The organism is Lysobacter antibioticus (assembly GCF_000731095.1).
GTDB classification, from domain to species: domain Bacteria; phylum Pseudomonadota; class Gammaproteobacteria; order Xanthomonadales; family Xanthomonadaceae; genus Lysobacter; species Lysobacter antibioticus_B.
Map to the genome: position 1 here is coordinate 114,183 of NZ_JMTZ01000014.1, position 54,733 is coordinate 168,915.

General features: G+C 67.6%; 56 protein-coding genes and 2 tRNA genes (1 of these 58 running past the window's edge). 37 read left to right on the plus strand and 21 right to left on the minus strand.

Annotated elements, in window-relative coordinates; all coding sequences use genetic code 11:
* Positions 1-1,316, minus strand: the 5' portion of a protein-coding gene (locus EX88_RS0105870) for a PLP-dependent aminotransferase family protein (RefSeq protein WP_031371074.1). The gene continues 106 nt to the left of window position 1, outside the view; the window shows 1,316 of its 1,422 coding nt (coding positions 1-1,316); the start codon lies at positions 1,314-1,316; its stop codon lies beyond the left edge, outside the window.
* 155 nt (positions 1,317-1,471) lie between these two features.
* Here EX88_RS0105870 and EX88_RS0105875 point away from each other — a divergent pair, with 155 nt between their 5' ends.
* Positions 1,472-2,377 (plus strand): DMT family transporter, encoded by a 906-nt coding sequence (locus EX88_RS0105875; RefSeq protein ID WP_031371075.1) that lies wholly within the window; start codon positions 1,472-1,474, stop codon positions 2,375-2,377.
* A 134-nt stretch (positions 2,378-2,511) separates the two neighbouring features.
* Here EX88_RS0105875 and EX88_RS0105880 read toward each other — a convergent pair whose 3' ends face one another.
* The 8 genes from EX88_RS0105880 to EX88_RS0105925 all read right to left on the minus strand — a co-directional run bounded on the left by EX88_RS0105880 (position 2,512) and on the right by EX88_RS0105925 (position 8,685).
* Positions 2,512-2,793, minus strand: a complete 282-nt coding sequence (locus EX88_RS0105880; RefSeq protein ID WP_031371076.1) for a hypothetical protein — start codon at positions 2,791-2,793, stop codon at positions 2,512-2,514.
* A gap of 294 nt (positions 2,794-3,087) precedes the next feature.
* Positions 3,088-4,311, minus strand: a complete 1,224-nt coding sequence (locus EX88_RS0105885) for an RtcB family protein (RefSeq protein ID WP_031371077.1) — start codon at positions 4,309-4,311, stop codon at positions 3,088-3,090.
* Positions 4,312-5,181, minus strand: a complete 870-nt coding sequence (locus EX88_RS24370) for a hypothetical protein (protein ID WP_152566118.1) — start codon at positions 5,179-5,181, stop codon at positions 4,312-4,314.
* Positions 5,182-5,316: 135 nt separating this feature from the next.
* Positions 5,317-6,447, minus strand: a complete 1,131-nt coding sequence (locus EX88_RS0105895; protein WP_031371079.1) for a slipin family protein — start codon at positions 6,445-6,447, stop codon at positions 5,317-5,319.
* A 368-nt stretch (positions 6,448-6,815) separates the two neighbouring features.
* Positions 6,816-6,887 (minus strand) — tRNA-Arg (locus tag EX88_RS0105905).
* A 4-nt stretch (positions 6,888-6,891) separates the two neighbouring features.
* Positions 6,892-6,962: transfer RNA gene (locus EX88_RS0105910), tRNA-OTHER, on the minus strand.
* Positions 6,963-7,737: 775 nt separating this feature from the next.
* On the minus strand, positions 7,738-8,310 hold the full coding sequence (locus tag EX88_RS0105920; RefSeq protein WP_031371080.1) for a cysteine hydrolase family protein: 573 nt from the start codon (positions 8,308-8,310) through the stop codon (positions 7,738-7,740).
* A gap of 24 nt (positions 8,311-8,334) precedes the next feature.
* Positions 8,335-8,685, minus strand: coding sequence for an antibiotic biosynthesis monooxygenase family protein (locus tag EX88_RS0105925; RefSeq protein ID WP_031371081.1), 351 nt, complete (start codon positions 8,683-8,685; stop codon positions 8,335-8,337).
* 131 nt (positions 8,686-8,816) lie between these two features.
* Between EX88_RS0105925 and EX88_RS0105930 the strand changes: the two genes are divergently transcribed.
* The gene (locus EX88_RS0105930) at positions 8,817-9,251 is read left to right on the plus strand and encodes an Lrp/AsnC family transcriptional regulator (protein ID WP_031371082.1); all 435 of its coding nucleotides are present in this window, start codon (positions 8,817-8,819) and stop codon (positions 9,249-9,251) included.
* Positions 9,252-9,349: 98 nt separating this feature from the next.
* Here EX88_RS0105930 and EX88_RS0105935 read toward each other — a convergent pair whose 3' ends face one another.
* Together EX88_RS0105935 and EX88_RS0105940 are read right to left on the minus strand one after the other, a co-directional pair.
* Positions 9,350-10,369: a polysaccharide deacetylase family protein gene (locus EX88_RS0105935; protein ID WP_081930654.1), complete on the minus strand. Its 1,020-nt coding sequence runs from the start codon at positions 10,367-10,369 to the stop codon at positions 9,350-9,352.
* Positions 10,370-10,466: 97 nt separating this feature from the next.
* A complete protein-coding gene (locus EX88_RS0105940) occupies positions 10,467-10,793 on the minus strand; it encodes a DUF6249 domain-containing protein (protein ID WP_031371084.1) in 327 nt (108 codons plus the stop codon).
* Positions 10,794-11,030: 237 nt separating this feature from the next.
* Here EX88_RS0105940 and EX88_RS0105950 point away from each other — a divergent pair, with 237 nt between their 5' ends.
* The 11 genes from EX88_RS0105950 (at position 11,031) to EX88_RS0106005 (ending at position 20,309) form a co-directional block, all read left to right on the plus strand.
* Positions 11,031-11,612, plus strand: coding sequence for an RNA polymerase sigma factor (locus EX88_RS0105950; RefSeq protein WP_031371085.1), 582 nt, complete (start codon positions 11,031-11,033; stop codon positions 11,610-11,612).
* Complete coding sequence (locus EX88_RS24375) at positions 11,609-12,100, plus strand: hypothetical protein (RefSeq protein WP_051884593.1); 492 nt, start codon at positions 11,609-11,611, stop codon at positions 12,098-12,100. The genes EX88_RS0105950 and EX88_RS24375 overlap by 4 nt, the downstream gene beginning before the upstream one ends.
* A gap of 438 nt (positions 12,101-12,538) precedes the next feature.
* Positions 12,539-13,096 (plus strand): RNA polymerase sigma factor, encoded by a 558-nt coding sequence (locus tag EX88_RS0105960; protein ID WP_031371087.1) that lies wholly within the window; start codon positions 12,539-12,541, stop codon positions 13,094-13,096.
* A gap of 190 nt (positions 13,097-13,286) precedes the next feature.
* Positions 13,287-13,523, plus strand: coding sequence for a RebB family R body protein (locus tag EX88_RS0105965; RefSeq protein ID WP_031371088.1), 237 nt, complete (start codon positions 13,287-13,289; stop codon positions 13,521-13,523).
* A gap of 280 nt (positions 13,524-13,803) precedes the next feature.
* On the plus strand, positions 13,804-14,838 hold the full coding sequence (locus EX88_RS27055) for a hypothetical protein (RefSeq protein ID WP_235186204.1): 1,035 nt from the start codon (positions 13,804-13,806) through the stop codon (positions 14,836-14,838).
* A gap of 81 nt (positions 14,839-14,919) precedes the next feature.
* Complete coding sequence (locus EX88_RS0105980) at positions 14,920-17,175, plus strand: hypothetical protein (RefSeq protein ID WP_031371089.1); 2,256 nt, start codon at positions 14,920-14,922, stop codon at positions 17,173-17,175.
* 48 nt (positions 17,176-17,223) lie between these two features.
* A complete protein-coding gene (locus tag EX88_RS0105985) occupies positions 17,224-17,625 on the plus strand; it encodes a hypothetical protein (RefSeq protein WP_031371090.1) in 402 nt (133 codons plus the stop codon).
* On the plus strand, positions 17,625-18,362 hold the full coding sequence (locus tag EX88_RS24380; RefSeq protein WP_051884595.1) for a hypothetical protein: 738 nt from the start codon (positions 17,625-17,627) through the stop codon (positions 18,360-18,362). The genes EX88_RS0105985 and EX88_RS24380 overlap by 1 nt, the downstream gene beginning before the upstream one ends.
* 104 nt (positions 18,363-18,466) lie before the next feature.
* Positions 18,467-18,790: a RebB family R body protein gene (locus EX88_RS0105995; RefSeq protein WP_031371092.1), complete on the plus strand. Its 324-nt coding sequence runs from the start codon at positions 18,467-18,469 to the stop codon at positions 18,788-18,790.
* A gap of 140 nt (positions 18,791-18,930) precedes the next feature.
* On the plus strand, positions 18,931-19,266 hold the full coding sequence (locus EX88_RS0106000) for a RebB family R body protein (RefSeq protein ID WP_031371093.1): 336 nt from the start codon (positions 18,931-18,933) through the stop codon (positions 19,264-19,266).
* 269 nt (positions 19,267-19,535) lie between these two features.
* Positions 19,536-20,309, plus strand: coding sequence for a Crp/Fnr family transcriptional regulator (locus tag EX88_RS0106005; RefSeq protein WP_081930655.1), 774 nt, complete (start codon positions 19,536-19,538; stop codon positions 20,307-20,309).
* A gap of 33 nt (positions 20,310-20,342) precedes the next feature.
* Here the strand turns inward: EX88_RS0106005 and EX88_RS0106010 are convergent, their stop codons facing one another.
* Positions 20,343-21,191 (minus strand): arylesterase, encoded by an 849-nt coding sequence (locus EX88_RS0106010; RefSeq protein WP_081930656.1) that lies wholly within the window; start codon positions 21,189-21,191, stop codon positions 20,343-20,345.
* Positions 21,192-21,239: 48 nt separating this feature from the next.
* On the opposite strand from EX88_RS0106010, the gene EX88_RS0106015 reads away from it, so the two are divergent.
* Together EX88_RS0106015 and EX88_RS0106020 are read left to right on the plus strand one after the other, a co-directional pair.
* Positions 21,240-22,001 (plus strand): ABC transporter ATP-binding protein, encoded by a 762-nt coding sequence (locus EX88_RS0106015; RefSeq protein ID WP_235186205.1) that lies wholly within the window; start codon positions 21,240-21,242, stop codon positions 21,999-22,001.
* 5 nt (positions 22,002-22,006) lie between these two features.
* Positions 22,007-24,511, plus strand: a complete 2,505-nt coding sequence (locus tag EX88_RS0106020; RefSeq protein ID WP_031371097.1) for an ABC transporter permease — start codon at positions 22,007-22,009, stop codon at positions 24,509-24,511.
* Between the two features lie 98 nt (positions 24,512-24,609).
* On the opposite strand, the gene EX88_RS0106025 is transcribed toward EX88_RS0106020, so the two are convergent.
* Positions 24,610-24,867, minus strand: a complete 258-nt coding sequence (locus tag EX88_RS0106025) for a hypothetical protein (protein ID WP_031371098.1) — start codon at positions 24,865-24,867, stop codon at positions 24,610-24,612.
* A 117-nt stretch (positions 24,868-24,984) separates the two neighbouring features.
* Positions 24,985-25,761 (minus strand): hypothetical protein, encoded by a 777-nt coding sequence (locus tag EX88_RS0106030; RefSeq protein WP_036148153.1) that lies wholly within the window; start codon positions 25,759-25,761, stop codon positions 24,985-24,987.
* An 89-nt stretch (positions 25,762-25,850) separates the two neighbouring features.
* Here EX88_RS0106030 and EX88_RS0106035 point away from each other — a divergent pair, with 89 nt between their 5' ends.
* From EX88_RS0106035 to EX88_RS0106045, 3 genes are read left to right on the plus strand one after another with little or no spacing between them, the layout of a single operon-like run.
* On the plus strand, positions 25,851-26,930 hold the full coding sequence (locus EX88_RS0106035; RefSeq protein ID WP_031371100.1) for a class I SAM-dependent methyltransferase: 1,080 nt from the start codon (positions 25,851-25,853) through the stop codon (positions 26,928-26,930).
* Positions 26,927-27,628 carry a pseudouridine synthase gene (locus tag EX88_RS0106040; RefSeq protein WP_031371101.1) on the plus strand — a complete coding sequence of 234 codons (702 nt, stop codon included), beginning with the start codon at positions 26,927-26,929 and terminating at the stop codon, positions 27,626-27,628. Before EX88_RS0106035 ends, EX88_RS0106040 begins: the two co-directional genes overlap by 4 nt.
* Positions 27,621-28,325, plus strand: coding sequence for an HAD family hydrolase (locus EX88_RS0106045; RefSeq protein WP_036148155.1), 705 nt, complete (start codon positions 27,621-27,623; stop codon positions 28,323-28,325). The genes EX88_RS0106040 and EX88_RS0106045 overlap by 8 nt, the downstream gene beginning before the upstream one ends.
* Positions 28,326-28,619: 294 nt before the next feature.
* On the opposite strand, the gene EX88_RS0106050 is transcribed toward EX88_RS0106045, so the two are convergent.
* A complete protein-coding gene (locus tag EX88_RS0106050; protein ID WP_031371103.1) occupies positions 28,620-29,174 on the minus strand; it encodes a DUF1415 domain-containing protein in 555 nt (184 codons plus the stop codon).
* A 1-nt stretch (position 29,175) separates the two neighbouring features.
* Complete coding sequence (locus EX88_RS0106055) at positions 29,176-29,658, minus strand: YajQ family cyclic di-GMP-binding protein (RefSeq protein ID WP_031371104.1); 483 nt, start codon at positions 29,656-29,658, stop codon at positions 29,176-29,178.
* A gap of 134 nt (positions 29,659-29,792) precedes the next feature.
* Here EX88_RS0106055 and EX88_RS0106060 point away from each other — a divergent pair, with 134 nt between their 5' ends.
* The 4 genes from EX88_RS0106060 to EX88_RS0106075 all read left to right on the plus strand — a co-directional run bounded on the left by EX88_RS0106060 (position 29,793) and on the right by EX88_RS0106075 (position 33,752).
* Entirely contained in the window at positions 29,793-30,848 is a 1,056-nt protein-coding gene (locus EX88_RS0106060) for an NAD(P)-dependent alcohol dehydrogenase (RefSeq protein WP_031371105.1), read from the plus strand.
* A 347-nt stretch (positions 30,849-31,195) separates the two neighbouring features.
* Positions 31,196-31,717 carry a hypothetical protein gene (locus EX88_RS0106065; RefSeq protein WP_031371106.1) on the plus strand — a complete coding sequence of 174 codons (522 nt, stop codon included), beginning with the start codon at positions 31,196-31,198 and terminating at the stop codon, positions 31,715-31,717.
* A 206-nt stretch (positions 31,718-31,923) separates the two neighbouring features.
* Positions 31,924-32,808 (plus strand): DMT family transporter, encoded by an 885-nt coding sequence (locus EX88_RS0106070; RefSeq protein ID WP_036148157.1) that lies wholly within the window; start codon positions 31,924-31,926, stop codon positions 32,806-32,808.
* Positions 32,809-32,951: 143 nt separating this feature from the next.
* Positions 32,952-33,752 (plus strand): VOC family protein, encoded by an 801-nt coding sequence (locus EX88_RS0106075; RefSeq protein ID WP_031371108.1) that lies wholly within the window; start codon positions 32,952-32,954, stop codon positions 33,750-33,752.
* Between the two features lie 97 nt (positions 33,753-33,849).
* On the opposite strand, the gene EX88_RS0106080 is transcribed toward EX88_RS0106075, so the two are convergent.
* Positions 33,850-34,482 (minus strand): OmpW/AlkL family protein, encoded by a 633-nt coding sequence (locus EX88_RS0106080; RefSeq protein WP_031371109.1) that lies wholly within the window; start codon positions 34,480-34,482, stop codon positions 33,850-33,852.
* Positions 34,483-35,136: 654 nt separating this feature from the next.
* Between EX88_RS0106080 and EX88_RS0106085 the strand changes: the two genes are divergently transcribed.
* The 4 genes from EX88_RS0106085 to lpdA all read left to right on the plus strand — a co-directional run bounded on the left by EX88_RS0106085 (position 35,137) and on the right by lpdA (position 40,344).
* Positions 35,137-35,919: a DUF2884 family protein gene (locus EX88_RS0106085; protein WP_031371110.1), complete on the plus strand. Its 783-nt coding sequence runs from the start codon at positions 35,137-35,139 to the stop codon at positions 35,917-35,919.
* Positions 35,920-36,072: 153 nt separating this feature from the next.
* Positions 36,073-37,482: a dihydrolipoyllysine-residue acetyltransferase gene (locus EX88_RS0106090; RefSeq protein WP_031371111.1), complete on the plus strand. Its 1,410-nt coding sequence runs from the start codon at positions 36,073-36,075 to the stop codon at positions 37,480-37,482.
* A gap of 242 nt (positions 37,483-37,724) precedes the next feature.
* Positions 37,725-38,408, plus strand: a complete 684-nt coding sequence (locus tag EX88_RS0106095) for a hypothetical protein (protein WP_152566119.1) — start codon at positions 37,725-37,727, stop codon at positions 38,406-38,408.
* Positions 38,409-38,517: 109 nt separating this feature from the next.
* Positions 38,518-40,344, plus strand: a complete 1,827-nt coding sequence (gene lpdA / locus EX88_RS0106100) for a dihydrolipoyl dehydrogenase (RefSeq protein ID WP_031371113.1) — start codon at positions 38,518-38,520, stop codon at positions 40,342-40,344.
* A 236-nt stretch (positions 40,345-40,580) separates the two neighbouring features.
* Here lpdA and EX88_RS0106105 read toward each other — a convergent pair whose 3' ends face one another.
* The gene (locus tag EX88_RS0106105; RefSeq protein ID WP_031371114.1) at positions 40,581-41,387 is read right to left on the minus strand and encodes a hypothetical protein; all 807 of its coding nucleotides are present in this window, start codon (positions 41,385-41,387) and stop codon (positions 40,581-40,583) included.
* Positions 41,388-41,681: 294 nt separating this feature from the next.
* On the minus strand, positions 41,682-41,888 hold the full coding sequence (locus EX88_RS0106110; RefSeq protein ID WP_031371115.1) for a DUF2061 domain-containing protein: 207 nt from the start codon (positions 41,886-41,888) through the stop codon (positions 41,682-41,684).
* Positions 41,889-42,210: 322 nt separating this feature from the next.
* Here EX88_RS0106110 and EX88_RS0106115 point away from each other — a divergent pair, with 322 nt between their 5' ends.
* The 9 genes from EX88_RS0106115 (at position 42,211) to EX88_RS0106155 (ending at position 49,614) form a co-directional block, all read left to right on the plus strand.
* A complete protein-coding gene (locus EX88_RS0106115) occupies positions 42,211-42,579 on the plus strand; it encodes a hypothetical protein (protein ID WP_031371116.1) in 369 nt (122 codons plus the stop codon).
* A gap of 10 nt (positions 42,580-42,589) precedes the next feature.
* Positions 42,590-43,426, plus strand: coding sequence for a F0F1 ATP synthase subunit A (gene atpB / locus EX88_RS0106120; protein ID WP_031371117.1), 837 nt, complete (start codon positions 42,590-42,592; stop codon positions 43,424-43,426).
* Positions 43,427-43,502: 76 nt separating this feature from the next.
* On the plus strand, positions 43,503-43,784 hold the full coding sequence (gene atpE / locus EX88_RS0106125) for a F0F1 ATP synthase subunit C (protein WP_031371118.1): 282 nt from the start codon (positions 43,503-43,505) through the stop codon (positions 43,782-43,784).
* A gap of 89 nt (positions 43,785-43,873) precedes the next feature.
* Positions 43,874-44,344: a F0F1 ATP synthase subunit B gene (locus EX88_RS0106130; protein ID WP_031371119.1), complete on the plus strand. Its 471-nt coding sequence runs from the start codon at positions 43,874-43,876 to the stop codon at positions 44,342-44,344.
* A 17-nt stretch (positions 44,345-44,361) separates the two neighbouring features.
* Positions 44,362-44,889 carry a F0F1 ATP synthase subunit delta gene (locus EX88_RS0106135; RefSeq protein WP_031371120.1) on the plus strand — a complete coding sequence of 176 codons (528 nt, stop codon included), beginning with the start codon at positions 44,362-44,364 and terminating at the stop codon, positions 44,887-44,889.
* 138 nt (positions 44,890-45,027) lie between these two features.
* Positions 45,028-46,578: a F0F1 ATP synthase subunit alpha gene (gene atpA, locus EX88_RS0106140; protein WP_031371121.1), complete on the plus strand. Its 1,551-nt coding sequence runs from the start codon at positions 45,028-45,030 to the stop codon at positions 46,576-46,578.
* A 110-nt stretch (positions 46,579-46,688) separates the two neighbouring features.
* The gene (gene atpG / locus EX88_RS0106145; protein ID WP_031371122.1) at positions 46,689-47,552 is read left to right on the plus strand and encodes a F0F1 ATP synthase subunit gamma; all 864 of its coding nucleotides are present in this window, start codon (positions 46,689-46,691) and stop codon (positions 47,550-47,552) included.
* Positions 47,553-47,620: 68 nt separating this feature from the next.
* A complete protein-coding gene (atpD, locus tag EX88_RS0106150) occupies positions 47,621-49,051 on the plus strand; it encodes a F0F1 ATP synthase subunit beta (RefSeq protein WP_031371123.1) in 1,431 nt (476 codons plus the stop codon).
* Positions 49,052-49,188: 137 nt separating this feature from the next.
* Positions 49,189-49,614 (plus strand): F0F1 ATP synthase subunit epsilon, encoded by a 426-nt coding sequence (locus EX88_RS0106155; protein ID WP_031371124.1) that lies wholly within the window; start codon positions 49,189-49,191, stop codon positions 49,612-49,614.
* Positions 49,615-50,077: 463 nt separating this feature from the next.
* Here EX88_RS0106155 and EX88_RS0106160 read toward each other — a convergent pair whose 3' ends face one another.
* The gene (locus EX88_RS0106160) at positions 50,078-50,461 is read right to left on the minus strand and encodes a GtrA family protein (RefSeq protein WP_031371125.1); all 384 of its coding nucleotides are present in this window, start codon (positions 50,459-50,461) and stop codon (positions 50,078-50,080) included.
* A gap of 146 nt (positions 50,462-50,607) precedes the next feature.
* Between EX88_RS0106160 and EX88_RS0106165 the strand changes: the two genes are divergently transcribed.
* Complete coding sequence (locus tag EX88_RS0106165) at positions 50,608-51,531, plus strand: glycosyltransferase (RefSeq protein WP_031371126.1); 924 nt, start codon at positions 50,608-50,610, stop codon at positions 51,529-51,531.
* Here the strand turns inward: EX88_RS0106165 and EX88_RS0106170 are convergent.
* Positions 51,497-53,098 carry a glycosyltransferase 87 family protein gene (locus EX88_RS0106170; protein ID WP_031371127.1) on the minus strand — a complete coding sequence of 534 codons (1,602 nt, stop codon included), beginning with the start codon at positions 53,096-53,098 and terminating at the stop codon, positions 51,497-51,499. The two genes, EX88_RS0106165 and EX88_RS0106170, sit on opposite strands and share 35 nt — an antisense overlap.
* A gap of 87 nt (positions 53,099-53,185) precedes the next feature.
* On the opposite strand from EX88_RS0106170, the gene glmU reads away from it, so the two are divergent.
* Entirely contained in the window at positions 53,186-54,550 is a 1,365-nt protein-coding gene (glmU, locus tag EX88_RS0106175; protein ID WP_031371128.1) for a bifunctional UDP-N-acetylglucosamine diphosphorylase/glucosamine-1-phosphate N-acetyltransferase GlmU, read from the plus strand.
* Positions 54,551-54,733 lie beyond the last annotated feature (183 nt).

The following is a 54,733-nucleotide window of genomic DNA, read 5'->3' on the forward strand; positions in this document are numbered from 1 at the left end:
CCACGGTTCGAGAACAAATGCCCGGGCAGGGTGCCGATGCCGCGTTCCAGCGCGGCCTCGAACAAGGCTTGGCCGTCGATGTCGTCGGGCAGTTCGATCCACAAGGTCATGCCACCGGCAGGTTCGGCCACGCAGGTGCCGTCGGGCCAATGATCGAGCACCGCCTGACGATAGGCCTGGGCGTTGTCGGCCAGCGCGCGGCGCAGGCGGCGCAGGCCGCGTTCGACGTCGTGGCGGGCGAAGTGCTCGATCAGCGCCATTTGCGGCAGGGTCGCGGTGGCGACGGTGGAGAAACTCTTGGTGCGCAGCAGTTCCTGCGTGCGGCGCCCGCCGATCATCCAGCCCACGCGCAGTCCCGGCGCGAGCATCTTTGAGTACGAGCCGCAGGTGACCACGTGCTCGCCGTCGTCGTAACGGCGCAAGGGCGAGGGGCGCTCGCCGGAGTAGGCCAGTTCGCCGTACAGGTCGTCTTCGATGACCACCGTGCCGTGGGCGGCGCAGGCGGCGACGATCGCGCGCTTGTCGGCGTCGCCGGTGAGACTGCCGAGCGGGTTGTTGAAGTTGGGCACCAGCAGGGCGGCGCGCACGGCATGGCGCTCAAGCAGTTCGCCGATCTGCGCGGCGTCGATGCCCAGGCCGGGACGGTTGGGCACTTCGAGCACGCGCAGGCCTTGCGCGGCGACCGCCTGCAGCAGGCCGTGATAGGTCGGAGTCTCCAGGATCACGATGTCGCCGGGCCGGGTTACCGTGCGCAGGGTCAGGCTGATCGCTTCCATCGCGCCGGCGGTGACGACGATCTCGTCGGGGTCGATCTCGACCCCGCATTGACCGTAGCGTTGGGCGATGCGCTCGCGTAGTTCCGGCAGGCCCTGAGGCACGGTGTAGCCGAGCGCGGTGCCGGGATCGCGGCGCATCACCCGGGTGATCGAGGCGGCCAGGGCCGCGCTCGGCAGGAAGGCCGGGGCCGGCGTCGCCGCGTGCAGCGGCACCAGGTCGCGGCGCGACTGCACGTCGAGCACGCCGAGCAGAGCCGGGTTGCGCACCGGCATCGGCGCGCGCGACAGATGCCGGGCGCGCGGGCTGCGCGGCGCCTGCATCGGCGCCGAGCGCACGTAGTAACCCGAGCGCGGACGCGCCTCGATCAGGCCTTCGCGTTCGAGCTGTTGATAAGCCTCGACCGCGGTGGCCAGGCTGATGCGCTGGTCGCGGCCGAGCCGGCGCAGCGAGGGCAGGCGTTCGCCGGCGCGCAGCACGCCGCGCTGGATCTGCCGGCGCATGCGGTCGGCAAGGCGTTCGTAGAGCAGGTCCTGGGCCATGCGACGACTCTCTCGGGGCAGGGGCGATCGCCGTGTTCTCGGCCGGCGGAACAGCACGGTAGCCCGGATCTGTACTGGTCGAATCTGATCCTAACTGAATCTGTATCGGTCGGCAGCGTCGGCCTAGGCTGTCCTTCCCCCCAGCCGTTGCCGCCATGAACGCCGTCACCCCGAGCGAGTCGCGTAGCGCCCTGATCCAGTTGCTGATCGCCGAGCTGTTGATCGGTTCGGTCGGCGTGTTCGTGCACGAAAGCGGCCAGGACGCGATCACCGCGGTGTTGTTCCGCTGCGTCTTCGGCAGCGCCTTCCTGATCGCCTGGGGCGGTGCCCGCGGTCTGTTCCGCGGCCTGCTCGGCGAACGCGCGCTGATCCGCTCGGCGATCTTCAGCGGCGTGCTGCTGGTGCTGAACTGGGTCGCCCTGTTCGCCGGCATGGCGCGCTCGTCGATCGGCGTGGCGACCATGGTCTACCACTTCTTCCCGTTCGTGGTCATGGGCATGGCGGCGATGTTCTACGGCGAACGCACGCGCAGCGCCGACCTGGGCTGGACCGCGATCGCCTTCGTCGGCGTGCTGTGTTCGGCCGACCCGTTCAAGCTCTGGAACAGCGCCGGCAGCGGCTATCTGATCGGCGTCGGCCTGACCTTCGTCGCCGCGATCCTGTGCGGCGCTTCGTTGCTGCTGTCGCGCCGGATCAGCCGCGAGCGGCCGTTCGCGGTGGTGTTGATCCAATGCCTGGTCGGCATCGTCATGCTGGCGCCGTTTGCGGACTACGCCGCGGTGTGGGTGCCGGGCGATCACTGGTTCTGGCTCGCCGGCCTGGGCCTGATCCACAGCGGCGTGTGCTACGTGCTGTTCTACACCTCGTATCCGCGCCTGCAGGTGGCGACGATCGCGGTGCTGGCCTTCATCTATCCGGTGATTGCGCTGCTGCTCGATTATCTGGTCTACGGCCACAGCCTGGTGCCGGTGCAGAGCCTCGGCGTGGTGTTGATCGTGATCGGCACGCTCGGGGTGAACCTGAAATGGCAGTGGCGCCGGCCGCAGCCGGCGCGCGCCTGAGCCAGTCGGGGCTCATCGTTTTCTCGACCCGGGCCGCGCACGCAATGCGGCTCAGTGGGTGCATCGCCCACTCGTCCGGTGCAGGGAGGCGCCGGCGGGGGATTTGTCCGCCGCGACGACGCCGGCGTAGGGAATCAGTCGGCCAGCACCAAGCGCCAGGCGCCTTCGACGTCGCCCTCGACCTGGGTCCATGGCACGCAGTTACGGCCGCACAGGCGTTCCCAGCCGCGGGCCAGGTCGTCGCGGATATCGAGCCAATGACGTTCGCCGTGGTGCAGGCGGGCGCCGAGGCCATAGGTGATGGCGAGCTCGCGGGTTTCGTGGGACAGCGCCGCCGCGGACGCGGCTGTCGGGGTCGGTTCGCACTCGTCGTCGGAGTGGAAAAAGGACAGCCGGTCGGAATTGCGATGCGTCATAAGCTCAGTCCGTTGGCATTCCCCTTGCATCCGCACGATATCGTTTTTCGCTGCGTCGCGGGCCTGGAAAAGCTGCCAGCGCACAGACGAAACGCGAGCACAGTCGCAAAGATGCGTACAGGATGTTCAGACAAGCGCGCGGCGTTCAGCGAATGCGGAAAAGGCGTAGAGAAAGCTGAACCATGGGTGCGGCTCGCCCTGAACGCGGGAGCCGGGCGACAAGGTCTTTGATCGCCTCGCGCGGGCAAAAAAACGCCGCCCACGAGGGGCGGCGTCGCAAGCGCAACAGGCGCTTCAACCCTTGATGCAGACCACCTGGCGCAAGGTGTGGACCACCTCGACCAGGTCGGACTGCGCAGCCATCACCGCTTCGATCGGCTTGTAGGCTGCCGGCGACTCGTCGATGACCGCCGCGTCCTTGCGGCATTCCACGTGGGCCGTGGCCTCGCGGTGGTCTTTCAAGGTGATCTGCCGGCGGGCTTCGCTGCGGCTCATGACCCGGCCGGCACCGTGGCTGCAACTGTGGAAGCTGTCGGCATCGCCCTTGCCGCGCACGATGAAACTGCGCGCGCCCATGCTGCCGGGGATGATGCCGAGCTCGCCCTCGCGGGCGCTGACCGCGCCCTTGCGGGTCACCCACAACGGCTCGCCGAAGTGCTGCTCGCGCTGCACGTAGTTGTGATGGCAGTTGACCGCGGTCTTCTCCAACTGGAACTTCGGCAACTGGATCCGCATCGCGTGCAGGACCCGGTCCATCATCGCTTCGCGATTGTGGCGGGCGTAGTCCTGCGCCCACGACACCGCTTCGATGTAGTCGTCGAATAAGGGCTCGCCTTCGAGCAGGAAGGCCAGGTCCTTGTCCGGCAGATGGAAGCCGAGCACGCGCTGTTCCAGTTTCAGTCGCGCCAGTTCGATGAAGTAGCTGCCGATCAGGTTGCCGGTGCCGCGCGACCCCGAATGCAGCATCACCCACACCGCGCCGGCCTCGTCGAGGCAGACCTCGATGAAGTGGTTGCCGCCGCCGAGCGTGCCGATCTGTTTGTCGAGCTTGTCGGTGCGCAGCTTGCGGTGCTTGGCGTGGATGGCGTCGAGCCGTTGCGCCAGCCCCGACTTGGCCAGGCGCGTGGCATGGCTGTCCGGCAGGCGCCGGTGCTCGCCGCCGCGGCCGTTGCCGACCGGCACGCAGTGCTCGATCGCCGAACGCAGCTTGGCCAGGCTGTCGGGCAGGTCCTTGGCCCGCAGCGTGGTGCGCACCGCGGCCATGCCGCAGCCGATGTCGACGCCGACCGCGGCCGGGATGATCGCGCCGCGGGTCGGCACGACCGAACCGACGGTGGCACCCTTGCCGAGGTGCACGTCCGGCATCACCGCCACCCAGGGCCCGACATGGGGCAGGGCGGCGATGTTGCGCAGTTGTCGCTTCGCGCCTTCGTCGACGGGTACGCCGCGGACCCAGGCCTTGACCGGCACCGCGCCTTCGTCGGCGTGCAGCAGTTCGTAGTTCGATGTAGTAGTCATTCAATGTTCCTTGTGGCGACCGCCGGGACGGATCGGTCCGCGGTACTTGCCCATCCGGCGCCGGCGCCGTGGGGCGGGTGCGTCGTAGGCGTCCGGCAGGTCGTTGTTTCTAAGTCCGTGTTCGAGCAGTTCGTTGCGTCCGAGTTGCCGCTTGCGCTGCGCGTAAACGCCGGCGTCTGCGTAAAGGCGCTCGCGCCGGCCCGCGCAGTCGCCGGCTGGCTGGCCGGTGACGAGGTCGTGGGCGAAGGTACGAACCGTGCCGTGCGCACCGTGACGCGGCTGGCGCTGCCAGGACGCAGGCACGGGTGCCAACTCGATCGCATACCAGATGCCATCGATGCGACGCAGCTGGGCGGTCGGCCCGAGCCTGCGCACCTCCGGTTCCAGCCCTTGCTGGCGGTGTTGCACGTCCCGCGCATGCGCGCGCCGCCGTTCGACCCGCAAGCGGATCGCCGCTTCGTTGCGCATCAGGCAGCCGCTGTCCGGGCATACGTACAGGTCGTGCCAGGACTCGGCCAGGGTCTTGAGGCCGCCGTAACGGCGCAAGGCGTACAGCTCGCCGTCGACCCGGTGCACCCGCATCGCCACGAAATCCTCGAGGTGTTGGTGAATGTGCTGTTGCACGGTGTTGCGCCGGTCGACTTGTCCGCACAGTTCCGAGTAGACGAAATCCCAGCGCCGCCCGAGCTGCCGTTCCAGGTAGCGTTGCAGCGGTTTCAGGTTCTCGTTCAGCCATTTCGGGTCGTGGCGATGGCGGAACTTGAGGCTCTCGCGTTGGCGCTCGTCGTTCGGGTCGCGGGGCGGACGCGAAGCGTGGAATCCACCCCGCCGCGGCCGTTCGACGATCACTTTGTACATATCGTTTCGCATGAGGATTCTTCATCCGATAGTCCATCGCGCCCTCGGGCACGATGAGATGGCCGCTCCCGTGGGAGCGGCGTTCGCGTTTTCCTGTAGGCCGACGCGCTATCGGAACCCGGACGGAATGGCCGCCCGGCCCTGCGCTCAGCCCTTGCCCTTCAGGCTTACCAACTGCGTCATGACACCCTCCAGACCGCCGAACACGGTCAACTTGTCGATCTTCTCGGTGATCTTCTCCAGCGCCTCGAGCTCCTTGAGGCGCATCAGCACCGGGCTGTCCTCGATCAACTTCGCGGTGTTGAGCAGGCTGCGCGTGGCGTTGGCCTCCTCGCGGCGGCGGATCACGTTGGCTTGCGCGGTCTTTTCCGCCTGCACCACGCCGTTGAGGATCTCCTTCATCTCGCCCGGCAGGATCACGTCCTTGACGCCGACTCCCAGCACTTCGACGCCGATGCCGGCGACCTGGCCGCGCACGTAGGCGAAGATGTCGGCGTCGAGCGAGGCCTTGTCGCCGAGCAGCTCGTCCAGCGTCTTCGACGAGACCGCCTTGCGCAGGCCGTACTGCAGCTCGCGATAGACGTGCTCGGCGTGCTTGGCGACGCGGGTGCGCGCGGCGACCGGGTCGGTCACGCGCACGCTCGCCGCCAGGTTCACGCGCAGCGATACCTTGTCGCGGGTCAGCAACTCCTGGCCCGACACTTCCATCGCCTGCATGCGCAGCTCGATCACCTCGACGCTGACGTTCTTGCGGAAATTCCAGAACGCATAGGCGCCCGGCTCGAGACGGCGCACGAACTTGCCGTCGACGAACAACAGCCCGGCCGACTCGGTCGGCACCGCGCCGGCGACCGCGATGCGGTCCAGGTAAGCGAGCTGACGCAAGCGGTTTGCGACGTCCGGCTCGATCGCCAGGCCGTCGCCGAGGACGATGGTCCGCACTTCGATCTGCGCCAGCCCCTTCCAGTACAGCTGGCGGGTGCCAGGTGCGAGCACATCGTCGATCCTGCCGTTGCGCAGCACCAGACCGATCTCCTGCATGCCCAGGTTGGCGAGCACGAAGTGTTCGTCCAGGCGCGCGCCGAGGCCGGCGATCAGCGCATCGGCGTCGCGCCCGTTGTATTGGGCGTCGACGATCGAATGCGCCGTCACTTCGAGCTGGTGCTGCCAGTTGCTGAGTCGATGCACGCCGGGGCCGAGCACGCGCTCGATCCGGCGGTTGCGGTAAACCAGGGCGCGCTCGGCATCGCCGACCACGACCTTCTTCATCCAGAACATGGTGTTCTCCTTGTGGTTCCGGTGGGCCCGATCCGTGGTGATGGCCGCTGCGACCGAATCGGTCGTCGCAACGGCGCGGTGATCCGTCGTGCGCGAGCGCCGACGAGAGCAATAGGTAGGAAACGCCCCTGGCATCGTCATCGCGAAACCCGCGCGCTGCCGGCGGGAGGCGATGCGGCCCGCGTTCGCGACGTTCCCTGTCGCGAGGCTTGCGCCGCACCGTCGCGCGCCACGAGGGCGCGGGTCCGGCGATGTCGCCGCTGCGTCGTTCCGTTGCGCGCCGCGCGAACGCGGCGTTTGGCGAAACGCCGCGCGGGGCGTTTCCTGGATCGGAACTTTCGTTCCTGATTAACTGCTTGGAAGGCAGTTAGGGATAACGGGACTCGAACCCGCGACCGACAGCATCGAAAGCTGTTGCTCTACCCGACTGAGCTATATCCAAAGACCGACGGATCGGATTCGAACCGATGACCCGCGCACTACGTCGCTGCTCTACCAGGCTGAGCTACCGTCGGTTTGAGAAACATCCATCCGCGGACGTCGGCATACGCCACGGCAATGCCGCGCGCACCGGACGGGCTGCGAGCCCGTACCGCTGTCGTTCGTTTCATCGGATGCTTCGTATTGCCGACTGTCGCCAATCGGCAATGGGTTCGGGCGCAAGCGCCCATGTCTGCGGTTCCACGATCGGCCGCCCGTGCCGAAGCATCGGGACACAGCGCTCGAAGCGCCTCGACGGCTCATCCCCTTTCCTCTCGGATGCTTCGGGGGTATGGACTCGCGTTATTGCTTGGTTTTTCCCTTTGCGGACGCTGAAACTGAAACGCCCCCGGTGGTGAACCGAGGGCGTTCGCGTTCCTCGGGAGATCGGGGCGACCGATCTCCCGTGGTAAAGGGAGTCAGTCCGGCGTGTGCAGAACGTCGAGGCGACCGCGCTTCGTCGACGCGCGATCGAACAGGCCGTGGCACGAGGGCCGCGGTGCGTTCTGTTTGGCGATGTCGAGTGTGAAATGCACGGAAGGAGGTCGGTCGAATGCGTCGCTAGGACGAAGGCCGCGAACGATACGCCCGCGAAAAACCGGATGCAATACCGTTCGTCGCCCCGTGAGCGGTGCGGTGCGATCGAAGGGAGAGAGGTTTCTTCCAATGACGGTGCCGCTCGTTCGTCGAGTGGTTTCGATCAAGCGCGTTTTGCTTCGGCGAGGCGGCGGCTCGAATGCGCTTGCCCTCGCCCCGATCCTCTCGCGCATCGCGGGAGAGGGCGCCGATAGCTTCGCTGCGGCGGCGGTGTCATCTCTGTGTGCAAGCGATCCTCGCGATCAGCGCGTCGCTGTCGATCACTTCGGCGAACTCCGCGCGCAAGGTCGCCAGATGCGCGCGGCTGACCGCTTCGGCCGGGATCACGCTGCCGTCGGCGTCGGCGAGGTCGAAGCAGAAGCAGGCGTCGGCAACGACGATGGTGCGGTAGCCCAGGTTGCTGGCAACGCGCGCGGTGGTCGATACGCACATGTCGGTGCTGATGCCGAACAGGGCGACGGTGTCGACGCCGAGCCGGCGCAGGCGCAGGTCGAGGTCGGTGCCGATGAAGGCGGCGTTGACCGACTTGCCGATCGCGGTTTCGCCCGGCCGCGGTTCGAAGCCGGGGCGAAAGGCGTTGCCGGGGTGCGAGGGATGCAGCGTCGAGCCGGCATGGATCGAATCGTGGCGGACGTGGATCAGCGGCCATCCGCGTTCGCGCCACGCCGTGAGCAGGCGCTGGCCGTTGGCTTCCATGTCGGGGTTGTTGCGCCGGCCCCAGGGTGGGTAGTCGAAGCCCCGTTGCACGTCGATGGGGATCAGGGCGATGCGGTTCGGCTCGGTCATGGTCGCTCGGGTGATGAGTGGGGTTCAGTCGGCAGGAAGGTGGGGGCCGCCGTAGGCGCGCTGGACGATGGCGATGCGTTGCTCGAAGCGCTGGTACCAGCGGCGGTGGCCCAGGTCGCGGGCGACCGTGTGCTCGGCGTGTTCGCGCCAGGCGCGGATCGCCTGTTCGCTGTCGAAGTAGGCGACCGTGATGCCGAAACCGTCGGCGCCGCGCGTCGATTCGAAACCGAGAAAGCCCGGCTGGTCGCGCACCAGTTCGGCCATGCGCGTGGCGGTGCGGTCGTAGCCTTCGGCGTCCGCGGCGCTGCGCTGCGAGGAGAAGATCACCGCGTAGTAGGGCGGGGCGGGCAGGTCGGCGAAGCCGGAGGCGGCCATCGGTGCGGGTCCGGTCAGGGTGCGAGGCGATGGCTTATCGTGCGTATTCGCCTGCGCCGGTCTCAACCCGGCAGAATGCCGGTCAGGCCGGCGATAGTGCCGGCGTTCTCGCCGGATGGATGGCCCTTGCGATGAAGACGCTCGACGACACCGACCGCAAGCTGATCGCGCTGCTGCAGGACAACGCGCGCTCGTCGACGGTGGCCCTGGCCAAGGCGGTGGGGTTGTCGCGCAGCACCGTGCAGGAGCGCCTGCAGCGCCTGGAGGCGGCCGGGGTCATCGCCCAATACACCGTGCGCCTGGGCAGCGGCGGCGATCCGCTGCGGGCCTGGTTGCTGCTGCGCTATGGCGAGGGCTTCAGTTGCGACGACGTGGTGCCGCCGTTGGCGCAACTGCCGCAGGTGCGCCTGATCCACAGCGTCGCCGGCGAGATCGATCTGATGGTGCTGGTGGAAACGCATTCGCCGAGCGAGCTGGCGGACCTGCGCGAGCGGGTCGCCGCGTTGAAGGGGGTCGACGACGTGACCACCGTGCCGGTGCTGCGCACCGCCCTGGATCGGTCGTGACGGCGCACGGCTTTGGGTAGGGACGGCGCAAGCCGCGACCGCGGCGTTGCAACGGCCGGCGCAGGTCGCCGCTTACGCCGCTCTGACACGAGCAGCGCTCATTCCGGTTCGACCCCGGCCAGCTTCATGACCCAGGCCGGCGTCTCCGGTTCGCCGGCAAGGACACTCGCCGGCGGGTGTTCGCCGGTGGCCCAGCGGTGCAGCCAGCTGGGGCCGAGCGGGCCGAGGTAGGCGTCGCTGCGCTCGAAGGCGGGGTCGCGCATGGCTTCGTCCAGGTCGACGAAACGGTAGCCGCGCTTGCGCATCATCGCGATCAGCTCGCCATAGGTATCGGCGTTGAGCGCGTTGGCGTGGATCAGCCAGATCTGCGGCAGGGCGTAGCCGAGCAGGGCGACCGATTGGCGTTCGTAGTAGTCGAGTTTGTCGCCCATGTGCTCGACGTAGTCGCCGCGCAGCCTGGCCTTGAGCTTGCGCGCCTCGCGCCTGGACAGATCGGGCGATTCGCCGACTCGCAGGTAGGCGGTGGCCCAGATCCAATCGGTGTTGTCGGCGGTGACCGGCGCGATGCGGTAACCGTGTCCGGCGAGGAAGCGCTGCAGATCGGCCTTGTCCTGCGCGCTGCGGCCGGCGCGCAGATAGGGATGACGGAACCAGCGCGGCGGCGCGCGGCCGGCGCGTTCCAACAAGGGCCGCAACTGCCGTTCGCCGAGCAGGATGTCGGCCTGGTAGGCCGGCAGACCGACCGCATGCAGGTCGAGGTGGCCGTGGCCGTGGTTGCCGAGCTCGGCGCCGGCGTCGAGCCAGTCGCGCAGCATCGCCAGGCGTTCGGGCTGGACCTGGCCGTCGTGTTCGAGCTTGCCCTCGTTGACGAAACCGATCGCCGGCACGCCGGCGCGCTCGATCGCCGCGACCAGGCGGCGGTGGCCGTCGATCGCCTCGGCGCTCGGCACCGAGGGCAACTGCACCCAGGGCAGATCGTCGACGGTCATGACGATGCGGCGGTCGGGAACATGACCTCGGTCGGGAGCGTCGGTCGCGGCGCCGGCGACCGACGGCCACGAGGCGGCGACGGCGAACAGGCAGGCAAGGAACAGATGCAGCGATGTGAGCGGACGCATGCGGGGCTCCGGAGCAGAAGCGGCGATCATCGCCGCCTCCGCACCCGCAAGAAACCGCCTTCCGGCCGAGACCGGCACGGAAGGTCTACTACTTTGGTCAATTCAGCTTGCGCGAAATGAAGTAGTAGGCGAGATTGCCCAACCCGCAGGCGCCGAGCAGCACCGCGACCATGCCCGGGGTGGCTTCGCGCCAACCGGTGGCCTCGATGATGCCGAAGGCGAGAGCCAGCAGGACCATGACGATGCCCCAGCGCAAGGCGCCGTGGCGGCGACGGATGTCTTCGTCGCGGGCCATCGAGCGCAACAGCTCTTCGGCGCCGCCGGTCGACAGCAACTTACTGCGGAAGCGCGCGTCCACGACGATCTTGATCGCGAAGACGATGCAGATGAACAGGGTAATGGGGATAAGAAGTTCGAATTCCATGTGGGCAGTCTCTTCGGGTTCGGGTCACGAGGTAATGGATACGGGTACCTGGCGATCGGTTGCAGGCCCGGGCGATGGGGCTGCGGCCGGGGCTGGGCGCGGTGAACTACGCCGGTTACAGGGTGGCCGGCGGGGTCGGCCGGTCCGGCCTGGCCATGCGGAAGTTGACCGTTGTCATATCGCGATGGATATCCTCGTCACTGCAACCGATTGCGTCCTGACCGCATCTTGAGTGGGATGACCGGCCTCCCCATCAACGACGACCGCAGTCTGGTCGCTGCCGTCCTGGCCCAGACGCCGGGCGCTTTCGAGCGTTTGGTGCGGGACTATCAGGGGCTGTGCTGGCACATCATCCAGCGCATGGTGCGGCACCCGGACGACACCCGCGAGCTGTGCCAGGAGGCGTTCCTGCGGGTGCACCAGTGCCTGCACCAGTACCGCCACGAAAGCCCCTTGAAGTCGTGGATCGGCCAGGTCGCCTATTCGGTCGCCAAGCGCCATCTCGAACGCAAGCGCATTCCGATCCTCGAAGTCGCCGACGACGAAGACGCCTTGTCGCCGCTCGACATGGTCAGCGACGGCTTCGACCTGGAGGCGGCCTGTGCCGACGAGGAGATCGCCGCCGGGCTGCACGCCGAAATCGAAGCTTTGCCGCCGCTGCAACGCACCTTGTTGACCCTGTATCACCTCGAAGAAGTGCCCATCGGCGAAATCGCCAGCATGACCGGCCTGGCCGAGGGCACGATCAAGAGCCATCTGTTCCGGACTCGCGCCCGCCTGCGCCAGCGCCTCGAAGCCCGGTTGGGAGAATTCGCATGAACCGTAACGGCATTCCTTCCGATCACGAACCGCGTTTCGACGATGAACGCATCGCGCGCGAGTGGCGGCTGCAGGAGCGCGCGCTGCAGGAAGAGCGCGCCGGCATGCCGATGAGCGCCGGCGATCCGCGCCTGGCCCAGTACCGTTTGCTCAGCCGGGCGCTGCGTGCGCCGGTGATGGAGCCGATTCCCTACGGTTTCGCCGCGCAGGTCGCGCGCCGGGCCGAGTCCGCGGCGACCGCCGGCGATCGCCTCGAACGCCTGCTGCAAGGCGGTTTGCTGGGCCTGCTGTTGGTGATCGGTATGGGCATGATGATGGCGACCAGCGCGAACTGGTTGCCGGCGCTGCAGGCGCCGTTGCAGGCCTTGCCGCAAGGCAGCGTGTCCTGGGGGCTGGTGGTCGCGGCTTGCTGCGCCCTGACCTGGGGTTGGGACGGCGCTCTGCGCGGTCTGGGCTTGGACGGCGGCGCGCAAGGCCGCGCCGCGTAAGCAAGGCCTGCGCCATCGCGCAGGCGCGCCGCTGCGTTGTGATGTTGCGCGGTCGTCGACGCGGATCTGTGACGCAGTCGCGGCTCCGAGGCGTTCGTCGGGCGCGCGGCGATCGATTCGCCACTCGCCTGCGGCCCTCCGGACGGGCATCGAACATCGTTTGAAACGCCGCGCCGACGTGTCGCGGCGCACGCGCCTTCCGTGACGCTCGCAGCCTTGCCGCCCCGCGCGCGCAACGGCATCCGACGCGTATTGCGGACACCGGCGAAGGTGACGAAATCGCAACGCGTCGACGAAAACGGGAACGGAAGTCGAGTATCGCGACGGGGTGCGCAGTTCATCGCCCTCAGCAGCAGGCGCGTGTCACCCAAGTAACAGCCATCGCCAGACCCCCTAACCAGACTCGCTCTCAGGTGCTCGACACAGGAGAAGCGAGAGATGGAACGTCCCAAGAATGAGCGCGACGACCTCAAGGTCGCCGACGAAATGTTCGCCAACGCTTGGCGGATGTGTTTGCCCGAACTGGAGGCGCGTTCGCGCCGCTTCGCCGACGGACAGCGCGACCAGGCCGAGGAATTGCTGGCCAATACCGCGATCAAGGCCCTGCTGTTCATGCGCCGCGCGCCGCAGACCGTGACCGATCCCTGCGGCTTCCTGTTCGTGGTGCTGCGTCACGTATTTCTCGACAGCGTGCGCCGGCGAGGACGCGACCGCGAGGTGTTCGACCGCAACCGCGAGATCGACAGCGAAGCCAGCGGCTTCGCCCACGACGGCCTGTCGGCGCTGCAGAAGCTGGAACTGGACCAGCAACTCGATCGCGTCGTCGCCGCGGTCTCGCGCTTGAGCCGCGAACAGCGTCGCCTGTTCGCCTATCGCTTCATCGACGATCTGCCGTACCCGGTGATCGCCCAGAAATTCCATATCAACCAGCCGCTCGCGCGCAAGCGCGTGGAGCTGCTGCGCAACCGTCTGAAGACTGCGATGGCGCGCGACTGAGCGCGTTCGAGCGGGCGGGGCGGAGACCTCGTTCGCGGGGTCTGCAAGCGCATCGGTCAAATCTCGTTTCACAACGGTACTGGCCGGGCGTTCCTCCCAATCAGACCCACGACGAATAACGGAATGGACAGCGCGACCCCGGCGCCGGTCATGCCGACCCCTTCAAACCGCACCATTCAAGGACAGGCTCATGGCCGACGAGACCTCCGTCAATTCGCAGATCACCGACGCTGTCACCCAAACCAACGTCAAGGTGGTCGCCGAAGCGCCCGCGCAAGCGATCGCATCCCTCTATCAAGTGTCCAGCCATTCGGCCGGCCTGTCGCTGCAGAACGCCGTACACAGCCAGCAAGTGCTCAACCAGATCTCGAGCGCGGTGGTGTCCAAGGCGGTTGCGCTGATCATGGCGATCGGGGAGAAGCCATGACGCTCGCTGCGTCGGCGCTGGCGCCGGCGAGGCGAGGGCATGAGCCCGTTCCCGCTCGCGACCCTCGTTGTGGGAGCGCCCGGCGATGAAACAACGGCCCGGCAAGAGCAAGAACGCGTCGGGCAAGAAAACGGCTCGCAACGCGAGCGCAGCGCCACCGCCAGCATCGTCCGCACCGTCGATCGCATCGTCCACGCCGACACCCTCCACCGCTACGGCCAGCCCCACGCTGCCCATTGCGGCATCCGCTGCCACGCCGCCTATAGCGATACCCGCCGCCATGATCATCAACGCCACCACACCTCCCGCACCGATCGATCCGCCCGCCGCCGATGCCGCAGCGGCCAGCGCCAGCGCCAGCGCGACGACTCCGGCGCCGGCCGCCACCGCGCCCGCTGCCGCGGCGTCGCCTGCGCCTGCAGAATCCGCGGCGCCGGCCGCGCCCGACCCGGCGAATACGCCGGCCGCGACCGCGGCAGCGGCCACCGCTGCGCCGCCGCCGAGCGACGCGCCGACGGCTCCCGCGGCTGCCGCAGATACGCCTGCAACGACGCCCGCAACGACGCCGGCCGACGCGAGCGCAAGTGCGAGTCCGGCGACGTCCGCTACGCCGGCTGCGCCTGTCGATCCGAGCGCGCCGGCGGCTACGGCAACGCCCGCCGCTGCCGCACCCGCGGCATCGACGGCACCCGCAGCACCCGCAGCAGCGGGTGCCACGTCGCCGAGCGATGCCGCCGCGACGTCGCCTGCCAGCGCCGCCGCGGCACCGTCCTCGGCCGCCGCCGCGGGCACGCCGCCGTCGACTCCTGCGACTCCTGCGACGCCACCGCCCTCGCCGCTGGCCGCGGCGCGCAGCCTGGCGGTCGCCAAGAGCGTCGATCCGCCGACGCCGGCTCCGCCGCCGACCGACGCGCTCAATCAGCAGATCGTGCAGGCGGTCCAATTCACCAACGCCGAGACCGCGTCGTATGCGCCGTCGCAGATCGCGACCGGGCCGGACATGATGATCAGCCAGGCCGCCGGCCTGGTGGCGCAATCGGCCGCGGCCTATTTCGACGGTGTCAGCAAGATCGCGCTGGCCAGCCAAGGCATCCTGATGCGGCAAATGACCCAGGACCTGGTCGACAACCACCTCGAGAAAGCCGCCGAGGACGCGTTGGGCATTCTCGCCACCGACATCCTCATGGGCGCGGCCGCCGCCGTTGCCGCCGCTGCCGGTGCGATGGAAGCCGAGTCGGCGAGCTTCGCCATCGACCGCATCGATTCAAGCATCGCCAAGTACTCCTCGCTGCTGCAGAACCGCAAGGGCAGTTGACCGCCGCGCCGTCCCGCGCGGGCGTGAACGCACGCCCGCGTCGGCCCGCCGTCGCCGCACCGCACCCACAGGACCCGGGCCATGGCTTATTTCGCCTTGCCGTCGCTGACATTGCCGAGCTATCGCTTCGACTACCACAGCCGTTTCGCCGGCATCCTGCCGGTCGAAGATGCGGCGTCGGTGGCCGGCGACTCGCTGCAATTGCCGGTCGCGTACAAGGTGCAGGGCCGCGACGGCACGGTCGAAGTGCAGGCCACGGTCGCCATCGCCAAGGGCCAGCAACTGTCGTTGGCCGCGGCCTTCGGCGGTGGCGAAGCCGACGACGCCCAGGCCGGTCGCGGCGCGGTGTCCTTGTTTCTCAAGGCGCTGTCGTGGATGGAGGAGAGCAATCCGCTCGCCAGCCTGGCCGCCAGCGGCAACCGCGCGCGCTACGAGCGCGGCGAATGCATCGCCGAGAATCTCTACATCGCCTGCGTCTGCTTGACCCGTTGGTTAGGCCTGAACCTGCGCCGCGGCATCGCCGCCACCGACCCGGTGCTGTACAAGACCGTGCGCGGCGCGCTCGAGGCCCTGGTCAAGGGCGCGAAGCCGAACACCTCGACGACGCTCGACCAGCTGATGCCGGCCTTGCGTTACTTCAACCGCAAGATCTACAGCGCCGGCCAGTACACGCCGTTCGACGATGCCTGCTGCGCACGCTCGTTCGCGATCAAACGGCTGCGCGCCGAGCCCGAAGGCGAAACACGCTATCTGCAGTGGATGGCGATGAGCCTGCGCTATCTCGAACAGCAGGGCGTCGCCCATGTGCAGACGGCCATCGGCGAGGACGAGATCCGCGCGGCCAATGCTGTCGTCGCGAGCTACAACCGAGCCCGCCAGACCCAGTACAAGCTGCTGGCGCGGACCTCGGCGGTCTACGCCGGCGCGCAGGCGCTCGAACGCGATCTGAGCGCCAGGATCCTGCCCCTGTTCGAAGATCCGAGCCTCGGCGAGGTAATCGGCATCGACCTGCCCGGCAGCGGGAACAGGGGCGGCCACTACGCCGAGTTGTTCGCGTTTCTGACTGCGCAGCAGCAGGTTCAACCGAGCCCGGAGCTGACCCGTTTCTTCGGTGCCGGCGCGGGCGCGCGTGCCTTGCAACTGACCAACCACATCCAGTGCGGAGAAGACGCGGGTCTGTCTTCGGACAATCGCTCGGCGATCGGCTATGCCATGGCCTATTCGTTGCGGTTGCCGGCGACGGGTTTCTATCGCGCCTATTCGGACTATGTCTTCGCCTGCCTGGCCGCGGCCAAAGGGCGCCAGGCCGAGGAGGCGCGCGACAGCGCGGGCACGCCGCCGCATCGGACCTACGACGTCTCGGGATTGTTCGACGAGATGTTCCGCAACGACAGCCTGACCTGCGACGGCCTGACCTTGCGCCGCTACGACGTCGCCAGCGCGCGCACGCGCGAGCGGGTCGACTCCGCCGGCAAACGCAACACGATGGCCTTGTGCGAATCGCTGGATCTGCCGTCGTCGGAGCAGGGCCCGAGCTATTACGAGCTGTTGACGGCGAACGCCAGCCTGCTGGGGTTCCGACTCGGCCACGCCTGCCACTACCGCAGCTTCGTCGCTGCGAAGTACCCCTTCATCGCCTTCGACACCCATCTGGGGGGGCATGCGGTCACCGGCGCTCCGGGATGGTTCGCTTCGACCCAGGGCGGCCTCGACGGCTATGTTGACACCGACCTGCTGCGCGTCGCGAGCGACAGGCTGATGTTCACCGGCCTGCAGGCCCTGAGCGCCGCGCAGATCGCCCAACTCATGAGCCTGGTGCGCGATGCCGCGACGCTGACCGATCTGTTCGTCGCCGGCAAGCCGGTGATCCAGGAGCAATTGGCCGCGGCGATGGCGCTGATCGCGAGCGTCGCCAACCTCGACCGCGCCTATGCCGCATTCCAGGCCTTGGTCGAAGCCCTGGCCGGCGACAGCGGCGTGCGCAGCGTCTGGTTCGCGGCGCTGTGCCGGGCCCTGAACCTGTTCATCAACTGGCGTTCCTACCTGCTCGGCTCGGATGCGCAAGGCCTCGAACACAGCGACATCCAGGACGAATTCCTGCGCACGATCGTGCTGCTGGCCTACGACCTGGTGCCTTTCGAGGCCTCCGCGTCGAGCCAGGGCAACGTCGGCGCGCAGTTGCAACAACTGGTCGCCAGCGTCTCGGCCGCCTACTGGCAGGCCACGGTCGGCCCACTCGCGGCTTTTGCCGGCACGCGGCAAATCACTGCGTCGATCGCCGGATACAAGGCGCCGGCGTCCGTCGTCACCGTCACGCGCAAGCCCAGCCCGGCCTGATCGGCGACCGCATTGCGTATCGCATCCCTTGTAAGACCGGAGTTCGCAATGGACGAGAATCTGCATTACCTGCTGCACGAGGAACTGGAAGGTCTGTTCGATCTGCCGGCGGTCAAGGCTGCGCAAGCGGCGTCGCAACAGGCGGTGGAGCAGGCCGTATCGGCGGCGCACGCCGCATCGAGCGAGGCGATGGAGCACGCGCTCGCGCCGGCATCGGCGCCGCCGGTGGCGCCGGCGACCGCGCCGGTAGCGGATCCGGCGCCGCCGGCCGAGCCGGCCGCGGACGGCGACGAGCTGATCGAGCGCTTCCTGCGCCCGGACGTACTCGAAGCGCTGACGAAACTGGCCGGGGTGTCGCCCGAGCAGGTCCTGACGGCCTTGGCCAAGCTGGTCGGCGTGCAGCCCCAGCAGGTGCTGAGCGCGTTGCTGAAGCAGTTGGGAGCGCGCTGATGTCCGCCGCCCCTCCCGATGCAAGCTTCGCCAGCGCAGCGGCCGTCAACGGCGCCGCGCTCAATGGCGCCGCGCTCAATGGTGCCTCGATGAGCCGAACCGCCGCCGATCCGATCCGCACCGAACTGGACCATCACGTCGGCCTGTTGGCCTTGCACGTGCTCGGCCGCGAACTCAGCGACGGAGAACGCGTGCAGGTGAGCGCGGCGCTGGATGCGATCGACGCCGATTCCAAGGCGCGCGCAGCGGCGCCGGCCGGCGCGCCGACGGTCGGACAGCTCGGCCGTTCGCAGGCCGGCAACCTCATCGAATCCGGCCGTCAGCGCATCGAGGACGTGATCGAGCAAAGCCTGCGCCGTACCCAGGCGACGGTGCGCAAGGATGCACGCGCCGAGCGCGAAGCCGAGGCGGCGGTGCTCGGCGCGGTCGAGCGCGCCACCTCGCTCGACGATCTGCGTCCGCCCAAGCCGCCGCCCGGCAACGCAGGCGCCGCCGGCGAGCGGCCGATGATCGCGCAGATCGCCGATCAACTGGCGCACCTCGTCCAGCTCGAAGTCGAGGCCTGCTTCGACAAACAGTTCGGGCCGCTCGCCAAACAACTGCAAAGCGTGATCGACGCCGCGAAGGACAACGGCCTGATCCCGAAGACCCAGAATTCCGCGCCATCGGACGAGTCGCGTGCCGATGCGGAAAACAGCGGAAATTCCGCTGCAAAACCCGATCGGGACAACAACTAAAACACGCCGCCAAGGCGCCAGCATCGGCTTCACAACGCGATAGATGACTCGTTCTTCCAACACGTACGGCATCGGCCGTACTTCATCCCTCCAAGGAGTTCAACATGGCTTTCCCTACCGCCGTCAACGATCAAATCACCGATGCCGTCACCCAGTCCAACGTCAAGGTCATCGGCGAGGCGCCTGCCTTCGCGATGGGCTCGATCTACCAGTCGATGGCCCACTCGACCGGCATCCTGTTCGAAAACGCCGTGTCCGCGCAGCAGCAGCAGAACACGCTGGCGCAGGCGGCGGCCAACCAGGGCGTGATGCAGATCTACAGCCTCGACACCACCGCCGCCGCCGGCGCGACCGAAAAGATCGCCCAGACCGGCGTGTCGGACAACCTGACCAGCCTGCTGACCGTGCTGCGCGCGTTCAAGCCGTAATCGGTTCGATTCGCATACCTCGCAGCCGTTCGGGCCTGACCGCGACGGTCAGGCCAAAGATGCCGGTCCGCGCTCGCGCTGAGCCGGGCCGGCATCCGGGCTCATTCGCTTTCCAGTAATCGCCAACCGAGGATTTCTTCATGGCCTTTCCCACCGCAGTCAACAACCAGATCACCGACGCCGTCACCCAGTCCAACGTCAAGGTCATCGGCGAAGCGCCGGCCTTCGCCATGGGCTCGATCTTCCAGGCCGCCGCGCACTCCACCGGCATCCTGTTCGAGAACGCGGTTTCCTCGCAGCAGCAGCAGAATTCGTTGTCGCTGGCCGCCGCCAACCAGGGCGTGATGCAGATCTACAGCGTCGACACCACCGCCGCCGCAGGCGCCACCGAGAAGGTCGCTCAGACCGGCGTGGCGGACAACCTGACCAGCCTGTTGACCGTGCTCACCTCGTTCAAGCCGTCGCCGTACGCGTAATCCGCAAGGGACACGATGCCGGGCCGCTGCTGGCGCCGGCATCGTACCGGCTCCTGCGTGCCGGGTTCGCGCTGGCGGCGCCGCAACGGCGCCGCACCTCCGACACAGCTCGATCGACGGATCTCGCCGCTCGCCGCAGGCTCCGAACGCAGACGATCCACAGGGGGCGTTATGCAACGTGCCATCGGCCGCATGCGCGGCCACCATGATCGCGGCCTCGTCGCCGCCCGGACTTACGCAACCGCCAGCTCGGGCACGCGGCCGCCCGTATGTGCGTGACACTCGAAGACAACATCGCCGTGCGCCGGCGCCGCTGGGGCCTGGATCGCTGCAACCTCCTGCGCGGTTTGCCGGCGACGCTGCTGGAACACATCGCCCGCCATTCCACCGAACTCAACCTCGAAGAAGGCGATGCGCTGTTCTTCAAGAACGATTCCAGCGACTTCCTCGCCTTCGTCATTCACGGGCGGATCTATAAGCTGCTGTACGGTCCCGATGGTCAGGAGCTCATCGTCGACACCATTGAAAGTGGCGAAACGGTCGACGAAACGCCGTTGCTCGACAACCACTCGCATACCTTCACCGCGGTGGCCTACAGTCCGACCCGCGTGCTGTTGCTGTCGCGCCGCCACTTCCCGAGCCTGACGGCGGACCCGGCGGTCATCGAACGCGCCCATGCCTCGTTGTGCATGCGCTTGCGGCAAGCGGTGGAAAGCCTGGAGACGATGTGCCTGCATCGCCTCGAATCGCGCCTGGCGAGGTATCTGTTGTCGCTGATGCGGTCGCAGACGCGTCCGCGCGAGGACAGTTTCGAGGTCGCCCTGCCGCCGACCCAGAGCATCCTGGCGGCGATGGTCAACGCCAGCCGGCCCAAGTTGAACGCGCAATTGCAAACCTGGCACCGCAGCGGCCTGGTCAGCCGCAAGCGCAACATCCTGCGCATCAACGACATCGACCAGTTCCGCTGCAAGGCCTATCTCGGACGCGATGCCGAGAAGCCGCACGCACGGGCCCGTTCGACCGCGGCCCGCCACAGCGCCTGAAGCGGACGCCTTCGCGCCCGTTTCGATTCGCAGCTATTTCAACATCGGCCCGAGCCGAGTCCACACGTGATCGCGCAGCTTCGGCTGCGCGCTCGCGATCGGGTGCAGGTTGTCGGCCTGGAATGCGGCGCGGTCGAGGGCGATCGGTTCGAGCAGGAACGGCAGCAGGGCGGTGCCGTGTTGGTTCGCCAGTTCGCGGAAGTTGCGCTCGAAGCCCTGGGTGTACTCCTTGCCGAGGTTCGGCGGCATGCGCATGCCGATCAGCAGCACCTGTGCCTTGGCCGCCTTGGCCGCGGCGATCATGCGTTCGAGGTTGGCCCGGCTCTGCGCCAGTTGCAGTCCGCGCAGGCCGTCGTTGGCGCCCAGTTCGATCACCACGACGGCCGGACGGTTGCGCTGCAGTTCGCCGGCGATGCGCGAGGCGCCGCCGGCGGTGGTTTCGCCGCTGATGCTGGCATTGACCACCTTCCAGCCGGGCTTGGTCTTGGCGATGCGCTCGGCGGTCAGCGCCACCCAGCCCTGCGAAGCGGCCAGGCCGTAGCCGGCCGACAGCGAGTCGCCCATGAACAGCACGGTGCGCGCCGCCTTGGCCGCCGGTGCGGCGACCGCAGGCTTGGCCGAGGCTCGTGGGGCGGTCGCCGGTTGCGCCTGCAGCGGCGCCCAAGCGCTCAGCAGCACGGCCGCGGCCAGCAGCGCGGCGCGGGCGCCACGACCAACGGCCCATTGAACGCGGCCCGGCGATGCCGCATATCGTTCTTTCCGGGCTGCGATATCGCCGGCCGGGCCGCAGGCGCGGTCCGGGGCGATGCTGGCGACGCTGGCGCTCGCGCCGTCGCGATCCCCGAAATCGAAGCCCTCGCGGTTGCAGTTCTTAAAACTCATTTAATAACGTCTCCCGAAGATACGGCGAGGCAAACAGATAGGACGATCATGGCAGCTTCCAACCTGGCCGATTCGATCATGGCCGATTCCATCGTGAAGGGTCGCGACGGGACGCACGCTGAAGCGGTATCGCGTGCGGCGGTGCCGACCCTCGAGGTCGACCGGCTGAGCAAGCGTGTGGCGTTGCCGTCCGGCGAACTCACGATCCTCGATGGGGTCGGATTTTCGATCGCCAAGGGCGACACCGTGGCGATCGTCGGGGCCTCCGGCTCGGGCAAGAGCACCCTGCTGTCGTTGATGGCGGGCCTGGACTCGCCGAGCGGCGGCACGGTCGTGCTCGACGGCGAACCGATTTCCTCGCTCGACGAGGACGGCCGTGCGCGCGTGCGCAGCGAGAAAGTCGGCTTCGTGTTCCAGAGCTTCCAGCTGTTGCCATCGCTGACCGCGTTGGAAAACGTGATGCTGCCGCTGGAACTGCGCGGCGACCGCGATGCCTTCGCGCCGGCGCAAGCGATCCTGGCCAAGGTCGGCCTGGGCCAGCGCCTGGATCATTACCCGCGCCAGTTGTCCGGCGGCGAGCAGCAGCGCGTCGCGCTCGCGCGCGCCTTCGTGACCCGGCCGTCGTTGTTGTTCGCCGATGAGCCCACCGGCAATCTCGACACCCACACCGGCCAGGCGATCATCGAATTGCTGTTCGAACTCAACGCCGATGCCGGCACGACCTTGGTGCTGGTGACACACGACGAGCACTTGGCCGAGCGCTGCCATCGCCGCATCCGCCTCGACAGCGGCCGCCTGGTGCAGGAGTGAGCGGCATGCCCCGCACCGTGTCGTTGGCGTGGCGGCAGCTGCGCCGCGACCTCAAGGCCGGCGACGTGCGCATCCTGCTCGCGGCGCTGGTATTGGCCGTGTTGGCGGTGACCGCGGTCGGCTTCGTCACCGATCGCGCCGAACGCGCGTTGACCATCGAAGCCAATCGCCTGCTCGGCGGCGATGCGGTGATCCGCGCCGATCACCCGATCGAGGGCGCCCTGCGCCGGGCGGCGTCGGTGCCGGCGCTGCGCCGCGCCGAAGCCACCGAACTGCAGACCATGATCCGGGTCGGCGAACGTCTGCAACTCGGCGATCTGCGCGCGCTCGGCGAAGGCTTTCCCTTGCGCGGCAGTTTCCGCATCGTCGATCGCGCCGCTGGCGCCGAACGCGATGCGCAGGGCGTGCCGGCGAAGGGCACGGTGTGGATGAGCCGCGCCGGCGCCGACACGCTCGGCGCGCAGATCGGCCAGAGCATCGCGATCGGCGATTCCAGCCTGCGCCTGGCCGCGCTGGTGGTGCAGGAACCGGATGCCTCGCTCGACTATTTCAACATCGCGCCGAAGGTGTTTCTCAACGCCGGCGATCTGCCCGCGACCGGGCTGGTCCAGCCCGGCAGCCGCATCCGCTATCGCCTCGTCGTCGCCGGTGCGCCCGGTGCGGTCGAGCGTTTCGTCGCCGCGGCCAAGCCCGCGCTGCAACGCGGCCAGCGCCTGGAAACCATTTCCGACGCGCGTCCGGAAGTGCGTTCGGCGCTCGACCGCGCCGGGCGTTTCCTCGGTTTGGCCGCGCTGGTCTCGGTGGTGTTGGCGGCGGTCGCGGTGGCGATGGCCGCACGCCGCCATAGCGAGCGCCATTTGTCCGGCACCGCGGTGATGCGCTGCCTTGGTGCCAGCCAGCGCACCCTGGTCGGCATTCACGTCGGCGAGATGGTGCTGCTGGGTCTGATCGCGAGCGCGATCGGCGTCGCGCTCGCCTTCGGCCTGCAATGGCTGATCGGCGGTTGGCTGGAACAAGCCTTGAAGATGTCGATCCCGGGCGCGGGCTGGTTGCCGGCGGTGCAAGGCTTCGGTGTCGGCATGGTGGTGTTGCTCGCTTTCGGCGCGCCGCCGGTGCTCGCGCTGCGGCGCGTGCCGGCCCTGCGCGTGCTGCGCCGCGATCTCGACCCGACCGAGCCCAGCGCCTGGGTGGTCGCGATCGTCGGCCTGCTCGGCCTCGGCGCGCTGCTGTGGTGGAAGGCCGGTTCGGTCGCGCTCGGCGCGGCCATGCTCGGCGGCATCGCCGCGACCCTGGCGGTGCTCGCTTTGCTGGCCTGGGGCCTGATCGTGGTGGTGCGCCGCCTGCGTTCGCGCTTGCGCGGCAGCCTGCGCTACGGCCTGGCCAACGTCAGCCGCCGCGCCGGCACCAGCATCGCCCAGGTCTCGGCGCTCGGCCTGGGCCTGATGGCCTTGCTGCTGCTGACCTTCGTGCGCACCGATCTGCTCGATCGCTGGCAGCTGTCGTTGTCGGCCGATGCGCCGAACCGCTTCATCATCAACGTGCAGCAGGACCAGATCGCCGACGTGCGCCGTTTCATCGGCGAGCAAGGCCTGCCGGCGCCGACCCTGTTTCCGATGATCCGCGGGCGCTTGGTCGCGCACAACGGCAAGGCCGTCACCGGCGCCGACTATGCCGAGCGCGGCGAGCGCGCCAAGCAATTGGCCGAGCGCGAATTCAATCTGTCGGTCGCCGACAGCCTGCGCTCGGACAACAAGATCGTCGACGGCAAGTTCTGGGCCGCGCGAAAGCTAGCCCGGCCCGAGGTTTCCGTCGAGGAAGGTTTCGCCGAGGAGCTGGGCTGGAAGCTCGGCGACCAGGTCGGCTTCGACATCGCCGGGCAGAACTTCCAGGCCACCGTCACCAGCCTGCGCAAGGTCGATTGGGAAAGTTTCCGCCCGAACTTCTTCGTCATCGCTTCGCCCGGTTCGCTCGACGGTTATGCGGCGAGCTACATCACCGCGATGAACGTGCCGGCCGAGCGCACGCGTTTCACCTCGCAGTTGGTCGAACGCTTCCCGAACCTGTCGGTGATCGACATCGACCAGGTGCTCAAGCAAGTGCGCAGCACCGCCGACCAGGTCTCGACCGTGGTCGAGGTGGTGTTCTATTTCTCCCTGGTCGCCGGCGTGCTGGTGTTGATGGCGGCGGTCAGCGCGAGCCAGGACGAACGCTTGCTCGAAGGCGGGGTGATGCGCGTGCTCGGCGGCAGCCGGCGCCAGTTGCGCCTGGCCCAAGCCTCGGAGTTCGCCGCGATCGGTCTGCTGTCGGGTTTGACCGCGGCCATCGCCGCTTCGGTGCTGGCCGGCGTGGTCGCGGTGCAGGTGTTCGATCTGCCTTGGGAATTCGACGCGCGCATGGCCGCGTTCGGCGCCGCCGCCGGCGTGCTGGCGGCCTTGGCGGCCGGCATGTTCGCCACTCGCCGGGTACTGGACGCACCACCGTCGGTGACCTTGCGCGAATTGCAGGGCTGAGTTCGGCGAGCCCACCTCACTGAACTTCGGCTTCGATAAGCCCCTCTCCCGCGTGCGGGAGAGGGGCGCGCGCAGCAGTGAGGCTCACCGGTCTTCAGTCACTCGCTGACCTGCGGCTCCGCCTGGAACCGGCGCGCATAGCCGCGCTCCTGCGCGACCCGCTCGACCTCACCGTCGGCAAGGTCCGGTGCCGCATACACCGCATAGACCGTATCGTTCTGCCGCAAGCCGACGTGGTGCAAGCGGTAACGCGAGTGGCCGCTGCCGGTGTCGGGCGGGTAATGGCGCGGCGGCGTGCCGTCGTCGAGATCGAGTTCGCTGTTGTCGACGGTGCCGCCGATGAAAAGGGCTCGCATCGTGGGTCGCTCCTTGGGCTGGACGATGTTCCATCCTCGCGGTCGCGGCGTTGCGTGGCGATGAAGCCGCTGTTGCGCAGCCGCAACGACGCCGCAGCGCGAACGCGCCGACGACGATCACTCGCCCGGCGAGAGGTGGCCGGAAAACACCCGGTGCCGCGGGTGCAGGCGCAACCATAAGGTCTGCGCCAGCAACAACACGGCGATCGCCACCGCGCCCCAGGCGGCGATCTGCGCGCCATGCAAGACCGACCCGGATTGTTCGACGTAGACGCCGGCCAGGCCCCACAGCGCGGCGATCGTATAGCCGGCGTTGCCGCGCATGCGCGCGTTCAACAGCAACAGCAGCGCGGCGGCTGCGGCCAGCAGCACCAGGCTCCAGGCCAGCATGTCGTCGGTCGGCAACAGGCGATAGGCGACGATCACCTGGGCGGTGTTCAGGAACGCGGCCAGGCTGAGCCAGCCGGCATGTAAGGAGATCGGGAACTTGGCCCAGGCGATCTGCCCGGGCAGGGGGTGGCTGTCGCGCGACAGCAGCACCGCGCAGCGGGCCAGGCAGGCCAGAGCCAGCCAGATCACCGCCAAGGCCAGCCAGAACCACTGTTGGGAGAAGATCGGCATCCACAGCGCGGTCAGGGTGAAGCCGGCGGCTGCGGCCGGGCGCAGCCGGCGCAGGCTGTCGGCGCTGCGATAGCGCCCGCGCAGCTGCCAGAAGGCGAAGATCAGGTCGCCGAGGAAGATCGGGCCCCAGATCGCGAAGGCGTAGCCGGCCGCGACCAGCAGGGTGGGGTAGCGGTCGGAGATCGTGCCGTTGTCGGGGCCGAACACGCCCTGTTGGGAAAACCAGGCCACCGCGGGCATCAACAGGGCCGCAATCAGGACGGGCAGGCGCATGAGGCATGCATTCCGTTGGATGCGATGCCGACACCCTAGCGCGGTCGCGCGTAAAATCCGTGCGATGACCGCCATTCAGAATTACCCGCATGCGCGTTGACCGCTCCGACGACGCGCTCGACACCCTCTTCCAGCCCCTCGCCGACGGCGTGCTGCGCTGGCCCGAACAGGGCGGCGCGCTGTTCCTGCACGCGCGCGACGGCATCGGCCTGCGTCAGCAGCCGCGCCCCGGCCTGGTCTGCGAACAGGGCTTCAAGCCCGAAGTCGACGCCTTGCACCGCGCCGGCCTGGACACAGTCGACCTGGACACGCTCGACCCGGCCCGGCGCTTCCCGCTGGTGCTGGTGCTGCCGCCGCGCCAGCGAGACGAGGCGCGCGCGCTGTTCGCCCAGGCGATCGCGCGCACCGCACCCGGCGGGCGCGTGCTCGCCTGCATGCGCAACGACGAGGGCGCGCGTTCCGGCGAGACCGACCTGGGGCGCATCGCCGGCCCGGTCGGCAGCCTGTCCAAGCGCAAATGCCGCGCGTTCTGGACCGCACCGCTGGACGGCGCGGCCGATCCTGCCCAGGCCGCGGCCTGGGCGGCGTTCGACGCGCCGCGCGAGATCCTCGGCGGCCGCTTCGTCAGCCGCCCCGGGGTGTTCGCCTGGGACCGCATCGACACCGCATCGGCCTTGCTCGCGGCGCACCTGCCGAGCGATCTGCGCGGCCGCGCCGCCGATCTCGGCGCCGGCTACGGCTATCTTTCGGCCGAATTGTTGGCGCGCTGCCCCGGCATCGTCGCCGTGGACCTGTACGAAGCGCAGGCGCGCGCGCTGGCACTGGCGCGGACCAATCTGTCGCGCGTGGCGACGACGGCCGAGCTCGAATTCCACTGGCACGACGTCACCGCCGGCCTCGACCGCGGTTACGACGTGATCGTCAGCAACCCGCCGTTCCACGGCCAGGGCCGCGACGAGCGCCCCGACCTGGGCCGCCGCTTCATCGCCGTCGCCGCCGAAGCGTTGAACCCCGGCGGCCGCTTGTGGCTGGTGGCGAACCGCCATCTGCCCTACGAATCGGTGCTCGACGAACGCTTCGGCCAGGTCCGCATCGTCGCCCAGCGCGGCGGCTTCAAGGTCGTCGAAGCGGTCAAGCATTCGAAGGCTCAGGGCAAGGCGCGCGCATGAAACTGGTCAAGCTGATCGCTAACCTGGGCTATGGCAGCCGCAAGGACGTCACCGCGATGTTCCGTTCCGGCCGCATCACCGATGCGCAGGGCGAGGTGCTGTACGCCGACGACAAGGTCGCCCACGAGGCGATCCGCCTCGACGGCGAGCCGCTCGATCCGCCGGCCGGCCTGACCCTGCTGTTGCACAAGCCGGTCGGTTACACCTGCTCGACCAAGGACCCCGGACGCATCGTCTACGACTTGCTGCCGCCGCGTTTTCGCGCGCGTTCGCCGTTGTTGTCCTCGGTCGGCCGGCTCGACCGCGAGACCAGCGGCCTGCTGTTGTTCACCGACGACGGCGGTCTGCTGCATCGGATCGTGTCGCCGAAGGCGCAGCTGGCCAAGGTCTACGAGGCCACGCTGGCCGCCGATCTGCGCGGCGACGAGGGCGCGATCTTCGCCAGCGGCGAGCTGATGCTGGAGTCGGAACAGACGCCGTTGGCGCCGGCCGTGCTCGACGTGGTCGCCCCGCGCCAGGCTCGCCTGACTCTGACCGAAGGCCGCTACCACCAGGTGCGGCGCATGTTCGCCGCGGTCGGCAACCATGTCGAAGCCCTGCACCGCAGCCGCATCGGCGGCTTGTCGCTGGGCGATCTGCCGAGCGGGCAATGGCGCAGGCTGGACGCGTCCGATATCGAGACCTTGTTCCGTGGTTGAGTCCGGATTGCCGCCGATCGATTTCGTCCCCGATGCGGTGTTGTTCGACATGGACGGCCTGATGCTGGACAGCGAGCGCGCGATGCTCGAGACCTGGCGCGCCGCCGCGGTGGAGGAGTCGATCGAAGCCGACGACGCGCTGTGGCTGAGCATGGTCGGCATGCACGATCGCGCCAGCCACGCGATGCTCGCCGAGCGCCTCGGCGCCGACACGGCCTTGCGCCTGCGCGACGCCGGCGACCGCCTCTACGACGCGCGCGTCGCCGCCGGCCTGCCGCTCAAGAGCGGTTTGATCGACTTGCTGGACCTGCTCGATGCGCACGATATCCCGAAGGCGGTCGCGACCTCGACCCGTCGCGAACGCGCGCTGGCGAAGCTGACTTCGAGCGGCCTGATCGAGCGGTTCGCGGTGATCGTCACCGGCAGCGACGTCGAGCATCCGAAGCCGGCGCCGGACATCTATCTGTTGGCTGCACGGCAGCTCGGCGTCGATCCGCGCCGTTGCCTGGTGCTGGAAGATTCCGAGCCCGGCGTGCGCGCCGCGCTCGCCGCCGGCGCAACGCCGATCCAGGTGCCCGACCTGGTCCCGCCGCGCGCGGAATTGCGCGGCCTGGGGCACCGCATCGCCGAGTCGCTGGTGCAGGCGCGCGTTTTGCTGGATAGGGCGCTGGGCGCGCGCGCGGCGGCTGCGGGCTAAGCGCGGGCTGGTCGGGCTGGTGTAGGGCAAGAGCAACTCCCGCCCTGGCCCCCCCCTTTGCAAAAGGGGGGAAGTGCTTCCGGGCAGGTGCTCTTCGCCATCGGATGTATCCGTCGCTCGCGGACTTTCAAGCCGATGCGAACGTGCTAGCCGTGGCGAGCGGCCCCGAGTCTGCAACCTGCCAGCGAATCCATACATTAAGTCGCGCTGGCTGTTCCTCCCTTTGGAAAAGGGGGGAAGGGGGATTTGCTCTGCTCTGCCCGTCGCCCCTGCCGTCCACCGAGCGTTAGCCAATCAACCCGCCATCAGCTTGCGCCAGCCCTCCAGGCCGAGCTTTTCCAAGGTCGCCAGATTGCGTTCGACGATCACGTCCGGATCGGGGAAGGCCGCGACCGCGCGTTCGACGCTGGCTTCGCGCAACAGGTGCAAGGTCGGGTAAGGCGAGCGGTTGGTGCAGTTGCCGACATCGTCGTAGGCGGTGTCGGCGAACTGATAGTCCGGGTGGAAGCTGGCGACCTGGATCTCGCCTTCCAGGTCCAAGGCCGCGACGACGCCATCGGCCAGTTCCAGGAAATCGTTGAAGTCCAGGAACTCGTTCAAGACGTGCGGATGGATCAGCACGGTAGTGTCGATCAGCTCCGGGTCGCTCTGCTCCAGCAGCACCAGCTCCGAGGCCAGCTCTTCCAGCAGGGCTTCGGTGGTCGTGGCCTCGCTGAGGACGAAACGCACCTGGCCCTTGGCCAGCACCGCCTTGGCGAAGGGGCACAGGTTCAGGCCGATCACTGCGCGCTCCAGCCAGCGCCGGGTCGCCGCGATCGGGTCGTCGCCGGACGGGGCCATCGCGCTCATCTCAGTCGCGGAAGTTGTCGAACTGCAGCGGGCGCTCGAATTCGCCGCCCTTGAGCAGTGCCATCACCGCCTGCAGGTCGTCGCGCTTCTTGCCGGTGACGCGCAGCTTGTCGCCGTTGATCTGGGTCTCGACCTTGAGCTTGGCGTCCTTGATGGTTGCGGCGATCTTCTTCGCCAGCTTTTGCTCGATGCCCTGCTGGACGGTGATCTTCTGGCGCGCGCGGGCCAGGTTGGTCTCGACGTCGCCGAATTCCAGGCAACGGGCGTCGATGTTGCGCGCGATCAGGCGCGCACGCAGGATCTGGGTCATCTGCTCGAGCTGGAATTCGCTCGGCGCCGACTGGGTGATGCTCTTGTCGTCGAGGACGAACTCGGCATCGACGCCCTTGAAATCGAAACGGTTGCCGAGTTCGCGGTTGGCTTGGTCGACCGCATTGGTGAGTTCGTGGGTGTCGACTTCGGACACGACGTCGAAGGAAGGCATGGCACACTCGCTGGGGGGAGAACCGGCAAAGGGTAACGCAAGCGCGGGGGCGATATGCACTGTTGCGGCGGGCCGACGCCCCGCTCATCGGGGCGCCGATAAACTCCGTTCACCCGTTTCCAGGATCCGACCTCATGCACAAAACCGCCGCCTTCGCCGCCGTCGATGCGCGCACGCCGCTGGCTCCGTTCTCGATCGAGCGCCGCGAGCCGGGCCCGAACGAGGTCCTGATCGACATTCTCTATTGCGGCGTCTGCCATTCCGACATTCACCAGGCCCGCGACGAGTGGGGCGGTTCGGCCTTCCCGATGGTGCCGGGTCACGAAATCGTCGGCCGGGTCGCCCGGCTCGGCGCCAACGTCAAGAGCTTCCAGCTCGGCGACGCGGTCGGCGTCGGCTGTTTCGTCGATTCGTGCCGCGAATGCCCGCAGTGCCGGGCCGGCGAGGAGCAGTACTGCGACCAGGGCATGACCGGCACCTACAACTCGCGCGAGCGCGGCACCGGGGCGCCGACCTACGGCGGCTATTCGACCCGCATCACCGTCGACCAGGACTACGTGCTGCACATTCCCGAGTCGATTCCGCTGGATCGCGCCGCGCCGCTGTTGTGCGCCGGCATCACCACCTACTCGCCGTTGAAGCATTACGGGGTCAAGGCCGGCGACGAAGTCGCGGTGGTCGGCCTCGGCGGCCTGGGCCATATGGCGGTCAAGATCGCGGTGGCGATGGGCGCGCGGGTGACCGTGCTGAGCACCTCCGAGTCCAAGCGCGAGGCGGCGCTGGCGCTGGGAGCGCAGGCCTTCGCCGCCACCCGCGACAAGGCGACCTTCAAGACGCTGTCGCGTTCCTTCGATTTCATCATCGACTCGGTGTCCGGCGATCACGATTACAACGCCTACCTGGGCCTGTTGAAGTTCGACGGCACCATGGTCCTGCTGGGCATTCCGGAAACGCCGTCGACGGTCGCCGCGGGCGCGCTGATCATGCAGCGGCGCAAGCTCGGCGGTTCGCTGATAGGCGGCATCCGCGAAACCCAGGAAATGCTGGATTTCTGCGCCGAACACGGCGTGGCCTCGGACATCGAGCTGATCGACATCGCCCAGATCAACGAGGCCTACGAACGCATGATCAAGGGCGATGTGCGCTACCGCTTCGTCATCGACATCGCCAGTCTGGGCCAGGCGGCCTGAGGCGAGCCCGGGACGGCCGCCGAACCGCGGCCGTCGCTCTCGACTTCGTCGTCCCCAGCACGACCGCCTTCTCGATTCCGTCATCCCCGCGAAGGCGGGGATCCAGGGCTCGTCCGAGTAGAGCGCTGAAGTCTCTACGTCTGCGGCCCGGCCAGGGCGCATCGCACCCTGGCGTTCACGGCCGTGCGAGCCGGTGGCTCGCACCCACGTCCGCTCACCCCCGCCTATGCGGGGATGACGGGCAAAAAGTGAGCGCTCCAAGCCTCATGGGGTTACGAGGTGAGGTCGCCATCCCCATGCCGCCTCCTTCGCGCGGCCTTGGCCCGGCCTGCCGCTAAGCTGCGGCCATGCCCCTGTTGCTGCTGATTCCGCTGGCCTTGCTCCTCCTGCTGATGCTGTGGGCGGTGCTGTTGCCGCTCGGGCTGATCCAGCGCTATCGCTACGGCAAGGCCCGGCGCCGGGCCCTGCCGTGGGCGGTGCGGCTGGCGGCGGCCTTGTCGCTGCTGTCGCTGCTGATCTTCTTCGTCAGCGCCTGGCTGGTCGGCTACTGGATCGCCGATGCGCCGCTGTATGCCGCGCTCGGCTGGGGCGCAGGCCTGTTGCTCGGTCTGCTTGGCGTCTGCCTGACCCGCTTCGAGTACGAGGCCCAGAGCCTGTACTACACACCGAACCGCTGGCTGATCCTGGGCCTGACCCTGGTGGTCGCAGCGCGGATCGTGTTCGGCCTGTGGCAGGCCGCGCATGGCTGGAGCGACCATGCCAGTTGGTTGCCGCGGCAAGGCAGCCTGCTCGCGGTGGGCGGCCTGCTGCTGGGCTACTACCAGGCCTACAGCGTGGGGCTCGGACGCCGGCTGCGTCGGCGCGGCTGATCCTGCTCTGCCGCGGCTGGCTCTGTCGGCGCCGGCCCGGGCGGCATCGTCCCGGTCTCATCGCGTCCGCCGTCGGCCGGATGACGCGCGCAGGCGCGCCGGGCAAGATAGACGGTCCCGCTTCGATCGGCCGACATGTCCTTCTCGTCACACCACCGCTTCCTGTCCTGCGCCCGGCACGCCGCTTGCGCCGGCCTGCGCTCGTCATGAGCGTGGCGCATCCGCATCGCCGTCGCGCGATGGCGACCATGCTGGTCGCGGTGGTGATGTTCTCGATCATGGACGCGCTGCTGAAGCTGCTGTCGGCGCACTACCAACCCTTCCAGGTCGCCGCGCTGCGCGGCGCGTCCTCGCTGCCGTTCGTGCTGACCTGGGCGCTGGCCAGCGGCGGGCTGAAGCCTCTGTTGCGGGTGCGCTGGTCGCTGCATCTGCTGCGCGGCGTGCTCGGCATCGGCATGATGGCGACCTTCGTCTACGGCGTGCATCGGTTGCCGCTGTCGACGACGTATTCGATCTTCTTCATCGCGCCTTTGCTGATCACCGCGCTGTCCGGGCCGATCCTCGGCGAACGGGTCGGGCCGCGGCGCTGGGTCGCGATCGGCATCGGCCTGATCGGCGTGCTGGTACTGCTGCGGCCGAGCGGCGAGGGCATGCTGAGTCTGGCCGCGCTGGCGGTGTTGGCCGCGGCGTTGGGCTATGCGGTCAGCGCTATTACCGTGCGCCTGCTGTCGCGCACCGACAGCACCCAGGCGATGATGGTCTGGCTGATGGTGATGTTGACCCTCGGCGCCGGCGCCCTGGCCTTGCCTGCGTGGGCGCCGATCCGCGGCGAAGACCTGTGGCTGATCGCCGGCCTCGGCGTCGCCGGTTCGATCGGGCAATACGCGGTCACCGAAGCCTTCCGCCTCGGCGAGGCCTCGCTGATCGCGCCGCTGGAGTACACGGCCTTGATCTGGGGCGTATTGCTCGACCTCAGCTTGTGGGGCGTATTGCCCGATTCGACGACCTGGATCGGCGCCGCCATCATCGTCGCCAGCGGGCTGTATTTGCTGCGCCGCGAACGCGTCCACGTCGAGGCCGAACATCCCTGAGCGCGGTGCCGTTCTGGCCGAGGCTCACCGAAACTCCTGCTGTCTCACCCAAGGCACCGCAGCGCAGCGCTTTCGCCGCAGCGCGCCATGACGATTTCTTCGCCACGGCGTAGTGTCGAGGGGTAGTCAGGGGGAGAGCCACGATGACCTCGCTCGTCCACGCGCCGGGAGCGCCGTGTTGGTTCGAGTTGGCGACCGACGGCCAGGTCGCGGCCGAGGCGTTCTATTGTGCTTTGTTCGGTTGGACCATCGAACGCACCCCGATGCCGGACAGCAGTCCGTACACGATCTTCAAGCTCGACGGCCACGACGTCGCCGGCGCCTACAGCCTGGTGCCCGGCGCCTGGCCGGGGCCGGACGGCAGCAGCGTGCCGCATTGGGGCGTGTATTTCCGCGCCGCCGACTGCGACACCGTCGCCAAGCGCGCCGTCGCGCTGGGCGGGCGTTTGATCGCCGCGCCGTTCGAGCTCATGGAGCATGTACGCATGGCGGTGTGCAGCGATCCGGAAGGCGTCGCCTTCCTGCTCGCCCAGCAGCGCGCGCATCCCGGCGTCGACCGCCTCGGCGTCGACAACGCCGTGTGCTGGGCCGAACTGGCCACGCGCGACCTCGACCGCGCCGAAGCCTATTACCGGCGCTTGTTCGGTTGGCGCATGCAGGCGCAGCCGGCCGCGGCGAGCGGCTACCGGGTGTTTTCCGACGATCGGCGCAGGCTCGGCGGCCTAATGCAGATGGGACCGGAGTGGGGCGACATGGCACCGCATTGGTCGATCTATCTGCAGGTGCGCGATGTCGATGCCTGCGTCGCGCGCGCGGTGGCGCTCGGCGGTCGCGTCCTGCTGGCGCCGTTCGACGCCGGCGCCGACCGCATCGCGCGCCTGAGCGATCCGAGCGGGGCCGCGTTCTACCTGATCCGCGTGGCCGATCCGCAGACCTTCGCCTGAGCGTTGGCGACGACAACGCACCGAGCGATAGCGGTCGAAACGACAACGGGCTCCCGAAGGAGCCCGTTGGGTGTTGCGTAACGATGCGATCAGGCGATCAGAAGCGTGCGCCGACGCCGATACCGACGGTCACCGGGTTCAGCTCGGCTTCGCCGACCTTGAGGCCGTTGAGCTTCACGTCCGACTTGCCCTGCATGTAGCGCACGTCGGCGCGGGCGAACCAGGTCGGGGTGATGTTGAGGTCGACGCCGGCGGTCGCCATCGCGCCCTTGGCGTTCTCGACGCCCAGGCGCTGGCCGGCGATCGGGGTCTCGTTGCTGTAGTTGGCTTCGTAGTAGCCCAGGCCCAGGAACGGACGCACGGTGCTGTCGGCGGTACGGAAGTGGTACTGGCCGCTCAGCGCGATGGGCTGCGAATCGACGCTGCCGATCTTGCCGCCGCCGGCGTTGACGCGGTGACCGAACTTGTCGGCCGAACCCCACGCCTCGATGGCGATGTTGTCGTTGATGTAGTAGCTGGCGCTGAGCGTGGCCGCGCCTTCACCGTCGAGATCGGTGCGTACGCCGCCGATCAGCGGGTTCTTGGTCGGCTGGCTGAGCGCGTAACCGCCGACGACGGCGAAGCGCTTGCCGCTCGCGGTGTCGGTGGTGGTGGAATCCTGAGCGAAGGCGGCCGGGGCAAAGGCCATGGCGCCCATCAGGGCAAGGGTCAAATGACGAAAGCGCATCATGGAGATATCTCCTGTTGTTGTGTTGTGTCGATGCCTTGGGGGAGGCGAGGCGCAAGATAGCCATGCACGCATGAACCGAACTTGCCGCGCGAACGCGGGTGAAGGAACTTTCACGCGAGCATCGTGTTAGACACGTGTTTTCAAGGGAAAAATGAACAAAATGAACCGTGCGCGACTTGCATGAACCTGCGTTCATCTCGTAATGCATGCACGCGAAAAATCGTCGCTTGCGAGCGCTGTCAATGCGCAGGAATTCATCGCAGATCGCACGCGCCACAAGGGTTTCGCGTGTTCGTCGCGACCGATGAACGATGTCGCGCGGCGCTGGCGCGTTCGTTGTCGACGCGGGCGCCGAGCGATCGGATTGCGCAAAGCCGCCGCATCGCCATGCCATGCTTGCTTCTCTGCATGAGCGATCGGCGAACCGGTGCGTTCCATGCCGGGAACGCAATGCACACCCGTATCGGTGCATTTGCGCGGCGATCGGCCTGGATCGGCGCAGAGCAGGCGACCCGTCCGCCGATCCAACCGCCGATCCAACCGCCACAGCCGGCAAGGCCAACGGCCATGACGAAGGTCACGCCGCCCATCGGCACGGGCCGGCGCGGCGGCGCTGCGGCATCCTGAACGCACTCCACCGTCGAGGACCCGACGATGCGCCCGTCCCACACGTTCCGACTGACCGCCCTGGCCGCACTGACGCTGGCCTGCGGTTCGAGTTTCGCCTCCAACATCCATGTCGACGCCAGTTGCGAAATCGACAGCGGCTATTTCCTGACCCTCAACGAGCGCAGCCTGATCCTGACCCGCGAGAGCGGCGAGCCGAAGGCCATCGTGATGCGCCAGGGGCGTTTGTTCGTCGACGACCGCTGGATCGCGCTCGACGCCGCCGACGCGCGCCGCCTGGCCGAGTTCGAACGCGGCACCCGCGCGGCCATGCCGGAAGCGCAGCTGATCGGCCGGGAAGCGGCGGGCATCGCCTTCACCGCGCTCGGTGAGGTCGCCGCGGCGTTGGGCAACCATCCCGAGCGCACCCGCGCCCATGTCGAGAAGGCGCGCCAGCAGCTCGACGCCCGTCTGAGCCGGGTGATCACCCCGACCCACTTTAGTGGCAAGGCGCTCGGCGACGGCATCGGCGATGCGCTCGGCGACACCCTGCCGACGGTGATCGGCGAGGTCGTCGGCGGCGCGGTCACCGCCGCCTTCAGCGGCGATGTCGGCCGTCTGCAGAAGCTCGACGACCTGGATGCCAGGATCGAAGCCGCGGTGCAGCCGCGCGCCGACGCGCTCGGACGCCGCGCCGAAGGCCTGTGCCGGCAGATGCGCGCGCTCGATGTACTCGAGGACGCACTGGAATACCGCTACCAGGGCCAGCCGCTGGATCTGTTGCAGGTCGAGTCGACGCCGGCCAAGTCGGGCAAATCCGCCAAGCCGTGACCGGCGCACGGCAGTACTGGGGCGTACGCTGACACCGCCGGTGTGCGTCCCGGTGCCGCTTAGGCCTTTAGTGGGTATTGGCCGGCAACGCGGTTGGCGTGACCGCCTGCAACCGCCACAATAGGGTTTTCGCGCATTGCGGAGCCCCACGAAATGGCTGAGCTGAAGGAAGCACGCGTCCCCGACATCGGCGACTACGACGGCGTACCCGTCATCGAACTGCTGGTCGCGGTCGGCGACACGGTCACCCAGGACCAGGGACTGGTGACGCTGGAATCGGACAAGGCCACGATGGAAGTGCCGGCACCGTTCGCCGGCGTGGTGCGCGAGCTCAAGGTCAAGATCGGCGACCAACTCGCCGAAGGCAGCGTGGTCGCGCTGATCGAACCCACCGAAGGGGAAGCCAAAGCAGCGCCTGCTTCGCCGCAAGAGCCGGCAAAACCCGCCGCGCCCGCAGCTGCGGCACCCGCTCCTGCCAAAGCCGAAGCCCCGGTCGCAGCGAAGGCCGAAGCCCCGGCCGCGCCTGCCGCAACCCCTGCAGCGATCCCCGGCGCCAACGCCGGCACCGACCCCGAAGCGATGCCGCCGCGCACCCCGCCGGTGGCGTTCACCGCCGACGAACTCATGCCCGACAAGGTGCCGTACGCGAGCCCGGCGGTGCGTCTGTTCGCACGCGAGCTCGGCGTCGACCTGGGTCGAGTCAGCGGCAGCGCACGCGGCGGCCGCATCAGCAAGGAAGACGTGCAGTCCTTCGTCAAGGGCGTGATGCAGGGCGGCGGCGCGGTCGCCGCGACCGGCGGCGCGCCGGCCTCGAACGGCGGCGGCCTCAACCTGTTGCCGTGGCCGAAGGTCGACTTCAGCAAGTTCGGCGAGACCGAGACGGTCGCGCTGTCGCGCATCAAGAAGCTTTCCGGCGCCAACCTCGCGCGCAACTGGGCGATGATCCCGCACGTCACCCAGCACGACGATGCCGACATCACCGAGCTCGAAGCGCTGCGCGTCGCGCTCAACAAGGAGAACGAGAAGTCGGGCATGAAGCTGACCATGCTCGCCTTCCTGATGAAGGCCAGCGTGGCCGCGCTGAAGAAGTACCCCGACTTCAACGCCTCGCTCGATGCCTCCGGCGAAAACCTGACCCTCAAGAAGTATTTCCACATCGGCTTCGCCGCCGACACCCCGAACGGCCTGGTGGTTCCGGTGGTGCGCGACTGCGACAAGAAGGGCGTGCTGCAGATCGCCAAGGAAACCGGCGAGCTCGCCGCCAAGGCGCGCGACGGCAAGCTGGGGCCGGCCGACATGAGCGGCGGTTGCTTCTCGATCAGCTCGCTCGGCGGCATCGGCGGCACCTCGTTCACGCCGATCGTCAACGCGCCGGAAGTCGCCATCCTCGGCGTGTCCAAGTCGGCGACCAAGCCGGTCTGGGACGGCAAGCAGTTCGTGCCGCGCCTGCTCCTGCCGCTGTCGCTGTCCTACGACCACCGCGTCATCGACGGCGCCGCCGCCGCGCGCTTCACCGCCTACCTGGCGCAGTTGCTGGCCGATCTGCGCCGCGTGCTGTTGTAAGCGCGGCACGCGTCGGCGATGGCTTCCCGTTTAGGTTCCGTAGTGCGTATCGCGTCGCTGCCGTCATCGGCGGCGGCGCGGAGCAGGCTACCGTGCCAGGCCGCCATGCCGATTTCGCCCGACGCCGGCGATGCCGCCGCGATGCGCTCCGGTCCACGACCGGGACACGTCATTGCGGCCGCGCCGGCCTCGCAAGCTCCACGCCCCGACGCCCGCTGTTCTCCATAGGATTTCCCGCCGTAATGAGCCGCATACCGAACGTCTCCGCTCCACGCCGTCTTGGCCGCATCGGCCTGATCGCCTTGCTGCTGGCCGCTCCGTTGGCTCATGCCGCCGATGGCTGCCAAGTGTCCCTGGGCCGCGGTTGGCCGCCGGCTACCGAAAACCACGGCTCGGCGGTCGAGCAACTGCTCGCGGCCAAGGCCGAGCCTGGCCTGCGTCTGACCTATCTGCCGGCGCGCGGCGTCGAGAGCGGCCTGATGCTGATTCCGGGCGAGAGCGCTTGGACCCTGCGCCACGCCACCGCCAGCGAGCGTGTCGCGGCCTGGAGCTCCTCGCGCCGCAGCTCGGCGCTGGAACTGCGGGTGGACCAGGAAGTCGAGAACGAAGAGGCGCCGATGCCGGCCGCTCTGGCCCAGCGCCTGGTCGCGAGCTGGAAGCGCGCGCTGTCGACGCTGGCGCCGGAAGGCAAGGCCGCCGAGTTCCACGAGCAGGACCAGTTGATCTTCGTCGTCGACGGCCTGCGCATCAGCGGCGTGCGCCCCGATTGCGGGCCGGGCGAATCGATCATGGAACAGGTCGGCCTGATGACCGAGGCGGCGAACGAAAGCGAGTCCAAGCGCGAGCGCCGCTGGCGCGCGCTGGAAGAATCGCTGGACGAATTGGACAAGCGTCTGGCCGAAGCCGCATCGGCGCCGGCGAGCTGATCCGGCGTACGCGCCGCCCCATGCCAGGCCGTCGCGCTGCGATGGCCGCCCCCACGACGGACGCTTCGAGCGCGCCGTCGGCCCGAGATAGAACAAAGGACGCAGCGTCATGGCCAACAACATCGAAGTGAAGGTTCCCGACATCGGCGGCTACGACGACGTGCCGGTGATCGAATTGCTGGTCGCCGTCGGCGATACGGTGAAGAAAGACCAGGGCCTGGTCACGCTGGAATCGGACAAGGCGACGATGGAAGTGCCCTCGTCGGCCGACGGCGTGGTCAAGTCGATCAGCGTCAAGATCGGCGACAAGGTCTCCGAGGGCGCGGTGATCGCGATCCTCGAAGCCGAAGGCGCAGGCGAGGCGCCGAAGCCGGCCGCGGACAACAGCGCAGCGGCGCCGGCCGAAGCGCCGAAGCCCGCTGCCGCTGCGGCTCCCGCTGCGGCAGCAACGGCAACGGCAAGCAGCGCACCCGCGCCGGCCGCCGCCGCGGCGAGCGGCCGCAAGGCCGACGTCGAATGCCGCATGCTCGTGCTCGGCTCCGGCCCCGGCGGCTACACCGCCGCGTTCCGCGCCGCCGACCTCGGCCTCGACACGGTGCTGGTCGAGCGCTACGCCAGCCTCGGCGGCGTCTGCCTCAACGTCGGCTGCATTCCGTCCAAGGCGCTGCTGCATGCGGCCGCGGTCATCGACGAGGCCGAGCACGCCGGCGATTACGGCGTCAGCTTCGGCAAGCCGAGCATCGACCTGGACGCGTTGCGCAAGTACAAGGAAAAAGTGGTCGGCCAGTTGACCAAGGGCCTGGCCGGCATGGCCAAGCAGCGCAAAGTGCGCGTGGTCTCCGGCACCGGCCGCTTCGTCTCGCCCAACGAGCTGGAAGTTGCGGGCGAGGGCGGCACTCAGTTGATCCGCTTCGAGCAATGCATCATCGCCGCCGGTTCGCAGGCGGTGAAGCTCGGCAATTTCCCGTGGGACGACCAGCGCGTGATGGATTCCACCGACGCGCTGGAGCTGGCCGAGATTCCGCAGAAACTGCTGGTCGTCGGCGGCGGCATCATCGGCCTGGAAATGGCCACGGTGTACCGCGCGCTGGGCAGCGAAGTCACCGTGGTCGAGTTCATGGACCAGCTGATGCCGGGCGCCGATCCCGACCTGGTCAAGCCGCTCGCCGACCGCCTTAAGAGGCAAGGCGTGGCGGTGCATCTGAAGACCAAGGCCGCGGCCACCGAGGCGCTGAAGGAAGGCATCAAGGTGTCCTTCGAAAGCGCCGAAGCCGGCAAGGCCGCCGCGCTCGAAGCGACCGTCTACGACCGTGTGCTGGTCGCGGTGGGCCGCGCGCCGAACGGCGGCAAGATCGGCGCCGACCAGGCCGGCGTCAGCGTGACCGAACGCGGCTTTATTCCGGCCGACCGGCAGATGCGCACCAACGTGCCGCACATCTTCGCCATCGGCGATCTGGTCGGTAACCCGATGCTGGCCCACAAGGCCACCCACGAAGGCAAGCTCGCCGCCGAAGTGGCCGCCGGCGAGAAGAAAGAGTGGGTGGCGCGGGTGATTCCGTCGGTGGCCTACACCGATCCGGAAATCGCCTGGGTCGGCGTCACCGAGAGCGAGGCCAAGGCCAAGGGCCTCAAGGTCGGCATCGGCAAGTTCCCGTGGGCCGCCAGCGGCCGCGCGATCGGCATCGGCCGCACCGAGGGCTTCACCAAGCTGATCTTCGACGAAGCCACCCACCGCATCGTCGGCGGCGGCATCGTCGGCGTGCACGCCGGCGACCTGATCGCCGAGATCGGCCTGGCGATCGAGATGGGCTGCGAAGTCGCCGACATCGGCCACACCATCCACCCGCACCCGACCCTGAGCGAATCGGTCGGCATGGCCGCCGAGGTGTTCGACGGCACCATCACCGATTTGTATATCCCCAAGAAGAAGGGCTGATCAGCTCTCGGCGGGCAGCGTCGGCAGGGCGCCGCCCGCATTACGATCTGAGTTGCGGGCTAGCGATCCCAGGGTAGGAGCGGCGCAAGCCGCGACCGCGAACCGGCGGCGACCGGCGCGACCATCATGGGGCTGCGTTGTCGCGGCTTGCGCCGCTCCTGCCTTGGTCGCATCACGGCGTTCCAGATCGCTGCGCGTGCGGCGCGAATGCGCCGCACGCATGAGCAAACGCGGCCTCAGAACGAGAACGTCACGCCGGCCATCGGCCCCTTGAATCGCTGGTCCAGGCCGATCACGCCGTCGTTGCCTGCGCGCCGGGCGTCGATCTTGAACCAGTCGTAGCCGACGAAGGCGCCGATCGCCGGGGTGAAGCGGTATTCGACCAGGGCGTTGGCGCGGCTGATGTCGCCTTCGTAATCGCCGAAATCGCCCCAATCGGCGTCGAGGTACTGGCCCTGGACGACGAAGCGCCAGCGGTCGTTCGGCGACAGGGTCAGGCGCGTGCCGACCACCGGCGCATAGCCGTCTTCGCTGGAACTGGTGCGGTAGTTGTCGGCGCCGGCCTCGGCACGCAGCTTGCCTTCGAGCTTGGCGTACTCCACGCCGATCTGCAGACCCCAGCTCACCGTTTCGGTTTCGACCACGGCGTAGTCGTACATCACGCTGGCCAGTTCGAACTTGGCCTTGGCCTCGGCGAAACTGCCGGCCGGAATGGTGGTGTCGTCGTAGGAAATCGCCTCGCCGAGGGTTGCGCGTTTGCTCTTGTCGTAGCCGAAGTAGTTGAACAGCAGGCGGTTGCGCTCGCTGAAGCGGAACACGCCCTCGATGCGCGGCACGGTTTCGCGGCTGCCGAAATCGAAGTCCTGGCTGAATCGGTAGGGTTCGCCGCGGAAGGTGGTGCCGGCGCTGAGTTCGCCGCTGCCTTCGACCGACATGGCGCCCAAACGTACGGTGAAGCGATCGTCTTCGGCATGCGCGGATTGCGCGAACAAAGCGCTCGTCGCGGCCAACGCGAGCGTCAGTGGCAAAAGTTTCGGGTTCACGGGATCACTCCGTTGCGGGGGAAGCGCAGTACGGTTTGATGTACTGGCGGGTCCATGAATGCCGCGCAAGAAGTGCAGTGACGGTGAAAAAAAGCGGTGCTGACCGTTGCGGCAAAGTCGCAATGCCTCGAACGTGACCCTTGCCGCAAAAAGGCGAAGCCCCGGCGGGTCATGCCGGGGCTTCGGGGGAGCCCGCCGCTGCTTTGCCATTGACGAGGAGAGAGAGGCGGCGGGCGTTCACAGATACTGACCGGTGCTTTCGCGAAAGGTTCCGAACTTCGTCAAAGATTTCGATCAAGTCGCCAGGGCGCCCGGCGAGGCCGCGGCGCGGCGGCGTTCGATCCGCTTCCAGATCTTCTCGTGAAAGTGGAAGGCCACCGTGTTGCAGGCCGGTTCGACCAGGGCCAGCGCGCCGCCGACCCAGACGCTGCCGGTCATCAGGTAGCCCACGAGGAACGCGACCGAGAAATGCACGCAGGCAAAGCTGAGGGTCTTGCTCATGGGGATGGCCTAAATGAGAATTATTCTCAACAATACGCCTTTGCCTTCGGAAATCAAATCGACCTTTATGCTCGATACGATAGATCCCGGCTATCGATGCGGCCGCCCGCGGCGCGCGCTTTACCTGCCGGGTAATTCAACGGCCGCGCAGTGCGGGCCATAGTCGCGGCCATGAAGTTCTCCGCCGCCGCCATAGATGCCGTGTACTACCGGGCGCTGCGCACAGGTATGACCGACGCCGGTTGCCGCAACTGCGCCCGCGTTCTATACTTTTGCGGCTCTACCGGGCGCTTTGCGCCAACCCCATACCGACGAGTCCCGCGTGCACGATCCTTTGTCCGCAGGTCGCCGGTTGGCGTCGCGCGCGATTGCCTGGCAATTCGGCGCGATGGCGCTGGCTGCGCTGGCCTTCTACCCCTTCGGTGCGTCCCACGCATTGGCGGCGGCGGTCGGCGGCGGCGCGACGGTCGCTGGCAGCCTCGTGGCCGCCAGGATGGCATTGGGGGGAGGCGTGCAGCCGGCCGGGATGGTAGTGGGTCGGTTGTTGGCCGGAGTCATATTCAAATGGGTGGTGGTACTGGCGGTGCTCGGGCTCGGAATGGCCTGGTGGCGTCTACCTCCGCTTCCAATGCTGGTGGGGCTGCTGGCGGCGACGCTGGCCTTCGTACTGGCCAATCTTTTGAAACGATAAGGTGTCTTTCGTGAGTGAACAGACCGGTTCGGGCGGCCTGAACGAATACATCAAGCACCATTTGACCCACAACACCAGTGAGGTCTTTGGCAGTGAAGCGATGTCGAAGTTCAATTTCGACTCGTGGATCGTCGCTTTGGTGCTCGGCCTGCTCTTCATCCTGTGGTTCGGTCTGGCGGCACGCAAGGCCACCGCGGGCGTCCCGAGCAAGGGCCAGGCTTTCGTCGAGATCATTCTCGAATTCATCGACGGCCAGGTGAAGGACACCTTCCACGGCGACCGCCGTTCGGTGACCCCGCTGGCGCTGACCATCTTCATGTGGGTCGTGTTCATGAACACGATGGACCTGCTGCCGCTCGACCTGTTCGGCTGGCTGGTCCACGTCACCGCCGGTCCGGAAGCGGCGCACCACACGTATTTCCGCGCCGTTCCGACCGCCGACCTCAACACCACGTTCGCGATCTCGGCCTCGGTGTTCTTCATCCTGATCGGCCACGCGGTTTCGGCCAAGGGCGTCGGCGGCTTCGGCAAGGAACTGGTCACCGCGCCGTTCCACGCGCACGGCCCGATGAAGCTCGTGCTGGTGCCGGTCAACCTCGTCATGAACATCATCGAGTGGCTGGTCAAGCCGGTTTCGCTCGCGATGCGACTGTTCGGCAACATGTACGGCGGCGAGCTGGTGTTCATGCTCATCGCCGGTCTGATGGGAAGCATCTACACGTTCGTGCCCGGCGTGATCGCCAACGCGGCCTGGGCGATCTTCCACATCCTGATCATCCTGTTGCAGGCCTTCATCTTCATGATCCTCACGGTCGTCTACATCGCCGGCGCCCGCGAAAGTCATTGATCCATCGCTCGACGCGCACCACCCCTCATTCGTTTTCCCTTCACCGTTTAGCACTACCTCTACCAGGAGAAGCACCATGGAGTTCATCGCCAACGTTCAGGGTCTGACCGCCATCGCGATCGGCATCATCATCGGCCTCGGCGCGCTCGGCGCTTGCCTGGGCATCGCGATCATGGGTTCGAAGTTCCTCGAATCCGCCGCGCGTCAGCCGGAGCTGGTCCCGATGCTGCAGGGCCGCATGTTCCTGCTGGCCGGCCTGATCGACGCCGCGTTCATCATCGGCCTCGCCGTTGCCCTGTTCTTCGCGTTCGCCAACCCGCTGATCGAAGCCGTCAAGCTCGCTGGCGCCGCTGGCTGATCAGGCAGAACCGTGCCCCGACCGGGGCACGATTCGGCAACCCGGGCCGGCGTTAGCCGGCCCAACGTAAGCAACGTCGAGGACCCGTCATGAATCCCAACATGACTTTCTTCGGTCAGATGCTCTCCTTCGCGATCCTCGTATGGTTCACGATGAAGTTCATTTGGCCGCCGCTGAACGCAGCGATCGAAGAGCGCCAGAAGAAAATCGCCGAAGGTCTTGCGGCTGCCGAACGCAGCCAGAAAGACCTTGCGCAGGCGCAGGAAAGCGTCGACGCGGCGCTGCGTGAAGCCCGTACCAAGGCCAACGAGATCATCGATCAGGCGCATCAGCGCGCCAATCAGATCATCGACCAGGCCAAGACCGACGCCGTCGTCGAAGGCACGCGCCTGAAAGCGCTGGCCGACGCCGAAATCGCCGCGGCCACCGATCGCGCTCGCGAGGATCTGCGCAAGCAGGTGTCCACGCTGGCCGTGAGCGGCGCCGAAAAGCTGCTCAAGCGCGAAATCGACGCCAACGCCCACAAGGCGCTGCTCGACGAGCTGGCCGCAGAAATCTGATCGGATAGCCCAACGCGATGAGCCAGAACCTTACCCTCGCACGTCCGTACGCCCGCGCCGCTTTTGCGGCCGCGAACGACGCCGGCCGCTCCGCCGAATGGTCCCAGGCGCTCGCCTTCGCGGCGCGCGTCGCCGGCGATCCGCAGGTGCAGGGGCTGCTCGGTCATCCGCAGCTGACCCTGGCCGACGCGGTCGGCCTGGTCGCGATCGACGGCGCGGACGAAGCCTTCCAGCGCTTTCTCGCGCTGTTGGCCGACAACCGCCGTCTGGCGCTGCTGCCGGAGATCTCCGGTCAGTTCGAGGAACTGCGCGCCGAAGCCGACCGCGTGGTCAAGGCCAAGGTCACCTCCGCCAGCGATCTGCCCGCGGCCGAACTCGAATCGATCACGGCCGCGCTGGTGAAGCGCTTCGGCCGCAAGGTCGAAGTCGAGACGGCCGTCGACGCGTCGCTGATCGGCGGTGCGGTGATCGATGCCGGCGACGTGGTGATCGATGGCTCGCTCAAGGGCAAGCTCGCGCGCCTGCAGACGGCGTTGGCCGGTTAAGCCGGGAATAGAGAATAGGGAATAGAGAATCGTCGAAGCAGTAGCTCTTCCGATTCCCGATTCCCCATTCCCGACTCCCGAACCAAAAGAAAGCACCCGCGCGTCGCCCCATCGCGATGCAGGACCAAGGAAACGACAATGGCAAGCACCCAGCTCAACCCGTCCGAAATCAGCGAACTGATCAAGACCCGCATCGAGAAGGTCAAGCTGGCCGCCGAAGCGCGCAATGAAGGCACGGTCACCTCGGTGTCCGACGGCATCGTGCGCATCCACGGCCTGGCCGACGTGATGCAGGGCGAAATGATCGAACTGCCGAACAACACCTTCGCCCTGGCGTTGAACCTGGAGCGCGACTCGGTCGGCGCCGTGGTGCTGGGCGATTACGAACACCTGCGCGAAGGCGACATCGCCAAGACCACCGCACGCATCCTGGAAGTGCCGGTCGGCCGCGAACTGCTCGGCCGCGTGGTCAACGCCCTCGGCGAGCCGATCGACGGCAAGGGCCCGATCGCCGCGACCATGACCGCTCCGGTGGAGCGCGTGGCCCCGGGCGTGATCTGGCGCAAGTCGGTCGACCAGCCGGTGCAGACCGGCTACAAGACCGTCGACGCGATGATCCCGATCGGCCGCGGCCAGCGTGAGCTGATCATCGGCGACCGCCAGACCGGCAAGACCGCCCTGGCGATCGACGCGATCATCAACCAGAAGGGCACCGGCATTAAGTGCGTGTACGTCGCGATCGGCCAGAAGGCCAGCTCGGTCGCCAACGTCGTGCGCAAGCTCGAAGAGAACGGCGCGCTCGCCCACACCATCGTGGTCGCCGCGACCGCGTCCGAATCGGCCGCGATGCAGTACATCAGCGCCTACTCGGGCTGCACCATGGGCGAGTACTTCCTCGACCGCGGCGAAGACGCGCTGATCGTGTACGACGATCTGTCCAAGCAGGCCGTCGCCTACCGCCAGATCTCGCTGCTGCTCAAGCGCCCGCCGGGCCGCGAAGCCTACCCGGGCGACGTGTTCTACCTGCACAGCCGCCTGCTCGAGCGCGCCGCGCGCGTGTCGACCGACTACGTCGAGAAGTTCACCAACGGCGAAGTGAAGGGCAAGACCGGTTCGCTGACCGCGCTGCCGATCATCGAAACCCAGGCCGGCGACGTCTCGGCGTTCGTTCCGACCAACGTGATCTCGATCACCGACGGCCAGATCTTCCTGGAAACCGACCTGTTCAACGCCGGCATCCGCCCGGCCGTGAACGCCGGTATCTCGGTGTCGCGCGTCGGCGGCGCGGCCCAGACCAAGATCGTCAAGAAGCTGTCCGGCGGCATCCGTATCGCCCTGGCCCAGTACCGCGAGCTGGCTGCGTTCGCGCAGTTCGCTTCCGACCTCGACGAAGCCACCCGCAAGCAGCTCGAGCGCGGTCAGCGCGTCACCGAGCTGATGAAGCAGAAGCAGTACGCGCCGATGTCGATCGCCCTGCAGTCGCTGTCGATCTACGCGGTCGACAAGGGCCACATGGACGACGTGCCGGTGACCAAGATCGGTGCGTTCGAAGAGGCGCTGCACGCGCACTTCACCAACACCGCCGGCGAGCTGGTCAAGAAGATCAACGACAGCGGCGACTGGAACGACGAAATCGAAGGCGCCTTCAAGAAGGGCATCGAAGAGTTCAAGCGGACCGGGACCTGGTGAGTAAGGCCGGGGTTCGCGATTAGGGATTCGGGATTCGGCGCAGCCGATCCCGATCCCCGTTTCAGCGAATCCCGAACCCCGAACCCCCAATCCCACGAGCGGAGCGAGCAATGGCCGGCGGCAGAGAAATCAAAACCAAGATCAAGAGCGTGCAGAACACCCGCAAGGTGACGCGCGCGCTCGAAATGGTCTCGGCTTCCAAGATCCGCAAGGCGCAGGATCGGATGAAGACCTCGCGCCCGTACGCGCGCGTGATCAAGCAAGTGATCGGTCACCTGGCCCAGGCCAACACCGATTACAAGCATCCGTACATGGTCGAGCGCAAGGATCCCAAGCGCGTCGGCTATGTGATCGTGTCGTCCGACCGCGGCCTGGCCGGCGGCCTCAACAACAACCTGTTCCGCAAGCTGCTCGGCGAAATCCGCAAGTGGCAGGAGCAGGGCGTCGAGGTCGACGTGGTCACCATCGGCCAGAAGGCGTCGGTGTTCTTCCGCCGCATCAAGGTCAACATGCTCGCTTCGGTCACCCATCTGGGCGACAAGCCGCACCTGGAGCAGCTGGTCGGCGTGATCAAGGTCATGCTCGACGCCTACAGCGCCGGCAACATCGATCGCGTGTTCCTGAGCTACAACGACTTCGTCAACACGATGACCCAGCGCGCGGCGTTCGATCAGCTGCTGCCGCTGCCGGCGCCGGAAACGCAGGTCGCCAAGCACGACTGGGACTACATCTACGAACCCGATGCGCAGACCGTGCTCGATCACGTGCTGACGCGCTACATCGAGTCGCTGGTGTACCAGGCGGTGTTGGAGAACGTGGCTTCCGAGCATGCCGCGCGCATGGTCGCGATGAAGTCGGCGAGCGACAACGCCAGCAAGCTGATCGGCACCCTGAACCTGGTCTACAACAAGGCCCGTCAGGCGGCGATCACCCAGGAAATCTCCGAAATCGTCGGCGGCGCCGCGGCGGTCTAAACCATCCGGTGGGCGCGGCCTAGGCCAGCGACCACGAGCAGCATTTGAAAGTTACTGAGGAATCAAAGATGAGCAGCAGCCAGGGCAAGATCGTTCAGATCATCGGTGCGGTCGTCGACGTCGAGTTCGCACGCGAATCGGTGCCGCGCGTGTACGACGCGCTGAAGGTCGAGAACACCGCCATCACGCTCGAAGTGCAGCAGCAGCTCGGCGACGGCATCGTGCGCGCGATCGCGCTCGGTTCCACCGACGGCCTCAAGCGCAATCTGATCGCCATCAACACCGGCAAGGGCGTTTCGGTGCCGGTCGGCGTGGGCACCCTGGGCCGCATCATGAACGTGCTCGGCGAGCCGATCGACGAAGCCGGTCCGGTCGAAGCCACCGAGCATTGGGAAATCCACCGCGCGGCTCCCGATTACGCCGACCAGTCCTCGGGCAACGAGCTGCTGGAAACCGGCATCAAGGTCATCGACCTGATGTGCCCGTTCGCCAAGGGCGGCAAGGTCGGCCTGTTCGGCGGCGCCGGCGTGGGCAAGACGGTCAACATGCTCGAGCTGATCAACAACATCGCCACCGAGCACTCGGGTCTGTCGGTGTTCGCAGGCGTCGGCGAGCGTACCCGCGAAGGCAACGACTTCTACCACGAGATGGCCGAAGCCGGCGTCATCCAGCTTGAGAGCCTGAAGGACTCGAAGGTCGCGATGGTGTACGGCCAGATGAACGAGCCGCCGGGCAACCGTCTGCGCGTCGCCCTGACCGGCCTGACCATGGCCGAATACTTCCGCGACGAGAAGGACGAGAACGGCAAGGGCCGCGACGTCCTGTTCTTCGTCGACAACATCTATCGCTATACGCTGGCCGGTACCGAAGTGTCGGCGCTGCTCGGCCGTATGCCGTCGGCGGTGGGTTACCAGCCGACCCTGGCCGAGGAAATGGGCGTCCTGCAGGAGCGCATCACCTCGACCAAGACCGGTTCGATCACCTCGATCCAGGCCGTGTACGTGCCCGCGGACGACCTGACCGACCCGTCGCCGGCCACCACCTTCGCCCACCTCGACGCCACCGTCGTGTTGAGCCGTAACATCGCATCCCTGGGTATCTACCCGGCGGTCGACCCGCTCGACTCGACCTCGCGTCAGCTCGACCCGAACGTGATCGGCGCCGAGCACTACGACACCGCGCGCCGCGTCCAGGCCACCTTGCAGAAGTACAAGGAGCTCAAGGACATCATCGCGATCCTCGGCATGGACGAGCTGTCGGAAGAAGACAAGCAGGCCGTGTCGCGCGCGCGCAAGATCGAGCGTTTCTTCTCGCAGCCCTTCCACGTCGCCGAAGTGTTCACCGGCGCGCCCGGCAAGTACGTGTCGCTGAAGGACACGATCCGCGGCTTCAAGGGCATCGTCGAAGGCGAGTACGACCACCTGCCGGAGCAGGCGTTCTACATGGTCGGCGGCATCGAGGAAGCGGTCGAGAAGGCCAAGAAGATGGGCGTGGGCTGAGACGCCTGACGGCGTCTCGGGATTTGGGAGTCGGGATTCGGGAATCGTAAGAGCGGAACGTCGGCCGTTGCTTCGGCTTTAGACGACTCCCCATTCCCCATTCTCGATTCCCGTCGAACGAGCAAAGCGAGAAAGATATGGCCACTACGTTCCGTTGCGACATCGTCAGCGCCGAGGAAGAGATCTTCCACGGCGAGGCGACGCTGCTCGTCGCCACCGGCGAGATCGGCGAACTCGGTATCGCACCGCGCCACGCGCCGCTGATCACGCGCTTGAAGCCGGGCAAGGTCGTGGTGACCCTGCCGAACGGCGAGCAGCTGGATTTCGCGGTCTCCGGCGGCATCCTGGAAGTGCAGCCGCAGGTCGTGACCGTGCTGGCCGACACCGCGATCCGCGCCCAGGACATCGACGAAGCCGCCGTGCGCGCCGCCAAGGAAGAGGCCGAGCGCATGCTCGCCAACCGCGGCCCGCAGATGGACGTCGCCGAAGCGCAGTCCAAGCTCGCCGAAGCGATGGCGCAGCTGCAGGCGCTGGAGCGTCTGCGCAAGAACATCAAGCACTGAGTCTTGCTTCGCGATTGCGCAGCAGGTCATCGCTGCAACGAAAACGCCGGCCTCGCGCCGGCGTTTTTCGTTTCGGGATCGAGTGGCGGCGATGTGCTTGGGTACTTTCGGACCGTCGTCCTGCGAAGGCGGGCTCTACTTCGGAGCCCGAACATCCAGAGACTTCAGAGTCATGTCTGGGTGAAGCCCTGGATCCCCGCTTTCGCAGGGATGACGACGGGATAGAGATGTAGCGCTAGCACCTACCGTCATTCCCGCGAAGGCGGGAATCCACAGACTTCAGAACTGTACTGCGATGGGGGCCCTGGATCCCCGCCTGCGCGGGGATGACGGTAGCAGACAGGCGCGGTTCGCCGCCGTCGCTGCGGCGCCACCGAACTCAGCGATGGCCTCTCAACGTCGGTTCGTCAGCGGCGGTTCTTCAGCTCCGGCCCCTCAGCGTCTGCCTCTCAACGCCTTCCTCTCAACGCCTATACACCCAGTGGCGAGAGACCAGGAAGCCGACGCCGCCGAGAAACACTTCGATGACCGGCTTGGCGAGCCAGGTCCATTGCAGGCCGGCGTGGCTGTCCACCGTGCTGACCGCCCAGGTGCTGACGATGGTGGTTCCGATCCAGAGCATGACGAAGCGCCCGAACTGGCGCCGGCCGACCCGGGTGTCTTCGCTGGCGAAGGTGAAACGGCCGTTGAGCCAGAAGCCGATCAGGGCGCCGCTGATGCGGCCGGCCAGGTTCGCGGCTTCGACCGGCATGCCGAGGTGGCTGAGGCCGACCATGACGCCCCAGTCGATCAGGTACTGCAGCGCGCCGAAGATCAGGTAATTGCGGCCCTGGCGGGTCAGGCTCATGCGCCGGCCTCGGCCGCGAGGGCGGGGACGATCTCGGCGGGGGCGAGCTCGACGGAAGCGGGCGGGGCGGCGGTCATGCGCGCATTCTAGCCAAGCGACCCTGTACCATCGCGCCCATCACCAGCCGGCACGACGGGAGCGGCGGTTTGCGCAGCGCAGTACTCATCCCCTGCTACAACGAAGCCCGCACGGTGGCCAAGGTCGTCGCCGACTTCCGTCGCGTCCTGCCCGACGCCGAGGTCTGGGTGTTCGACAACGCCAGCACCGACGACACCGCGGCGATCGCGCGCGCCGCCGGCGCCCGGGTCCATCGCGTGCCTGCGAAGGGCAAGGGCAACGTGGTGCGGGCGATGTTCCGCGAGGTCGAGGCCGACGTCTATCTGATGGTCGACGGCGACGATACCTACCCGGCCGATCGCGCCGCGATGCTGATCGAGGACATCCTCGAGGGCCGCGCCGACATGGTCGTCGGCACGCGCCTGGAAAGCCACGACAGCGGTTCGTTCCGGCGCTTTCATGGCTTCGGCAATCGCCTGGTGCGCTGGAGCATCGGCCGTCTGTTCGGACAGCCGGTGCGCGACGTGCTGTCGGGCTATCGCGCCTTCTCGCGCCGTTTCGTCAAATCGATGCCGGTGCTGTCGCGCGGTTTCGAGATCGAGACCGAGATGACCGTGTTCGCGATGGCCCACGCCTTCGTACTCAGCGAACGCACCGTGCCCTACGGCGTGCGCCCGGAAGGCAGCGAGTCCAAGCTCAATACCTTCCGCGACGGCTTCCGCGTGATGCGCACGATCGGTTTCCTGTTCAAGGATCTGCGGCCGCTGCTGTTCTTCGGCGTCGCCGCCTTGATCGCGGGGTTGGCGAGCCTGGGCTTCGGCGCCTTCGTCGTCCACGAATACACTCTCAGCGGCGCGGTCACTCATCCCTCGACCGCGGTGCTCGCCGCGGCCCTGGCCCTGACCGCGTTCATCCTGCTCGCGACCGGGCTGATCCTCGACACCGTCAACCGGCGCTCGAACGAGATCCTGCGCCTGATCACCGACCAGGTGGTGCGCTACAGATCGGAGTGAACGGCGTCCGCGCGAGCGGGCACAGTTCGATCTCGGCCAGGCTGTCGGCGACGCGGCGGCAGGCGCCATCGACGCGCAAGCCGTACAGGCTCATGCGTTCGGCCGCGACCGTGTCGACTTCGACCGGGCGCAACAGCCACAACGATCCCTCATGGCCGGCGATCCGGCTTTCCACGCGCGCCTGTAGCCGGGTGCATTGCTGCGGGTCCATGAAGTTGTTGCGTATCGCCAGCGCCGGCACGCCGCGCGGCAGGAACGCGACCGCATGCCCGATCGGCGTCTCGGTGCTGGTCACTACCAGGCTGTCGGGGGGCAACGCGGGAAACTCGACCGAGATCATCGGGCTGCGGAACGGGTCGCGTCCCCAACCCGGATGCTTGGTCGGTGCGATGACCAACAGCGCGCCGATCACCAGCGCGGTGCGCGACCAACGTCGCGCGAATGCGACCGAGATCACGCCGACGATGAGCACCGAGAACAACAGTTCGAGCGGATAGAGATAGCGATAGATGCTGTAGACGCCGAGCCAAAAGCAGTAGCCGACCAGAACGAAGGCCAGCAGCGGCCAGTACGGCGCGGCGGCTTCCCGTTGGTCGGAACCATCGGCAGCGACAGACGATGCGCTCGCCGCTGCGGCGCCGCGCTTGCCGCGCAGCCACAGCCAAGCCGCGAGTGCGCACAAGCCGAGCAGCAGGCGCGCATCGGCGAGTGAGGCTTCGGAGAAATCGTTGCTCTTGCGCAGCAGGCGCACCGGCACGTTCAGCGCATCGAGCGCGGTCTTCGGCAGGAAGCGCAGGTCGCGGCGCTCGCTGAACAGCGCATCGGGCGAATGGAACCAATGATTGAAATAGGGGAACAGCGGATTGCCGTGATGCTCCCACAGGTACCAACCCCACGGCCCCCAGCTCAGGGCCGCGCCGACCGCGCCGCCGATCGCCAGCGCGATCAGGCGCGCCGGCAGTTGCTTCAGCGGCCCCGCGCACAGTGCCATGGCGATGAAGCCCAGGCAGTACATCACGGCGGTGAGCTTGAGGCCGGCGGCGATGCCGGCCAGCAGGCCGACCGGCAGCCAGGTCGCCCAGGCGTCGCGGCGCCGGAACGAATCGACCGCCCACCACAAGGCCGCCAGCACGAAGGCGCCGACGATGTGATCGTTGAAGGTCGCCGCGGTGCCGGGATACACCGCCGCACCGGTGATCGCGACCAGGCCCGCCATCCAGGTGCGCAGCCGGCTGCGCTGCGCCGGCATCAGCGCGTCGAGCAGGCGCAGGCCGAACAGCAGGGCGATGAAGCTCGGCAGGGCCAGCCACAGCATGATCAGCCAGCCGCTGGCGCCGCCCCGCACCAACAGGGCGAAGGGCAGGTCGGCGATCGGGTTGTGCCAGGTCTGCATCTGTGCCGCGGCGATGTCGTAGCCCAGGCGTCCGTCGAGCCAGGCCAGCGGCGTGTACAAATGATAGTTACGCAGGTCCCAGTTTGCGTCCTGGCGTTGCACGAGCGCCGCGAGCAAGGTGAAGAACAGGGCGGCCAGGGCGGTCGGTCGCCAGGAAACGCGCTCAGCGGGCATGCAGAATCCTCGTCAAGGCAGTTGCTAAGATTCGGCCCGGACGCGGAGTGCGCGTCGAGGAACCCGAAATCCATGGCTCACGATTCGATGAATCAATTGCATATCGTCATCCTCGCCGCGGGCGAGGGCAAGCGGATGAAGTCGGCCACCGCCAAGGTGCTGCAGAAGATCGCCGGCCGGCCGATGCTGGCGCACGTGATCGAGACCGCGCGGGCGCTGCGTCCGGCCGGCATCCACGTGGTCTACGGCCATGGCGGCGAACAGGTGCGTGCGGCCTTCGAAGGCCAGGACGACCTGCATTGGGCCGAGCAGCAGCAGCGCCTCGGCACCGGTCATGCGGTGCAGCAGGCGATGCCCGGGGTGCCGCAGGATGCGCGAGTGCTGGTGCTGTACGGCGACGTCGCCCTGATCACCCCCGAGACCCTGCAGCGTCTGCTCGCCGCACCGGGCCGCATCTCGGTGCTGGTCGCCGATCTGGACGACCCGACCGGCTACGGCCGCATCGTCCGCGATCCCGAAGGCCGCGTCGGCCGCATCGTCGAACACAAGGACGCCGACGAGGAGCAGCGCGAGATCCGCACCGTCAACACCGGCATCCTCGTCGCCGACGGCGAGCCGCTGCGCCGCTGGCTCGACCGCCTCGGCAACGACAACGCGCAGGGCGAGTATTACCTGACCGACGTGTTCGCCGCGGCCGCGTCCGAATACAGCCCGGCCGAGATGGTGCATGTCGCCGACCCGATCGAAGTCGAAGGCGCCAACGACGCCTGGCAGCTCGCGCAACTCGAGCGCGCCTACCAGTGGCGCGCGGCGCGCGCGGTCTGCCTGCAGGGCGCGCGCCTGGCCGATCCCTCGCGTTTCGATCTGCGCGGCGAAGTCCGGGTGGGCCAGGACGTCGAGATCGACGTCGACGTGATCCTGGAGGGCAAGGTCGAACTGGGCGACGGCGTGCGCATCGGACCGTTCTGCCGGCTCAAGGACGTCAAGCTCGGCGCCGGCACCCTGGTGCGCGCGCATTGCGATCTCGACGGCGTGGTGGTGGAGGGCGCGGCCCAGATCGGTCCCTATGCGCGTTTGCGTCCGGGCACCGTGCTCGCCGACGGCGCTCACGTCGGCAACTTCGTCGAAACCAAGAACCTCACCTTGGGTGTCGGCAGCAAGGCCAATCACCTGACCTACCTCGGCGACGCGCTGATCGGCGCGGGCGTCAACGTCGGCGCGGGCACCATCACCTGCAACTACGACGGCGTCAACAAGTCGACCACCACGATCGAGGACGGTGCCTTCATCGGTTCCAATACGTCGCTGGTGGCGCCGGTCACCGTCGGCAAGGACGCGACGATCGCCGCCGGCTCGGTGATCACGCGCCTGGCGCCGCCGGGAGAACTGACCGTAGCGCGCGCGCGCCAGTCGACGGTGGAAGGCTGGAAGCGGCCGGTCAAGAAGAAGTAAGCGGTCGCAAACGCAGCGCGGCGCGCTTTGTGGCGCGCCGCGATGCCGGCAATTGCGCGAAAGCGGGGTGCGGTGACTTCAGAGACCTGTTTGGATTAAGCCTTGGATCCCCGCCTGCGCGGGGATGACGGCAGGTGGATTTTGCGGCGGCTTTCCAAGCCGTCATCCCCGCGAAGGCGGGGA

Bases quoted from the DNA above. Each gene is read 5' to 3' on its own strand.
- EX88_RS0105875 (WP_031371075.1), top strand. From the start codon at position 1,472: ATGAACGCCGTCACCCCGAGCGAGTCGCGTAGCGCCCTGATCCAGTTG.
- EX88_RS0105880 (WP_031371076.1), bottom strand. From the start codon at position 2,793: ATGACGCATCGCAATTCCGACCGGCTGTCCTTTTTCCACTCCGACGAC.
- EX88_RS0105885 (WP_031371077.1), bottom strand. From the start codon at position 4,311: ATGACTACTACATCGAACTACGAACTGCTGCACGCCGACGAAGGCGCG.
- EX88_RS24370 (WP_152566118.1), bottom strand. From the start codon at position 5,181: ATGCGAAACGATATGTACAAAGTGATCGTCGAACGGCCGCGGCGGGGT.
- EX88_RS0105895 (WP_031371079.1), bottom strand. From the start codon at position 6,447: ATGTTCTGGATGAAGAAGGTCGTGGTCGGCGATGCCGAGCGCGCCCTG.
- EX88_RS0105920 (WP_031371080.1), bottom strand. From the start codon at position 8,310: ATGACCGAGCCGAACCGCATCGCCCTGATCCCCATCGACGTGCAACGG.
- EX88_RS0105925 (WP_031371081.1), bottom strand. From the start codon at position 8,685: ATGGCCGCCTCCGGCTTCGCCGACCTGCCCGCCCCGCCCTACTACGCG.
- EX88_RS0105930 (WP_031371082.1), top strand. From the start codon at position 8,817: ATGAAGACGCTCGACGACACCGACCGCAAGCTGATCGCGCTGCTGCAG.
- EX88_RS0105935 (WP_081930654.1), bottom strand. From the start codon at position 10,369: ATGCGTCCGCTCACATCGCTGCATCTGTTCCTTGCCTGCCTGTTCGCC.
- EX88_RS0105940 (WP_031371084.1), bottom strand. From the start codon at position 10,793: ATGGAATTCGAACTTCTTATCCCCATTACCCTGTTCATCTGCATCGTC.
- EX88_RS0105950 (WP_031371085.1), top strand. From the start codon at position 11,031: ATGACCGGCCTCCCCATCAACGACGACCGCAGTCTGGTCGCTGCCGTC.
- EX88_RS24375 (WP_051884593.1), top strand. From the start codon at position 11,609: ATGAACCGTAACGGCATTCCTTCCGATCACGAACCGCGTTTCGACGAT.
- EX88_RS0105960 (WP_031371087.1), top strand. From the start codon at position 12,539: ATGGAACGTCCCAAGAATGAGCGCGACGACCTCAAGGTCGCCGACGAA.
- EX88_RS0105965 (WP_031371088.1), top strand. From the start codon at position 13,287: ATGGCCGACGAGACCTCCGTCAATTCGCAGATCACCGACGCTGTCACC.
- EX88_RS27055 (WP_235186204.1), top strand. From the start codon at position 13,804: ATGATCATCAACGCCACCACACCTCCCGCACCGATCGATCCGCCCGCC.
- EX88_RS0105980 (WP_031371089.1), top strand. From the start codon at position 14,920: ATGGCTTATTTCGCCTTGCCGTCGCTGACATTGCCGAGCTATCGCTTC.
- EX88_RS0105985 (WP_031371090.1), top strand. From the start codon at position 17,224: ATGGACGAGAATCTGCATTACCTGCTGCACGAGGAACTGGAAGGTCTG.
- EX88_RS24380 (WP_051884595.1), top strand. From the start codon at position 17,625: ATGTCCGCCGCCCCTCCCGATGCAAGCTTCGCCAGCGCAGCGGCCGTC.
- EX88_RS0105995 (WP_031371092.1), top strand. From the start codon at position 18,467: ATGGCTTTCCCTACCGCCGTCAACGATCAAATCACCGATGCCGTCACC.
- EX88_RS0106000 (WP_031371093.1), top strand. From the start codon at position 18,931: ATGGCCTTTCCCACCGCAGTCAACAACCAGATCACCGACGCCGTCACC.
- EX88_RS0106005 (WP_081930655.1), top strand. From the start codon at position 19,536: ATGTGCGTGACACTCGAAGACAACATCGCCGTGCGCCGGCGCCGCTGG.
- EX88_RS0106010 (WP_081930656.1), bottom strand. From the start codon at position 21,191: ATGAGTTTTAAGAACTGCAACCGCGAGGGCTTCGATTTCGGGGATCGC.
- EX88_RS0106015 (WP_235186205.1), top strand. From the start codon at position 21,240: ATGGCAGCTTCCAACCTGGCCGATTCGATCATGGCCGATTCCATCGTG.
- EX88_RS0106020 (WP_031371097.1), top strand. From the start codon at position 22,007: ATGCCCCGCACCGTGTCGTTGGCGTGGCGGCAGCTGCGCCGCGACCTC.
- EX88_RS0106025 (WP_031371098.1), bottom strand. From the start codon at position 24,867: ATGCGAGCCCTTTTCATCGGCGGCACCGTCGACAACAGCGAACTCGAT.
- EX88_RS0106030 (WP_036148153.1), bottom strand. From the start codon at position 25,761: ATGCGCCTGCCCGTCCTGATTGCGGCCCTGTTGATGCCCGCGGTGGCC.
- EX88_RS0106035 (WP_031371100.1), top strand. From the start codon at position 25,851: ATGCGCGTTGACCGCTCCGACGACGCGCTCGACACCCTCTTCCAGCCC.
- EX88_RS0106040 (WP_031371101.1), top strand. From the start codon at position 26,927: ATGAAACTGGTCAAGCTGATCGCTAACCTGGGCTATGGCAGCCGCAAG.
- EX88_RS0106050 (WP_031371103.1), bottom strand. From the start codon at position 29,174: ATGAGCGCGATGGCCCCGTCCGGCGACGACCCGATCGCGGCGACCCGG.
- EX88_RS0106055 (WP_031371104.1), bottom strand. From the start codon at position 29,658: ATGCCTTCCTTCGACGTCGTGTCCGAAGTCGACACCCACGAACTCACC.
- EX88_RS0106060 (WP_031371105.1), top strand. From the start codon at position 29,793: ATGCACAAAACCGCCGCCTTCGCCGCCGTCGATGCGCGCACGCCGCTG.
- EX88_RS0106065 (WP_031371106.1), top strand. From the start codon at position 31,196: ATGCCCCTGTTGCTGCTGATTCCGCTGGCCTTGCTCCTCCTGCTGATG.
- EX88_RS0106070 (WP_036148157.1), top strand. From the start codon at position 31,924: ATGAGCGTGGCGCATCCGCATCGCCGTCGCGCGATGGCGACCATGCTG.
- EX88_RS0106075 (WP_031371108.1), top strand. From the start codon at position 32,952: ATGACCTCGCTCGTCCACGCGCCGGGAGCGCCGTGTTGGTTCGAGTTG.
- EX88_RS0106080 (WP_031371109.1), bottom strand. From the start codon at position 34,482: ATGATGCGCTTTCGTCATTTGACCCTTGCCCTGATGGGCGCCATGGCC.
- EX88_RS0106085 (WP_031371110.1), top strand. From the start codon at position 35,137: ATGCGCCCGTCCCACACGTTCCGACTGACCGCCCTGGCCGCACTGACG.
- EX88_RS0106090 (WP_031371111.1), top strand. From the start codon at position 36,073: ATGGCTGAGCTGAAGGAAGCACGCGTCCCCGACATCGGCGACTACGAC.
- EX88_RS0106095 (WP_152566119.1), top strand. From the start codon at position 37,725: ATGAGCCGCATACCGAACGTCTCCGCTCCACGCCGTCTTGGCCGCATC.
- lpdA (WP_031371113.1), top strand. From the start codon at position 38,518: ATGGCCAACAACATCGAAGTGAAGGTTCCCGACATCGGCGGCTACGAC.
- EX88_RS0106110 (WP_031371115.1), bottom strand. From the start codon at position 41,888: ATGAGCAAGACCCTCAGCTTTGCCTGCGTGCATTTCTCGGTCGCGTTC.
- atpE (WP_031371118.1), top strand. From the start codon at position 43,503: ATGGAGTTCATCGCCAACGTTCAGGGTCTGACCGCCATCGCGATCGGC.
- EX88_RS0106130 (WP_031371119.1), top strand. From the start codon at position 43,874: ATGAATCCCAACATGACTTTCTTCGGTCAGATGCTCTCCTTCGCGATC.
- EX88_RS0106135 (WP_031371120.1), top strand. From the start codon at position 44,362: ATGAGCCAGAACCTTACCCTCGCACGTCCGTACGCCCGCGCCGCTTTT.
- atpA (WP_031371121.1), top strand. From the start codon at position 45,028: ATGGCAAGCACCCAGCTCAACCCGTCCGAAATCAGCGAACTGATCAAG.
- atpG (WP_031371122.1), top strand. From the start codon at position 46,689: ATGGCCGGCGGCAGAGAAATCAAAACCAAGATCAAGAGCGTGCAGAAC.
- atpD (WP_031371123.1), top strand. From the start codon at position 47,621: ATGAGCAGCAGCCAGGGCAAGATCGTTCAGATCATCGGTGCGGTCGTC.
- EX88_RS0106155 (WP_031371124.1), top strand. From the start codon at position 49,189: ATGGCCACTACGTTCCGTTGCGACATCGTCAGCGCCGAGGAAGAGATC.
- EX88_RS0106160 (WP_031371125.1), bottom strand. From the start codon at position 50,461: ATGAGCCTGACCCGCCAGGGCCGCAATTACCTGATCTTCGGCGCGCTG.
- EX88_RS0106170 (WP_031371127.1), bottom strand. From the start codon at position 53,098: ATGCCCGCTGAGCGCGTTTCCTGGCGACCGACCGCCCTGGCCGCCCTG.
- glmU (WP_031371128.1), top strand. From the start codon at position 53,186: ATGAATCAATTGCATATCGTCATCCTCGCCGCGGGCGAGGGCAAGCGG.